Origin of the sequence: Nitrospira sp. (assembly GCA_030692565.1) — a bacterium.
Taxonomy (GTDB): Bacteria; Nitrospirota; Nitrospiria; order Nitrospirales; family Nitrospiraceae; genus Nitrospira_D.
Map to the genome: position 1 here is coordinate 173,015 of JAUYAO010000057.1, position 40,714 is coordinate 213,728.

The following is a 40,714-nucleotide window of genomic DNA, read 5'->3' on the forward strand; positions in this document are numbered from 1 at the left end:
GGCGCCTATCCGAATCCTACCGTCACCGGATACATGGGCTACGGTGAAGTGCGGGACACCGGTCGGGCCAATATCCGCGAATCCCTCCGACGTGAAACGCTCACCGAATACAACGTGACCATCGGACAGCCGTTGGAATGGCCGTCGATGCGAAAGGCTCGCCAAGGGGTGGCAGACGCGGGACTGGCGACCGCCAACGCCGGCATGTCGGAAACACGCTTGCACCTGACCACGCAAGTCAAGGTCGCCTTCTACGACCTATTGCTGGCCCAACGGGATGCCGCGCTCGCCCGGCAAAATCTGGAAATCGTCGAAAGCGTCGCCCGGATCGTCAAAGCGCGGGTGAAGTCAGGAGAGGCGCCGCAGTTCGAATCGATCAAATCCGAAGTCGAGGTCCTGAAGGCCAAACAACAGCTCGCCCGCGCCGAAAACGCCGTCCGCATCAACCGGGCGGTGGTGGATACCCTGACCGGCGGCGCGCTCGGACCAACCTATGTGATTCAGGGCGACTTCATGGGCATGTCGAAGGAAGTCCACCTTGACGGACTGATTGTCCGCATGGGCACCCAGCATCCGACCATTGAACGGCTGCTGAAATCGGTCGAACAATCGGACTGGAAAATCGAATTTGAACGGCAATCAAGAATTCCCAGCGTGACGGTCAACGGCAGCTATTGGCGCGAGATCGGCCGGGAAGCGGTGCAAGGAGGGCTGTCCATCCCGATGCCGCTCTGGTACCGCCGGGAGGGAGAAATCGCCGCGTCGTTAGGGTCCAAGCGACATCATGAAGCCGAGCTGCTGCGGACGCGCAACGAACTGGCGAGGGCCATTTTCCAGCATTATCAAGATGCCAGAACGACGGCCGAATTGATCGACGTGTTCGACAAGGGCTTGCTGAAACAAGCGCAAGAAGCCTTACGACTCGCTCAGTTTAGTTTCCAGCAAGGGGCGTCGAGCCTGCTCGACGTCTTTGATGCTCAGCGCGTGCAACGCCAGATCCAGATGGACTACGCCCAAGCGCGGTACGAATTGTCGGTCTCCCTGGCTCGCCTGGAACGAGCCGTGGGAGGCGCCCTATGACCTTGCAGCCACCCTGTCGCAGCCGATGCGGCACACTGGAGAATGCTTCCGTTATGAGCTCACCATTGCACGTCCAACTTCATCTCCTTGCAGGCCTGCTGGTCGCTGCGCTCCTGGCTCATTCAGGATGCAACCAGGCGCCGGGCGATGCCGCCGTGGCCAATCGGCCCGGCGCCGACTCAGCCCCCGGCATCGTTGCCCTGACCGCGGAAGAATCCGTCCGCATCGGCCTGGTCATCCAGCCGGCGACTCGAAGCGATTTCCGCACCTCTCGGGACTTTCCCGCGATCCTACAACCGAATGAACGCGCGATGGCGGACATTACAACCCTGGTCCGCGGGCGGGTCGTGGACGTCTACGCAGACTTGGGACAACAGGTCGAAGCCAACGCCCTCCTAGCCATCCTCTACAGCAGCGACCTGGGCCTGGCACAATCCGCCTATCTGAAGTCGCGAGCCAAACTCCATGTCGCCGAGCAAGCCTACGCGCGGGCCAAGTTCCTGCTGCAGGAACAAGTGATCGGGGAAGCGGAAGCCCAGCGACGGCAGGCGGAACTGTTCAGCATGCAGGCGGAAGCCCATGAAGCGCGCGATCACCTGAAGCTCCTCGGCATGAACGAGGGAGAATTCCGCCGACTCGACAAAAGCCGGGACATCCGATCCCATGTGCCGATCGTGGCCCCCTTTGCCGGCCGCATCATCGGACGCAACCTGACCAGAGGAGAGGTCGTCGAGACCACCGAGAAGCTCTTCGTGGTCGCCGATCTTTCCGAAGTCTGGGTGCGGGCCAACATCCCGGAAAAAGACATTCCGTTCGTCCACACCGTCCATGCCTCCGGTGGCAGGCAGGCCGAAGTGCGCATCAATGCCTATCCGAAGGAAACCTTCAAGGGAACGATCACCTATGTCGGCGATGTCCTGGATCCCTCCACCCGCACGATGCAGCTGCGGCTCGAACTTCCCAATCCCGAGGGACGGCTGAAACCGGAGATGTTCGCCACAATCCGCCTCTTCTCCGAATCGCAGCCTGACCGGTTGGCCGTCCCGGAAGCCGCGCTCCAACGGGACCAGAACCGGACGTTCGTCTTCGTGCAACGCAACGTTACCGAGTATGAAGTCCGCGAGGTCCAAGTCGGAGAATCCAACGGCACCCATAGCACTATCCTCGGAGGCCTCACCGAAGGCGAACCGGTCGTCACGCACGGCGCCTTCATCTTGAAATCCGAGTTCTTGAAGAAACAAGTCTGATGGTTACCCGCCTGCTCGACATTTCACTGCGCCAGCGCATGCTCATCGTGATCTTCGCCATCATGCTCGGCATCGGAGGACTCTATTCCTTTCGCACCATCCCGATCGACGCCTTTCCCGATGTCACCAGCGTGCTGGTGCAAGTCGTCACCAAGGCGCCCGGGTTGTCTCCAGCCGAAGTCGAACGGCTGGTGACCTACCCGATCGAACTGCAACTGACCGGCGTCCCCGCGCTCATGGAAATGCGGTCCCTGACCAAGGTCGGGCTGTCCCTGGTGACCATCGTGTTCGACGATGCGATGGACATCAACCTCGCGCGCCAGCTCGTGCTCGAGCGTCTGATCGAAGTCAAGGAGCAGCTCCCCCCGGGCACGGAACCGATGCTCGTGCCGAACAGCACGGGGTTGGGCGAGGTCTTCCAGTACTACCTGGCCGACGCCCGCGCTCCCGCCCTGGACGAAGCGGTAACCCACCAGCAGTTGATCGATCAACGCACCCTCCAGGACTGGATTATCCGGCCGCTGCTGAAGAGCACGCCCGAGGTGATCGATGTGAACTCCATGGGCGGCTTCGTCAAACAGTATCAAGTGCTGGTCGAGCCGGCCATGCTGCGCAAATACAATCTGACCCTCCGCGAGGTCTTCGACGCCGTCGCCAGCAATAACGCCAACGCCGGCGGCAACATTCTGGAGAAACACGACGAGAAATATATTGTGCGCGGGATCGGCCTGATTCGGTCGCTCGAAGACGTCGGGCGCATCGTCATCAAGGAAGCCGGCGGCACGCCGGTCTTTGTCAGCGATGTGGCGCAGGTGTTGATCGACCATGCGGTCCGGCACGGGGCAACCGTGCTCAACGGAGATCGCGAGGTGGTCAGCGGGATCGTCCTCATGTTGCGCGGGGGGAACGCGCGTGACGTCGTCGAAAGCATCAAGGCGCGCATCGACGACATACACCGTCTGCATCTGCTGCCGGACGGATTGCGTATCGTGCCGTTCTATGACCGGATCGAATTGATCACGTCCGCTTTGAATACGGTGTATAAATCTCTCGCCGAAGGCGTCGTGCTGGTCGTCGTGGTGCTGGTGCTTTTTCTGGGCAATCTGCGCAGCGCACTGATCGTCGTCGCAACCCTGGTGCTGGCCCCGCTGGCCACGTTCATCGTCATGGGCCAAGTCGGACTCACGGCCAATCTCATGTCGCTGGGCGGGCTGGCGATCGCCATCGGCATGATCGTGGACGGCTCCGTGGTCGTCGTCGAGAATGTGTACCGGCACCTCTCAGAGCACTCGTCCGCTGCCGTCCCGCGCCTGGAGCTGATCACCAGATCCGTCAAGGAAGTCGGACAGCCGGTCGTGTTCGGAATCCTGATCATTACTCTGGTATTCCTGCCGCTCTTGTCCCTGCATGGGATGGAGGGCAAGATGTTCAAACCGCTCGCCTACACCATCATGATCGCCCTGCTGGCCTCCCTGGTGCTGTCGCTCACGCTCTCGCCGGTCCTCTGCTCTCTCATGTTGAAGCGAGGGACCGAGGAAGACCCCTGGATCGTCCGCTGGACCAAGCGCCTCTATGCCCCGTCGCTCCGGTGGGCATTGGGACATACCAGTATCGTGCTGGTGGGCGCAGTGGGCTCGCTGCTCGGCAGCCTGGCGCTGTTTCCGTTCCTGGGAAGCGAATTTATCCCGATTCTCAACGAAGGATCCGTCGCTCCGCAAACGATCCGGTTGCCGAGCGTCTCCCTCCCTGCGTCTATCGAAATCGAAAAGCGTATGCAGCAGGCTATGATGGAATTTCCGGAAGTGGAGATGGTCGTCTCGAAGATCGGACGCACGGAACTGGGGAACGATCCGCAGGAACCGAACGAAAGCGACCCCGTCGTCCGACTCCGCCCGCTGGACCAATGGACGACCGCCCGGACGATGCCTGAATTGATGCAGAAATTCCGAGAGCGGTTGACGAGGATCCCGGGCGCGACGTTCCTGATCAGCCAGCCCATCCAACAGCGGGTCGACGAGCTGATCTCCGGCGTCCGGACAGAAGCGACCGTCAAGCTGTTCGGGGAGGAGCTGGAGATCTTGCGCAGCAAGGCCGAGGAGATCGCCGGCCAGCTGAGCACCGTGCGCGGGGTGCGGGATATCAAGATCGAGCAACTCTTCGGACAGCCCTATCTTACCATCGACATCGATCGCGGCAAGATTGCGCGGCACGCCATCAATGTGTCCGACGTGCGGGACATCATCGGCACCGCGATCGGCGGCGAAGTCGCGACTCGCGTCTACGAGGGGCAGCAACGATTTGAGCTGCTCGTCCGCTTCCCGGAGCAATACCGGAACAGCGCCGAGACGATCAGCAACATTCTCGTCACCGGAAGGGACGGAGCCCTGATCCCTCTCGCCGACCTGGGAAGCGTCCGCCTTGAGGAAGGCCCCGGCCGGATCAGCCGGGAAAAGCTCCAACGGTATGTCTCCATCGGGTTCAATACGATGGGACGCGACATCGGCAGTTTGGTCGCTGAAGCACAGCAGAAGATCGCCACCCAGGTGGTGCTTCCCGCCGGCTATACCGCCGCCTGGGGAGGCTCGTTCGAAAATATGGAGCGGGCGATGGCCAAACTCCGGCTCATCGTTCCCATCACCATCGGATTGATCTTCCTGTTGCTGTACTCCACCTTCGACTCGCTGCGTCAGGCCGCTCTCATCATTTTGAACCTGCCCTTCGCTCTGATCGGCGGGGTGGTCGCGCTCTGGCTGACCGGGGAATATCTCAGCGTGCCGGCCTCGATCGGGTTCATCAACCTCTTCGGCGTGGCCGTGCTGAACGGCATCGTGCTGGTCTCGTGCATGAATGCCCTGCGCGAGGAAGGCGCGTCGCTGGATGAAGCCGTGATGTCCGGGGCGTTGCTGCGCCTGCGACCGGTCCTCATGACCGCCCTGGTCGCGTTGCTGGGGTTGGTCCCTCTCGCCTTCGCCCATGGAATCGGCTCGGAGGTTCAGCGCCCGTTGGCCATCGTCGTCATCGGCGGACTGGTTAGCTCCACGTTGCTGACGTTGATCGTGCTGCCGATCCTCTATCGATGGATTGAAGGAAGTACCCAACAGGACACTCCGCCGACCGACAGCCGCCCCGTTATCGAACCAGCCCATGAAGGGCAATAGCCCTGGTGCAATCTCATCAGATCGTCGGAACGTTTCAACAACCTGCGCATGACAAGCGCTTCGTGAAAGGCACCCTGACAATCTCGATACCATGAACGTGCGACCCACGATCAAGCAGGAATGGTCCCTATTGGTCAGCGGCGGCACCTCGGTGGCCTTTCTTGTCTTCGGACAGAGATGGCTGGGGGATCTTTCGCACCAGACGTGGTTTGCACTCATGTTCGTGTGGCTCTTCACCGTCATCCTGCTGTCGGCTTTTGCCGTCGTCCGCCATGCCGAAAGCCTAGCGACGAAACTGGGGGAACCGGGGGGAACGCTCATTCTGACGCTGGCTGTCACCGGGATTGAAGTTATGATGATCAGCGCCGTCATGCTGACCGGCAAAGGCAACCCATCGCTCGCGCGGGATGCGATGTTCGCCGTCGTGATGATCACCCTCAATGGAATGATCGGCTTTTCCCTCCTGCTGGGAGGACTGCGGTATCACGAACAGACGTACAATCTGCAAGGAGCGAACGCCTTCCTAGCGGTGATTATCCCCCTGGCCGTGCTTGGCCTGGTCCTGCCAAATTTTACGATGTCTTCTCCGGGTCCGACGTTATCGCCTCGCCAATCGACCTTTTTGATCATCATGTCGATCGGACTCTATGCGGTTTTTCTCGCCATGCAGATTTCCCGCCATCGGAATTACTTTATGGCGCCGGCTTCGCTCGAACCGACGGAAGCCCCCTACTTCAAATGCTCGTCCGACGACCAAGACCGCTCGGGGTTACACCTGATGCTGTTGCTGGTAGCGCATCTACTGCCTGTCGTCATTCTGGCCGGACAGATTGCGGTCCCTATTACCCACGCCATCCATGAATTACACGCTCCCGCGGCCTTGGCCGGGGTGCTCGTATCTGTGCTGGTGTTGTCTCCTGAGTCGATGAGCGCGGTGCGTGCCGCATCGCCAGCTTCTATTTTCTTTCTCAGGCACTGCGGACCATTCCTGTCGGCACGGGCTATGCCGTATGGACCGGGATCGGAGCGGTGGGAACCGCGCTTCTCGGCATGGTCATTTGGGGGGAATCAGTCGCACCGCTACGACTCCTGTCGCTTGCGCTGATTGTGCTGGGCATGATGGGACTCAAGTTGAGCGCGTAATCGGCCCTCCACATCGCCCATCACTCACCACAGGCTCATCAAACGCCGACAAGTCCCGGCTGCCGTACCCATCGCCGTCCAAGCCAGGGCACTCTTTTTCCTAGCCTCGGGATTCACCTAGTTCACCACCGCACCCCTGACTGTTATCCTGTAGCGAATACTTCCGCACTGAGGTGCCGGTTGCCTCGTAACAGAGGAGTCGCGACGCCTCAAAGCAAGACTGTGGCCTGCCTCACGGAAGACGGTGTACCGGGCTCCGTGAAGGCATCATTCTCATAGAGGTTGACTGAGGTGAAGGACTTCACCGTCAACTCTTCACTGGCCATACAGAAATCACCCCTTAGTTTCACCCGGCGAGGAGAACTTTTCTCAGTAATATCTCTAGGAGATCAAGGCATTAGTATCACCCGGTGGTTACTTCACTAGTTAGGGAACCAGAGCGGCACAGGCGTTGCTTCTTAGTTAAGAAGGCGATCAAGAGCTTTCCCCGTTCCACCCCACTTGCTCGCCCAAGACGTACAGGGAGGAACCGTATGTCAGACTTCCATCAAAACGGCGTTGTGACCGTGCTCCACCGCCTCGGACGGCCGAACCTCGAACAACTGGAGGCGGAACTTCAGCGGCACGCATCGACGAATCCGATTGCCCTGGTCCTCCCTTCCCTCTACTCAGAGCTCCAGCGACCGGCGCTCAGGAAGATTGTCGAGACGCTGACCGAGGTGCGTTATGTGAACGAGATCGTCATCTCTCTGGACCGGGCTTCGGCGCTGGAGTTCCGCTTGGCCAAAGAATACTTCTCGATTCTCCCGCAGCGCGTCCGGGTAATCTGGAACGACGGAAGCCGCATTCAGCAGATCTTGAAGCGCCTGACCGACAATGCCATCGATGTCGGCCTGGCCGGCAAAGGTCGCGGCTGCTGGACCGCCTTCGGATATGTACTCGCCCGCCACCAAAGCAAAGTGCTCGCCCTGCACGATTGCGATATTGTGAGCTATGACCGGCAGTACCTCGCCCGGCTCTGCTATCCCATCGCCAACCCCAATCTTGGATACGAATTCGCCAAAGGCTACTACAGCCGCATTACCGACCGGCTGCATGGCCGCGTGACCCGGCTCTTCATGACTCCGCTCCTCCGCAGCCTCCAGCAGCTGGTCGGCACACATCCCCTCCTGACTTTTCTTGATAGCTTCCGCTATCCGCTTGCCGGGGAATTCGCCATGGTCAGCGATCTCGCCTGGATCAACCGCATTCCGGGAGATTGGGGCCTCGAAGTGGGTGTTCTCGCCGAGGTGTACCGCAACTGCGCGCTCCGCCGCGTCTGCCAGGTCGACATCGCCGACGCCTACGAGCATAAGCACCAGGAACTCTCGGCGGATAATCCTGATGCCGGGCTGTTAAAAATGTCGGCCGACATTACCAAGGCCCTCTTCAGAAATTTGGCCAGCGACGGCGTCATTCTCTCCGACGGCCTGCTGAAAACCCTCAGAGCCACCTACCTTCAAGCCGCGCAGGATGCGATCAGCCGCTACGAAAACGACGCGATGATCAACTCCCTCCAGTTCGATCGCCACCAGGAACGCACCGCCGTCGAAGTATTTCTGAAAGGCATGAAGCTCGCTACTCAGAGTTTCATCGAAGATCCGCTCGGTGTCCCCATGATCTCCAACTGGAGCCGCGTGGTGGCCGCGGTCCCCGATGTCTTCGGGCTCCTGATCGAGGCGGTCGAGAGTGACCATGAGTGGGAACCGGCCGGCGAGCTGGCCCATGGCGACCATCACACCCCGCTCACAAGAGTCTCGTAGCACGCTCGCGTGATGCCCATGCTGCATTCGACCATCACTCCCTTGGCCGCCCAGACCGAAGTCACGGTCGAGCAGATCGGCACGGCAGACCTGCTCGTCGGGGTTCCGAGCTACAACAACGCCGACACGATCGGCCATGTTATTCGGGCCATACGGGCCGGCCTCGCTAAATACTTTCCGGACCGTCGGGCCGTCCTGGTGAACGCCGACGGAGGATCCACTGACGGAACCCCCTTAATTGTCGCCGACACCTTGGTCGATTTTGGTGTGCTGTTCATCGGCGACCGGCAGAGCCCCCTCCATCGCATCGTCACGCCCTACCATGGAATACCCGGCAAGGGGAGCGCGTTCCGCACGATTTTCGAGATCGCCAAACGCCTGAACGTCCAGGCCTGCGCAGTGGTGGATTCGGACCTTCGCAGCATCACACCCGAGTGGGTGGAACTGCTCCTTCGCCCCATCGTGCAGGAAGGCTTCGACTACGTCGCGCCTTTCTATCAACGCCATAAGTACGACGGAACGATTACCAACAGTATTGCCTATCCATTGACCCGCGCGCTGTACGGCTATCAGGTTCGCCAACCCATCGGAGGTGACTTCGGATTTTCCGGCGACCTGGCCAGGCATTACCTGAACAAACACGTCTGGGAGTCTGAGGTGGCCCGCTTCGGTATCGATATCTGGATGACCACGGAGGCGCTGACCAGTGGCGCGCGGGTCTGCCAAAGCTTTCTGGGCGCGAAAATTCACAATCCCAAAGACCCGGCAGCCGATCTTTCCGACATGCTGGCGCAAGTCACCGGCGCCCTGTTCAGCCTGATGGAGACCCATCCCGCCACATGGATCCCCGTGAGAGACTCCGAGCCCGTGCCGCTCTTCGGATTTCAATACGAAACGGGCGTGGAACCGATCCATGTGAACGTCGAGCGAATGCTGGAGGTGTTTCAGCAGGGGCTGCAGGACCTGCAGCCCATCTGGAGTCGCATGTTGTCGGAGGACAGCCTCGCCCGACTCAACTCTTTGCAGGGAGTTGCTCCAACGGCCTTCCGGATGCCGGATGCCCTCTGGGTCCAGGTGATCTATGACACGGCCCTGTCCTATCACGCCGGAGTACTTCCGAAAGACCACCTCCTGAAAGCGCTCACACCGTTGTATCTCGGCCGAACCGCCTCGTTCGTTCTGCAGACACAGGGGCTGACCACCCGCGAGGCGGAACATCATGTTGAATCCCTGTGCCGGGCCTTCGAGGCCCACAAAGAATATCTCGTGACACGGTGGCCGTGAGCAGCGGCTACCCCCGGCATGGGGAGTAAAGGAGGATATCATGACATCACAGTGGATCGAGACGTTACTGGAACCCGTGACCGTCCTCGGCCGGCAAACGCTGGCGATCGTCCCCAATGTGTTGGCCATGAGCCTGCTGCTGCTGGCAGGCGTCGGCACCGCCTGGTTCGTCGGCCACGCGGTCGAACGGTTTCTCCGGGTGATCGGACTCGACCGAGTAAGCGATCGGCTGGGCCTGACTTCCACGTTCCTGCGCGGCGGGATTAAATCGGCCCCCTCCCATCTCATCGGACGAACGATCCACTGGCTCGTTCTGCTCTTCGCGTCGATCGCCTCGCTTGAAGCCTTGCACATCGACTCCGTCAGCCGATTGACCCATGCCACCGTCGCCTATATCCCACATCTCGTCATCGCCACGCTGATCGGAATTGCGGGCTACCTGATCGCCAACTTCGTCGCCCAAGGAGTCCTGATCGCTGCGGTCAATGCCGGCCTCCCGCCGGCCCGCCTGATTGCCTCGGCGGCCCGCTGGGCGATCCAATTGCTCAGCGTCGCCATGGCTCTTGAGCAACTGGGCATCGCGGAACACATCGTGGCCGTCGGATTCGGCATTACCTGGGGCGGCATTGTCCTTGCCGCCGCACTGGCGTTCGGATTGGGAGGCAAGGACCTCGCACGGTCATTTCTTGAGCGTCGGCTGGCTGCTCCGTTGCACGGACCGACTCATAACGATGTTCACCACCATTGAGGCCCCCATGCGTCCTCGCTATCTTGTCTTCACCGATCTGGACGGATGTCTGCTCGACAGCCGGACCTATTCGTTCGACGCAGCTCGACCGGCCCTCGAACGACTCCAGGCGAACCACATTCCCGTGGTTCTGGTTTCCAGTAAGACGCGGGCGGAGATCGAGCCGCTTCGCCAGCAACTGAATCACCAGGGTCCGTTCATCGTCGAAAACGGCGGCGCCGTGTTCGTGCCTCTCGGCACCTTTGATTTCCCTCTGGACCGCGCCCGACGACGGTCTACCTATCACGTCATCGAGTTTGGAACGCCCTACGCCCTGTTACGCGATGTACTCAAGCAGATTGAGGAAGCCGTCGGTACGCCGTTGATAGGATTCGGGGATCTTTCGATCGATGAGATTATGGAGCTGACCGGACTACCCAGGGAAGCTGCACTACGGGCCAAGATACGCGAGTACGATGAGCCCTACCTGGTACAGGGCCCCGCCACGCTGGTCACCGAGGTCTGCCGTCAGATCATCACGCGAGGATTACAATGGACGAAGGGCGGGCGCTTCTTTCATCTGACCGGACTGAACAACAAGGGGCAAGCCGCCTTGAGGCTGCTTCATTGCTATAAACGGCAATGGAATCTCGATGGACCACCGGGCGAGGTTGAAACAGTAGGGATCGGGGATAGCCTGAACGATCTCCCCCTCCTGCTCGCGGTGGATCTCCCGGTGCTGGTGCAGAAGCCGGACGGATCGTACGACCACGACATCCATGTCCCCCAACTGATCCATGCCCCTGGCATCGGACCCGTCGGGTGGAATCACGCGATTCTGAATCTGCTACGGCTCGCAGCCTAGCAGCCGCGCGACCCTCTCTGAATAGGTGTGTCCGTCAGGCGGATTTTTTCGACGCAAACACCGCCGCATCACAGGAGAGATACTTGATCTGCTTGATGGGGACCAGGATCATTTCCCGCGGCGACTCCAGATAAATAAATTCCTGGTCTTCCGACAACCGATGACTGACCGCGTCCTTGATCAACAACTCCTGATTGTCCACAAACACGACTTTCACCCAATAGTGCACGACGCTGCTCCTTCCGACAAAAAGCCGACGATCCGACTATACCACGACCCCTTCAAAGCCAGAGGATTATACTGATCCCTTCAAGACTGTGGCAACTTGCCAGCCATAGCCGCTCGTGAGTAGAGTAGCAATGCAGGACCATGTCTTCGAGGAATGTCCGATGGCCAAGTCATTGCGAATCAGCGGGTTGACGGCGCTCTTGCTCACCGGCCTCACGATGTCCCCTCTCCTGAGCGACGCGCAGGTGGTTGGAGACGAGGCTGAACTGGGTCGGCTCCAGTCGAAAGCCGAAGACGCGATCGGGAATGATGATGCGGATGGAGCCGCGATGATGATGGGGCGGGCCGCGTTGCTCGCCGCTCAACTCGGCAAGAGAGAGACCGGATGGAAGACGGCATTCCGCAAGGGCCAGGAAGCGCTCTTCAGATCACAGGAACATACCTACCGGGCCATGGCCCTCTTTCGCCGAGCCGGCGGTCAATTGCCGGCCTCATCGGGAGTTTGCGGCAGCCTGGCCCTCGGTCACACCGCTCTTACTCACGTGGCTGAGGGGAAGGAACCTTCTCCCCAAGACACCCGCCTCCTGGAGGAGGCCAGGCGTCTTCAGGAATCTGCGGAAAACTGGAACCAGGTTATCGTATCCCTGGTTGCCGAATACCAATGTTCGTAACTCCCCGAGACCGTGGGTCTGGCCTTAGTCGTCTTCCGGGTTGATGATGTGCAGGCCCGCCGTCTTTGACGCCGCCAACAGCTGCGCGTCCGCACTCACGACGGTCAGTCGCAACGGCTTCAACTCCAGCGCCAACGCCAGATGCATCACTTGCGCAGCCCGGAGAAAGGGATACTCCAGGACCAACTCTTTGGTGGCCAGATACGTCCCCATGGTCGGCGCAATAAACTCGAACAGTCCGGCCTTCGATTCCAGCTCGAATTTATACAACACCGAGTAGCAATCGTCCCGGGTGATCTCTCCCTGTTGAGCTCGATTGGAGAGCGTGGCGTAAAAGTCCGTAACCGTCCAGGTCGGCAGAATGGCGACTTTGCCGCGCTTGACCATCAGCTTGTTGACGACGCGAGTACCCCGCTCCATGCTGTAGCGTTTGACGAGCGCGGTGGAATCAAAATAGTAGTATGGCATCCTGTCACACCCTCCCCTTCATGATCAGGGCGGCCAGGGGACCCTGGAGTTTTGAGAGTCGATCCTGCAGCTCGTCCAGCGGCACTTCCTCATACCCCTGCTTGCGCAACGTATCGGCCAGATTGCCTTGATTGAACGACGCGGTGTCGTCCTTCAACCGGTCGCCCAGCTTGCGCTTCGCCAACCGGCTCGACAGTTTCCGTCCGGGCTTCGTCAGCCCGCGTCCGCGGCTCCGTGGGGCGCGGCCCATCGCTTTCTCTGTAGACTGTGTCACAGTGCTGGATTCCTCCTCGTTAAAATGGGCGTGGGCTCGATAACGCCGGATTCGCCGGTGTGGATTCTCGCGGACACCCGGCCGGTGATGGCACCTGGGCCGGCAATGACGCCTCTCCAAATACATGAGATGCGATCGCTTTGGCAAGGTCTGAAGAAAATTCTTGTTGGATAACCCGTAGGGCTTTCGCCGTGGCTTCGCGGTCGGACAGATGCCCTTCCTTCCCGCCGCGCGAGACCGCGCCGACCACGCGTTGCGTCGCGGACTCCACCACATCGAAGTCGCTGCACCAGCGCACATACTTAAATTGCGGGTCTCGCACATCGATCGGCCAGACACGCACGGTGCCACGCACCAGCAATTCGCTGCCGGCTCGTTGGGTCGTCACATGCAATCCCTCACGAATGAGCCCTTCCATAAGCGATCGCTGGATCGGCTCCGCATGATCCCCCGTCACTTCGACCGCGAGCACCAGGTTCGTCGAGAGGAATTGATCCAGCTCATTCGACAATTCATTCACACGATACGCGGCGGGAGTTCCCTGGCCGGAGGAACGGATGACGCGCAGATCTGCATTGAACGCGTCGCGCATCACCAGATTCCTTGTGGCACGCCGGAGGTCTCGCACTTTCGTCAACTTGTCGGTGGTCTGCCTCGCTTCGAGCAGATCGGCTTCAATCGTCCGATCCAGCTCCCGCATCTTGTCCATCATCGCCGCTTCGCCCTGGCCGCGATGCATTCCCGCCAAGGCATAGTGCATCCCCTGATGCCGGTCATACCAGGCATCGAGAATCTTCACGTTTTCAAGGACTTTATCGGTAGAGACGTTCGTCACCTGATCCAGCGTCAACCGCCGCTCTGTATTGGTGCTCCCGCGGTTCTCGACCAGCAGGTAGGACTCCCAGTCCTTGGCCTGAGCCGCGACCTCGGCCTTAAAAATTCTCGCCACGGCCGCATAGGCCTGATCGGTTGCCGCACTCTTGTTCGTGGCCTGGCCCTGCCCCAGCAGATATTGGCTTGAAGAAAATTCAGCCGTCGCGCCATCCACCCAGGCCGGCTTCGATTTCCCCCCGAACCACGTACAACCCGAGAGGGCGATGCCTCCGATGAACAGCATGACCAGGGGCAATATGACATCACGCCTGAGTCTGACCGGACCTCTCATTGAATCACCCGTTGAATCATGACCGCAGTTTGTCCCCGAACCAGAGTGAGCGTCCGACTACTCTCCGTCGTCGGACCGTTTGCTCGCCCAACCAGCTGCACCGACGCCGCATACTGCCCGGGCTCGACCCAGACGCGAGCGATGTGAATTTCATCGGGGAGCGTCTGCCAACTGCGCTTATCGGCCTCTTCCGAGGCCACAGCGAGCCCTTTAGTAAGAAGCCCCACAACAAGGCCCACCCATGGCGCAGCGTCTTTACCCGCCGCTTGCTGAGCCCCGCGTGTGGCCCCTTCCGCCATCGCAAACTTGACGGCTGCACGAGCCAAGGCCTTGACCGTAATGCCGGGCAACCGATCGGAAAGACTCTTATCTGCCAGCGCGGAGATGTTCTGCCCCAACTCTGAGGAGACCCGCACCTGCCGACCGGTCTCGCCGACCAGCGTCAGCTGCTCCACGGGCACCTGCGTTTTCTGCGTCACCAATCGGGGCAACGCCACGCGCACGACACGACCATTGAGGCCATACAGGACGCTATCGACCCCGCGGTTCTGATGCCGCGACGACTGGGAGAATCCACGATTCAACAACACGAGCTGCAAGGCATCCAGACTGATCGGCAAGTCAAGAAAGCGGTCCTCCTTCCGAGGGGCGCGGCCATTATAGCTGATCAACACCACTTGAGCGAGGTCTCGCTGCGCCGCACTGGCCTGCCACGCCGTGTCAGGGAAGAGCCGCCGATACTCCTCAAACTCATTCGTCAAATGGAGCGCGTCAGCGGTCCGCAAGAGATCGGCACGGAGTTGAGCCGGGACTGGCGTGCGCGCCCAACCCCGGTTGGCTTCGTACGCATCATAGGCCTTCCGGTAGGCAATGAACGCGTTATTCACATCATCTGTCGCCTCATAGAGAATGCCCGTCAGATATCGGGCAAACCCATCCTCCCGATAACTCGCCTTCTCCTTGACCCTATCCGAAAGCACGTTGAGCCGGTGATCGATCCGGCGGGCTTCCACCAAGGCTTCCTGAAGCTGCCCCTGCGCGGCGTAGTTCAGCGCCTTGACGACATTGATCATCACATGTTCGTAGGGATCCCCTTCGTACGGCAGCGCGTTGTCATTGGTGAGAAAGGCGGCGGCTTCGGAGCGGATGGTCCTGGTATAGAGCCGCTCCACTTCCTCCTCTGCCTGCTCCAAAACGGCGCTGCTCTGCTGGTAGTCGCCGGCCAATTGCAGCGTCATCCCGCGATCCATGCCATACAACAGGCGGCTCTTGTCCCCGTAGGATTTTTCAGCTTGTTGAACAATCGCGTCCGCCTGTTTGGCATCGCCCGCAGTCAGGCTCTGCTCAATCAACAGGTAGCGATTGACGGAAGGACCGCACGCGGTCAACAGCAGCAGCCCGGCGAGGACAGCGAATGGAAGGGATGAACGGACAGCGCGCCACGGCGCCAACAGACTGTGGGAAACACGTGGGGAGAGAGGGCTCAACAGAGTCCGGGAGCCTAGAAAATGGTTCGCTTCTTTTCGATGACCTTCTTAATCTTCTTCTGCCCGTACCAAACCTTGGCGTTGCTCTCCAGATCGATCATCTGAAGATCCACTTGATAGAACACGGCTTTGGTCGCATCCGCTTCGTCGAGGATCGTCGAAATCGTCCCCTTCATCATGTAATCGGCACCGATTTCTTTTCCGGGAGCTTTTTGCGTATCTTCGCGGGAATACATCGCCTGCTCTTTGCGCTCGGTCCGCAGTTCATCGCGCTCGCCCTTGCCGGCGACGAACGTGACTTTCTGCGAATTCGTCAGCTCGCGCTCAAGGTCGGTCACAAACGTCTGGACACTGATGTGCTCGTGGCTGCTGTTCAGGATCGTGCCGACCACCACAACAGGCTGGCGATGCTTCGCTTGCGTGAAGTTGCCGAGCCATGGGTAACTCAGCGATTCCTTCACCATGGTCTCAGCGACCATCCGCGAGTCGGTATCGTTCCAGCGCCCGCTCAGGTCAGTGACCACCCCGGCATCGATACGCGTGACTTTCGTTTCGTGCCCGCAGCCTGCCAGAGTCAACACCGACACCGCTCCCAGCGCCAGCCATCCAGACTTCATCACCATCACCCCGTCCCTCCGCTGAAAATCTTCCGAGAAAAAGAGAATGAAACCGGCCGGCTATCGCGCCAACCGCTTATCTTCTTCCTTCTCCAGCCGGTCGAACATCTTGTCGGCATTCTTCCGGACAAAATCGCGCACCTGCGCATTGAGTTCTTTCGCCTGCTCCAAGTTGTTCTTCATTTCTTCGAGGTTCAGCTTGGTAAGGACGTAATAGGTATTGGTCTTCTCGTCTTTATATCGATCGATCGGACGCACGCCGCTGAGCGTCGCCGTCGTGACCGTCTTGATCGCCCGCTCGACATTCTGCTCTTCCGTGTTTCGGGTGAAATCGCCGGCTGTCGTCGATGCGGCGTAATCTCTCATCAGGTAACCGGTGTACGTTTCAAAGGTCTTGGCTATTTCAGCGCGCGCGCGATTTTCTGCCGTATCCCAGGCCAACGGCTCGTTCCGCACACCGACCACCGCTCCCACCCCATAGAACGCCTTGCTATCCTTCTCGTTGAAAGCTCCCGACCCCTTTTGCACCCACTTCGGAGGGCCACCACAAGCGGCAAGTCCGACCAAGAGAACAATGGCAAGCCCGGTGCCGGCCAGTCTCGTAAAACGCCCTTGCGATGTAGCCATGCGATCCTCCTTCATGACGAGAAATTGAGTACGTGGTGCGTGAAACGTTTCGAAAATTAGCGTGAAATCATGCTAGCATGCGACTTTACTTCAGTCAACGCAACGGCGTATGAACGGTTGACGAGACTGCGCCTATTCAATCCACCCGGTGACGATTTTTAGGGGAGGCACACACTGTGGCCGACGTTCAAATAGAAGACGGCATTATTAAGATCGCCAGTTTGGAGATTCAGGACCCCAAGGCCGCCGCGGTCCTGGCAGAATATCCGCAAGTGCGCTGGGCCGAAATCACGAGACGCGCGCTGAAGATCGGGTTGGGCTATCTCAAGGGTGGGGGGAAAGACTAGGGCTTCCTCTGAGCGTCAGCCTGACTGACTGCCGCTCGCGCACGGGAATCGGTTCCGCCCAACTCGACATAGCGGCGAAACGCCTCGACGGACTTTGTCTGATCCTTCAGATGATCGGCATAGAGCGTACCGAGCGAAAAATAGACATCCTGATAACCGGCATTCACCTTCAGCGCCTGCAAGAGCGCCTGTTCGGCCTCCGGGAAACTGCCGCGCTTTTCATAGATCAACCCCAACGTGTAGTACGAGTCAGGATTCGTGGGCGCGTGCTTCACGGCCAGTTGGCCGGCGGTCAATGCCTCGTCAAGATTAGGCAGAATCTCCAACCGTACGTAACTTTTCAGCACATAGGCTTCGCCGAATTCGGGATTGAATTCAATCGCGCGATTCAGTCGTTCGAGCGCTTCCTCGACGCGCTTCCCCTCCTGGAGCAACGCAAACGCCTGATCGTATTGCGCCTTCGCCGCCTGTTGCCGTTCAGCCGGCGTCTGGGGCCCCGCGCCGAGCACAAACGCCGCCTTGCGCCCTTCGATGAGAATGATATCGCCATCCCCGTCCAGCCTGGCGGATATCGGATGTTGCTGCCCCTGCGTGACGGCGGGAAGCTCCTTCTCAAGGTACGCGCCCAACTCGGACGCCATCAGCCAACCGTTCTTGTTCAGATCCGCCGCACCCTGCAACCCCGTCAGAAGCGATTTCACGAACAGACTCGCATCCCCCACGCGCTTGGACACTTCTCCCTTATCCCCGGCCGTAATCACCTGCATCGCACGGCGTTCCGTGTCGTCCTCCGGTGTCAAGCGGCCTTCGAGCGACAACTGCTGCGGTGCCGTGGCTTCCCATCCCCGAACCGCGGTATCAAGAATCAGCAGGGTGTGCTTCGCCGCCAGGCGTCGGGTAAATTCCTTGAGCTGGTCAAAGGTAATGGACTTGGCGACATTATTGATCTGCGCATCCGACGGAACCAGGTAGCCGAGATCCTTCCCATCGGCATCTTGCGTCACTCCGGAATGACCCACATAAAACAGCACCAGACGATCCATCCGCCCGACCTTGCGCGGCAACATGTCCGACAAGAGCTGCTGTAGATGCCGAAAGCTGGCATCCTTGTCATAGACCTCAACCACTTCGTCGAAGCCCATCTGACGAAAGGCCTGGGCCACCGTCTTGGCGTCCGCCAAAGCTCCGGGAATCGAAGGAGCCAGTAGATAGTGCTCGACCCCGACGACGACCGCCCAGGACTTATAGTAGAGCCCTTCCGGTTTCCCTAACTGGGCGGAGGCCGGCGAAACTCCGCTCAATCCGGCAAGCCAGAAGAGCCCAAGCCCAAGACTCATGGCACACAAGTTTCGAGTGAACATAGTTGTGATAGATCGAAGAAAAGTTCGCATAAGCAGCTGATGTTGAGCCTACCCTCGGGCCGTGACGGCTGTCAAGGAATCGGCCTGGCCAACCCGTTCATTTCAAAGAGGCACTCGCCATAGGGTAGATCCCCGTACAAATGTATGGGTTGCAGGGGGAGGCCCCTTTCTCCATAATCATCATATTCGTGCCGGGACGGCTATCGACCGAGGAGGTGTGTGCGTCATGAGTGAGAAGATCGAGACACTACTGAAGGAAACCCGAACGTACCAGCCTAGCGCCAAGACCAAAGCCGCCGCCCATATTAAGGACTATGACACCGAATATAAGAAGTCGATTGCCGATCCGGAGGCGTTTTGGAGCGGCGTCGCCAAGGAGCTCGACTGGTTTACGCCGTGGAGCAAAGTACTGGAATGGAACTACCCCTTCGCGAAATGGTTTGTGGGAGCCACCTGCAACATCTCCTATAACTGTCTTGACCGGCACGTCAAAAATGGCCGGAAGAACAAAGTCGCCGTCATCTGGGTCGGCGAGAACGATACCGAGCGTGTCTTCACTTACGGGCAGCTCTACCGCCAGGTCAACCGCTGCGCCAACGCCCTCAAGAAGCTGGGCCTGAAGAAGGGCGACCGCGTCACCATCTATCTCCCGAAAGTTCCCGAGCAGATTGTCGCCATGCTGGCTTGCGCCCGCATCGGTGTGATCCACAGCGTCGTCTATTCCGGGTTCAGCGCCCCGGCGCTGGCCAATCGCATCCACGACGCCGAGTCTCATCTGGTCATCACTGCCGATGTCGGCTACGACCGTGGGAAAGTCATTCCCCTCAAGTCAGTCGTGGACGAAGCGTTGAAGACCTGCCCGACGGTCGAGCGCGTCGTCGTCGTGCGCCGGCAAAAGCCGGAAGTCTCGCTTGCAGCCCCCAAAGAAATTGACTGGCACGAATGGCTGAAAGGCGAATCCGCTGAATGTGAAGCGGTCAAGCTGGACGCCGAAGATCCGCTCTATATCCTGTATACCTCCGGTACGACCGGTAAACCCAAAGGCGTCGTGCATGTGCATGGCGGCTACATGGTCGGCACCTACATCACGTCGAAATATGTGTTCGACCTGAAAGACGATGACGTGTATTTCTGCGTCGCCGATCCGGGCTGGGTCACCGGCCACAGTTATATCGTCTACGGCCCGCTGTTGAACGGCGCGACGATCCTTACCGCCGAAGGCAAACCGGACTACCCGAACCCTGGCCGCTGGTGGGATTTGATCGAACGCTACGGCGTCTCGATTTTCTACACGACACCGACGGCGATCCGCTTACTCATGCGCTATGGAGAAGACTGGCCCAAGAAGTACGATCTCTCAACCTTACGCATCCTCGGCAGCGTCGGCGAACCGATCAATCCGGAAGCCTGGGAGTGGTTCCATCGCGTCACCGGCGGCGACAAACCCATCATGGACACCTGGTGGCAGACGGAAACCGGCTCGATCCTGATTACGCCGCTGCCGACCGTCCCCTTGAAGCCAGGATCCGCCACGCGGCCGTTCCTTGGGATTGAAGCTGATGTCGTGGATCGTGAAGGCAACAGTCTCCCGGCCAATGCCGGCGGATTTGCCGTCATCAAGAAACCCTGGCCCTCCATGATGCGCACCATCTACAAAGATCCGGAGCGCTACAAGACCTATTGGAACACCATCCCGAACTGCTACACCGCCGGCGACGTCTGCCACAAAGACGCCGACGGCTACATGTGGTTCATGGGCCGCGCCGACGACGTGATCAAGGTTGCGGGCAACCGGCTGGGCACCGCCGAAGTCGAGAGCGCATTGGTAAGTCATCACGCCGTCGCCGAAGCCGCCGTCATCGGCAAACCCCACAAGACTGTGGGCGAGTCCATCAAGGCCTTCATCATTCTAAAACAAGGCGAGATCGAAAGCCCTGCGCTGATTCAATCGATCAAAGATCAAGTGATGAAAGAACTGGGGAAGATCGGGGTGCCGTCTGAAATTGATATTGTGCAGTCACTCCCCAAGACCCGGTCTGGAAAAATCATGCGGCGCGTCCTGAAGGCTAAGGAACTCGGACAGGATCCAGGAGATATCTCGACGATTGAGGAGTAGGAACGGAATTATTCATTGGCAGAGGCAGGTCATGCAGACCGGCCTCACCTAACTTTCCCTCCACTCAACATTCACAATCGTATTGGTATCGAATACCGCCAAGAAAAGACTCCCGAAACAGGTTCTTGCCCCCCTTCATAGGAGACAGGGCGGTCTAGATCCATACGAGTCCTGCGCACCGCCTCTCACGCCTTGCCTTCGTTCAAGGCAGATGTGTGCACAGAGATTCGCTTGCGTCGCAGGCGCAACAGGCTTATTCTCAAAAAGAAGAACGAAATCAGGAGGGCGTCATGAGTTACTTACAGCAAACCATCAAAGCCATCATTCGCCCCGGTGATGAGGCTGGCTACGTGGCCGAGTGTGTGGAAATTGCTGTGGTCACGCAAGGGCGCACATTGGATGAAACCGTCAAGAATCTGCAAGAAGCCACGGCCCTCCACCTGGAGGGGGAACAGTTAGCCGACTTTGGCTTGCGGGAGAAGCCGACGCTGATGCTCACCATGGAATTGGATCCCGCCCATGCCTAAATTGCGGCGACTCGCCGGCCGTGATGTCGTCACAATCCTTCAAGGATTCGGCTTCCAGCAAGTCTCTCAGCGAGGCAGCCACGTCAAGTTGGTTCGTGCCAGGACAGAGGGGCGGCAAGTCCTCACCGTCCCTCTCCATACCGAACTCGATTCCGGCACGCTGCGCGCCATTGTTCGCCAAGCCAGTCGATTCATTCCCGAACAAGACCTCGCCCCCCACTTCTATTCTTAGAAACTCATCCGGTCTGGCAGTAGGTAGAGAGCACTGTGCCGACAGCATGATCCCTCCGCGGCGAGATAGGTGACTCGGAAGTTGAAGAAAGAATGAGCCCGCCTCGGTCACCAAACGCATCCGGAGAAAGCCTGGCCCAAGAAAAAACTCCCGGTACATTTTCTTGCTTCCAGCATCCTGCTAAACGACAAGCCGTTCCGATCCGCCGCCATAAGCGCGGCTGCAGTCCACCCCGCACACCGATGGCTCACCCCCGGTGAGCTCTCATACACGAGGAGACCGTCATGCGAAATCGAAGCCTAATGGGAGGAGTGTTTCTATTTGCTGTACTGAGTCTGGGGATCGCCCTCAGCGGGCCAAGCTATTCAGCAGAACCTGAAAAAGCGACCGCCAAACCCAAGCCCTCAGCTGCCGCCAAGCCGGCAGCGAAAAAGGTGACCGCCACCAGCACGAAGTATCAGAGCGCCGAAACCGCCTGAAAAGCCACGGCCTGTTTCGGCATGGCGCCCAACATCAACAAAGTCAGTCCGGATGAGAGCAAGGCCGGCGACAAAGTGACGATTACGGGAATGAACTTCGGAAACAGCGACTGCCTGCGCAGTATTTCTTTCGGACCGGGTCACGCCGCGACGTTCAAAATCGAGAGCGACAGCAAGATCTCCGCAACCGTCCCCAGCGGCGGACGCAAAGGCTTGGCGATGCTCACCGTCACGACCGCATCGGGCGAAGTCTCAAAAACGTTTTTGGTGAAATAAGCGTTGAGGTTGGCTCCCCGTTCTTAACCGGGCACAAGGTTGAGAACAGGGCACGAGATTACGCTCAAGTCCTCGCCTTCCTCACAAACCTTATATTCGATCTCGATGGGTGGTTCGACTGGCACATCCGTCCAAGCTTACACCCAAATTATGCAGTATGTCCCCGTTGTCCTCCCGCAGACGCTATTTCGCACCCCCATTCAATAAGAAACCTCGTAGAGTGAACGAGCCTGGTGTTTCGCGATCCACGGTGGGACGCAGCGAAGAAGCGTATTCCGGAGTGTACAGGCCATCGTGTTGGAGAGGTTTGTGGCTTGTCCGATGTGCCATGAGACCTTCACAATCTTTTGGACTTTGGCAATACGCGAGGCCTGAAAGCGCGCGAAGGCCTTCTGTACTGTGTCGCACATGGCCAGTGTCTCTGCCAGTACCCAGGAATCTTCGATCGCCTGCGCCCCGCCCTGGCCAAGGTTCGGGGTGGTGGCGTGCGCGGCATCCCCCATCAACACCACGGAGTTGGCAAACCACGACGGTAAGGGCGCCAGGTCGCTGAGGTCATCACGAATGATTGAGGATGGATTCGTGTGAACAAGAATGTCCCCGATTGGGTCTACAAACTCCCCATAGAGATCACACATCTGTTGTTGAATCGTCGAGGGATCGTCCCGTCCGCCCGCTGCTGCTTGCTTGGTGGCATACCAATAGACCTGCGCCTCCGCAATGGGCACAAAGCCAAATCGCAGGCCCGCACCCCACACCTCAGTGAGCTGCCTCCGCCACGTGTGCTGCAGTGCGATGTGTGACACTCCTCTCCAGCACGTTTGTCCGGAGTACCGCAATGGCCTACCCGGAAAGATGGATTCACGCACTCTCGAATGAAGACCATCCGCGCCCACCAGAAATTCACCGCAGCCCTGTGTGCCGTCTCGAAATGTCGCCGTCGCGCCGTCTATGCCCGTGTCCACCGCGACGCAGTGTTTCTTGGTCACGACGGTGTCAGGGGCCAGCGCCTTCAAGAGAATCTGTTGCAACGCTCCTCTCTGGATTGCGGTGGTGTGATACATCTGTCCGTTGTTCGAATAGTGCGCCGGTGTGGTTGAAATACGCGTCCCTGCTGAGTCCAGAATAACCAGCGATTCAATAGAGCAGCCGCGATCCCGCACGTGTTGCGCGAGGTGGTATCTGTCGAGAATGGTCATGGCATTCGGTGGGAGCAGAATTCCAGCGCCAATTGAATGCAAGCTTGTCGCAGCTTCAAATACTCTTACCTGGATGTGTCGCATCTGCATGGCGATCGCTGCGGACAGGCCGCCGATCCCAGCTCCGATGATGATCCCTCTCACGGTCGTCATCTCCTCTTGTGTTCGCCTCACGACCTACGTTCACCAGGGAAACCTCCGCAACGAAGCGGAGGTGGGTTGTTCCGGTACAACGCGTTGTTGGGCGGCACTGCGCTCACAGCCGCTCCCAAACTTGACGAAGCCCGATGAAATGCACAACGCCGAAGACGAAGCAAATGGCTGAACTCCAAAACCAGAATGCCGTGCTGTTGCCGGGGGAATAGGGGATGAGTGCTGGAATAGCTAGCGCTCGCAATAAGTAGAGGCCCGTGATTGCGCAAAGAGCCAACCGCACGAGGGGGAGTTTGCGGATTACGCCGGCGCCTGAAAGCGCAAATAGCGACCAGACCGATAGGACAGCCGCAATGATGAGTGCGACAACGGTGGGATACCAATGACCGGTTGATGCCATTTGCGCCATTTGCTCTCCAGCACCAAGAAACCGATACCAGGGTGTCCCGAATGCGATGCAGCCTAGATGCAATAAGGCAGCCAAGGCACTAAGCGCGGCACCAGCAATTAGAAATGGGTTAGCGGTATGGACCATTTTTTGTGCGGCCGAACGCCTGAGTTAAGCCGCCCCGCAGCGGGGTGGCGGACGCGTGCTAACGTAACGCAGGCACATGGCCGACGCCACGATGCGGGGTCGGCTTGAACGAATTGTTAGGCCCACTCACGGCGTATTTTCGCAACGCTCAGCGAGGTCATTTCTGGGTGCTCAAAATCACCGGATTGTGCGACGAGAGCACGCATATCCTCCAGTATGGTCTTTGCGCTCCGGCCAGTGGGGTCTAGGCGTACCAATTCTTCTTTGTAGAGTTTTTCAAGCTGGTGGTATGCAGAAACTTGGTCACATAGCTGAGCAATTTGGCGTTCCGCACGGCCCCACCGCCTATCAATGCGCGTGGTTGCATAGCTGATTAAGCCGCCAAGTAACGCGCCAGCAAGAGCGAATAATCCAGAAATAATTTGAGAGTCCACAACTTCTCCATGTGGGCCTAACAATGTTTAGGCGGATCCACATAAGAACCGGGTCTACCTATTTCTGTCCGTAAAACACGCCATCGGCTTTTCTGAAAATAACGACATTACCATTGTCACCTCAATGAGCTACGCCCTATCGGCCACTTAGAACGGGTTCTTATGCGGATGAGCAAACACCATCCGCTGAATACGCTCACATCTCACCTAGCGGGCTTCGTACTGCCGCAGCAACCAGAGGTGATAGAAATCGTCGAACGGGGGATGATCATCGATCCGGTCATCATGCTCTGCATAGGTCTGAAACACCCGCTCCTTCTCCAAGAAAGCTGAGTCTGAGATATTAGGCGGCTCAAGTGCGCTGTTATATCCCCGATAGCTTTGGAACTGATGCGGCCGTTGATAGGCCGAATGAGCCTCTCGCGCAAACAAGGCCGAGTAGTAATGATCGGAATGATCCGACAGATACGCCCGGCCGGTTGCGGGATAATAAACGCGACAGACCGCCGGATTTCCAGGCTTGCAGGGCACTGGGTTCCGGCCCGTTCCATCCAGGGCATTCACTCGGTCCGGCCGAAATATTCTCAGCACCTTCGTCAGTTCATCGACCAGTCCATGTTTCGTGTAGGTCACACGGGGATCGTCCAAAGGTGACAGTTCGGCGATGCTCCTGGTCCACAGCTTCTCCAGTGTCGCACCGTGCGGACAGCTCGTCCCATCCTCCCTCGCCGGCGACGGCAGGCGAAAAAATACGAGGCTGACTTGCGGCCGCTGCAGTAGCCGCACTTCCTTTGGCCTGACGGCAACGTCGACCCACCGATCCTCGACGCCGGCCATCTGCGCATACGCAGCTCTGACCCCTGCTTCACGCTGCGCGCGCCAATACTGCTCTGATCGACACCCATCGCCCGCAGTCAGATACACCGTCTGCACCCGATGCCCCCGTGCGATCGAACGCTGAATATCGGGATTCATAAAAAGGAGGTCATCGTCCTCATGCGCGACGACAAAGAGGTCTCCGAACCCTTCCGTACGGGTAAGGGCTTGACATCCGGCCGTTCCGGCCAGCATCGAAAGGATCAGCAGACTGCCGCCGATTCGAAGACCTGCCTCCATAGCACCTCCGCGAATGGATCGCCCCCTCGTAGTGTAGGGCGATGATCGCAACCAGCCCGGAACCTATGTGTGGCCGAAGTGGAACGTCCCTCTAGATGCCACACTAGATCTTCCCGTCGCCCGCGTTCGCCGTCAGTCTCTAGATGAGCCCCCGCTTCTGAAGATAGTCTTTATCGATCACGGGGGTCGGTTTCGGCGCGACTTGCCCCCGCTCCTGGAGGAGGCGTTCGACGTATTTGCCGATGAGGTCGGATTCGAGGTTGACGGGATCGTTGACCTGTTTGAGGCCCAACGTTGTGACTTTGGCGGTATGCGGAATGATGGCGATGGAGAATCCATGATTCGTCACATCGTTGATCGTGAGGCTGATGCCATCGACGGTGATCGAGCCCTTGACGACGCAGTAACGCAGAATGTCTTGCGGCGCTTCAATGGTGAAGATGACGGCATTCCCGTCCTGCTGCCGGCTGCGAATCGTCCCGACGCCATCGACATGCCCCGCGACCAGATGCCCGCCGATGCGCTCGCTCAGCTTCATGGCCCGTTCAAGATTCACCGGTGTTCCTGCCGTGAGCAGGCCCAGCGTCGTCACTGAAAGTGTCTCGGGAGACACTTCCACCGTAAAATTGCTCTCGCTTTTGGAAATCGCCGTCAGGCAGATCCCGTTCACACTCACACTGTCGCCGATCTTGAGATCGCTCATGACGGTCGAGGCCAGCAGCGTCATCCTCGTCCCGGCCAGCGTCTTCTCCAGCGAAATCACTGCGCCCATTTCTTCGACAATGCCGGTGAACATATACAAGCCCTCAGTAATCAGCCGTCGGCATTATAGCACCGGCTTATTTATGGATCTTCTTGAATTCGACTGGAGGGAGTCTCTGGTTCTTCATCATGTCGTGGCACATATTCTTTTGTTGCTCCCTCCCCTTTGTAAGGGGAGGCCAGGTGGGGTAGAGCTTCACCCAACCGTCACGCATTGATGCCGGCCACACTTGCTCGTTGGAACACCCGATCTTCGACCTCCCCTCACCCCTCCTTACGAAGGAGGGGAATCACAAGAGCCTACGGTCGATCTTTACTCACACAAAACCAGGAAACGTTTTATTTACTCCTCATCGTCAGCCAGAAGACCAGGGCCGCGGCGATCTGGAGGCTCGCGATAATCGTGAAGGCCCCGGCGTAGCTCATATTGGCAATCAGGATGCCCGCCAGCAACGGCCCGCTCGCATGACCGATATCCATAATCGTGCCTTGCATCCCCATCCCCGCTCCTAGCGTCTTGAACTCTGAGCTATCCGCTACCAGCGCCGATGAGGACGAGGACACCACCGCTTCTCCAAAACCAAATCCGGCTGAGAGCAGCAGCAACCCAGCAAAGATCGACACGTGCGGCATACAGACGAAGGTCACGGCGCAGATCAGCAGGCCGATGATGATCAGCGGCTGCCGCCCCACCCGGTCGGACACCCGCCCCATGATCGGCTTGGAGAAGAAGGATGTGCCGGCCTGCACACTGAACAAGAGCCCGACCTCGCCCGGATTCAACCCCACCGTGAGCCCATAGAGCGGAAGAAACGCCATGAGCGCGCCGTTGGCGATCATCTTGGCGCCGTCGGTCGCGCTGGTGATGAGCACCTTGCGGTTCCGCGCCACAATCACGAATCCCTTCCACATCTCCGCCAGCAGCGGCCGCATCCCCTTCTGATGCACGCGCGGCGTCGCCACATCCAAATGCATACTATAAAACAGCACGATCGCGATGCAGCCGCAGACCCCGGCTGTGATGAACGCAAAATCGAACCCGGCTACATGGGCAAGATACCCGCCGATAAACGGCCCGAGCAGCGCCCCCGACTGTGTGCAAGCCGTGTAGGTCCCCAGCGCCGCCCCCCGGCGTTCACGATACAACTCCGCGACGGTCGCCAGTGCGCTCGGCGCAAAGATGGCCGTCGCCAACCCATGCACGAACCGCAAGATCGTCAGGCTATTTAGGTCCGTGATGAAGAGATAGAGAAACGGCGGCAGGCCGAAAGCCACAACCCCGATGCGCAACAAAAATTTCCGGCCGTAGATATCCGACAAAGCGCCGGATGGCAGCTTGAGCAGCACGCCGGTCAAGGTCGACACTGACACGATCAGCCCGATCCGTTCGGGGCCTGCCCCGAGATGCTCGGCGAACAAGGCCAGCACCGGCATACGCACCATGTTGTAGCTGATGAAGCAAAAGATCCCGACGGTGCAGATCAGGAGAAAGCTGCGCGATGATGTCATCGAGAGGCCGGTCCTTTTTCATGGATGTTGCCGATCCTGGGCATACCAGCCAGCGCCTGTTTCAAGAACACTACGTCCTCAGGCGGCAACGGTGGCGGATCGGTCGCCTCAAAGAGGACTCGTTCAGGATGCCGCCGCATTTCCATCCCCAACCGATTCACTGCGTCCACCCCCTTCATCAGTTTGCGAGAGACCGTGCGCCCGACCAGCGGACGCAGCAGCGACACGAGTCCGGCCAATACTCGATTATCCAACCTGGTATAGGACACCAGCGTCGTTTCGACGGCCTCTTGACCGGCAGCATCTTTCACTGTCGCCATGCTGAGCATCACGATAGCCTTGCCGGTCAAGTGCGGCAGCAGTGTGCTGTGGTGCGACCCTTCCAGATAATACAGGCGATGATGCGGATCCTGATAGACCAGTTCGACCAATCCTACCGTCCCTTCACCGTCGTCCCCCCAATAGCGGCCGGGCCCCCGCGCCTCGGCTTTATACAGCCCTAACTCCAGGCGATTCACGAGCGCCGCAGCGACGGGCGGCCGATCCAACAAATACACATAGACCGACTCCGGCAGCGGCGTCAGTACCGGCCCGACTTTGTTGGCGGTTGTAAAGTCATCGATGATCGGCTGGAGACGGCAGACCCAGGCGGGATCGAGTCGCTCGACAGGGAACGCGACGCCCGCATGCTGAGAAGCAAGCCGGCAGGGATCTGCGAGCACAGGCTGAGGCAGGATGCCGGCAAGGACGCACAGCAAGCCGATCACACGGACGTCGATCCGGATAGCAACGCCCCTGCTCATGGCGCGGGCTTCGACACCTGAATGGGCAGCTGCACCGTAAAGAGTTGCCGCGGATCTTTGCGCGCCCGCGCCTGGCGCAGGAGCGTCTCGACCGACGGCGTGACCATTCCTTCGAATGAGACCTGCTTGTTCGTCACGACGGTGACCGGCTTGGAGACATCCACCAATTGATCGTTCAGAAACAGCGTGTAGCGTTGCACGAGCCCGGCTTCGACTTCGATACGATTGGACGCGGTCACTGAGACATCCAGCCTGGCGTAGCGTTTCTTCCTGGTCAACTCATCGCGCTTTGAGACCAGATCGTCCGCAAAGGCGGCGATCGGATCGGTCGCGTCGATTCGCACCCAGCCGAACGGTTGAAAATGACTGGCCTCACGGACCACCGTCAGCGCGGTCGGCAACGGGTTCCGGTGTTGTGCGTTCATCCAGGTCACCAGGTCCGGCAACTCTTCGCGAGGAAAGAAATGTCCGCCGGCCATCGGATGCTCGCGTTCATGCTCACGATAGATGTGCGGATAGCCGATCGCCGCGAGCTCGCGCGAGATCGTCCGGCTCAACTCCACCGGCATCACCTGATCTTTCGCGCCATGAATGATGTAGACCGGCGTGGTCCGCAAGTTGGCAAGAAACGGCATGAGGACGCCGTCGAGGCCGCTGGCCATCGGAGCCAGACCGGCAAACCGTTGCGCATGATGCATCCCGATCAACCAGGTGCCGATCCCGCCGTTCGACATGCCCGTGAGAAACACCCGGTCCGGATCGACGTGATACTGCGCCTGCACCCGTTCGATGACGGCCAGCACGAGGTCCTCCGCCTGCCTGGTAAACCAGGCGCCGGACGGATAGGTCGGACAAACGAGAATATAGTCATCGCCTAAGCGATTCTGCCATCGTTCAAGATAGGCCTCACCGGAAAACCCCGCCCCGTGCAGACAGACGACCAGTCCATATCCCTTGCCGGGCTGATAGGTGAGCGGAACCGAGAGCGCATAGTGATACGTACGCTCGCGGACCGCAATCCGTTCCTCCGCCATCGTCCCGACCGGCATGGCCTGATAGGTTCGCCCGGTCTGGATGGCGCGGCTGATCAGGTCAATCGTCGCATCAGGATTGGCGAGCAGTCGTTGCAGCACGACTTCCGCTTTCGTGCTATCCGCTTCGTCGAGGTAAGAAAAGACGTCGGCCGCGAGCGGCTGATTCGCAGGCTGGGGCTCAGCGGACCAGACCGGCTCGCCCGCTGCGGCAAGGCAACACCAGACCAGCAGGGAACACACGTACTGAGTTGCTTGCCTGATCGTGAAAAGATTCCTCATCGCTCTACAATTACGGTAACGGTCTTCAGGATAAGGTCGAGCCAAGAACCACCGCAGGATGCTCAAAAAGGCCGCCCAGCAAGGCCGCAGCAAGCGAAGAGGCGAGGCGTACTCTGTGTGGTACGTGGAGCCTCTGAGCGCGGCGAGAACGCCGCTGGCGGACTTTTTCAGCATCCTGCTATACGTCGCCTTCGACCACGACATCCGTCCCGAGCACCCTGGTGCGCATCTGTCTCAATTTCCAGGCATCGGCCAGCCGGCGAGGCCCCGCTCCCCCGATCACGCCTTTCGATGCGGCCCCGCCCAACAGGGTCGGCGCGACGTACAGTTGAACATGATGCACCAGCTTGGCCTTGAAGAACGCTTCGTTCAACTCTCCGCCTCCCTCGACCATGACCGAGGCCATCCCGCGTTTTCCCAGCGCCGCAATCAGATGTTTCAGCGACACATGGCCACCGCGACTCGGCAACTGCAGCACTTCGATCCCCTGTCGTTCGAGGGCCCGACATCGGGCTTGTGAGGCAGCCTTCGTCGTGGCGATGATCGTCTTCGAACGAGACTGTTGCGTGAGGATTTTAGCTGAGCGCGCGATACGCAAAGAACTATCGACCACGATCCTCGTCGGCTGAGTCGCAGCCAGAGCCGTCAGACCGGGCGCGTTGCGCGCCGTCAAGGACGGGTTATCTTTCTGTACCGTCCCGATGCCCACAATCACGGCGTCCATCGCACTTCGCAGACGATGAACCTCCTGCCGCGATGACAGCCCCGTAATCCACTGGGACTCGCCACGCGCTGTTGCGATCTGTCCATCCAGAGTCATCCCCGCCTTGAGCGTCACGTAAGGCCGCTCGTTGACGATCCAATGACAATAGGCCCGATTGAGCGCCTCCGCATCCTTCCGCGCAACCCCGACCGTGACGGCCAATCCGGCTCGACGCAGTTGCGCGAGGCCGTTCCCACTGACCGCCGGATTGGGGTCGCGCATGGCGACCACAACGCGATGCACGCCGGATTGAATCACCCCCGGCACGCAAGGTGGAGTGCGCTTCTTCAGATGGCTGCAGGGTTCGAGGGTCACGTAGAGCGTCGCTCCGCGCGCCAGAGATCCGGCTTGGCGAAGCGCGAGTACTTCCGCATGAGGTTGGCCGGCTGCGTGATGATAGGCTTGCCCGACGATGCGGCCCTTGGAGACGACGATCGCCCCAACCATCGGGTTGGGGCTGGTTTTGCCTTGGCCCTTCGCCGCAAGGCGAAGAGCCAACGTCATATAGTGGAGATCTCGTGTCCGGTCCGTCACCGTTTCTTGCGGCTGGCTGAAGGCTTCTTGGGCGCCGGCTTGGCCCGCTTCACAGACTTCGGGGACTTCGAGGCCTTCGAGACCTTCACGGATTTCACCGTCTTGACGCGCGCCGCCACGGCTTTCTTGGATGCAACCGGCTTCGCGTCTGCATGGGCGAGTGCCGCCTGAGCCGCGGCCAACCGAGCAATCGCCACGCGGAACGGCGAACAGCTCACATAGTCCAACCCCAGCTGATTGCAAAATTCGACGGAGCTCGGATCGCCGCCGTGTTCGCCGCAGATCCCCAGCTTGATCCCGGGTCGCGACTTGCGCCCGCCGGCAATCGCGGTCTTCATCAACGATCCGACGCCTTCACGATCGAGCGTGGCAAACGGATCCGCATCCATGATCTTCACGGTGCGATAGTGGTCGATGAACTTCGCGGCGTCGTCGCGGGAAAATCCGAAGGTCGTCTGGGTGAGATCGTTCGTGCCGAAGGAGAAGAACTCGGCTTCTTCCGCGATCCGTTCGGCGGTCACGGCGGCGCGGGGCAATTCGATCATCGTCCCGACGAGGTACGAGAGCTTCACGCCGTACCGTTTCATAGTCTCCTGCGCGACTTCGCGAATGAGATCCTTCTGCGACTTCATTTCCGCCACCATGCCCACCAGCGGAATCATGATTTCCGGCACGATCTTCTTGCCTTCCTTCGCCAGCTCACAGGCCGCCTCGATAATGGCGCGCGCCTGCATGCGCGTGATCTCCGGCATCGTAATGCCCAGCCGGCAGCCGCGCAGTCCCAGCATCGGATTGAATTCATGCAGCTCCTCGACGCGGGCCAGCAACCGGCGCTGTTCCTCCAGCTTCACTCCGTCCTTGCCGGTCAACTCCAGCTGGGCGATTTCCACCATCAGCTCTTCGCGCTTCGGCAAAAACTCGTGCAGCGGCGGATCGAGCAGGCGAATGGTGACGGGGAATCCCTCCATCTCACGATAGAGTCCGATGAAGTCTTGCTTCTGCAGCGGCAACAACTGCTCCAGATACTTTTCCCGATCTTCTTTCGTCCGGGCCAGAATCATTTTCTGCATGATCGGAATACGGTCTTCCGCGAAGAACATGTGTTCCGTACGGCAGAGCCCGATCCCTTCGGCGCCGAACCCCCTGGCGATCTTGGCCTGATCCGGCACATCGGCATTCGCCCGCACCTTCATCGTCCGCACGCTGTCCGCCCAGGAGAGGATGGTCGCGAAGAGCTGATACTTCTGCGACTGCTTCGCATCCAGCTTCCCCTGCACCACTTGAATGATCTCGGATTCCATGACGGGAATATCGCCGTCATACACATTGCCGGTGGACCCGTTCACAGACAGATAGTCGCCCTCACGGAACACTTTCGAGCCGATCCGCACCGATTGATTGTCGATGACTTCGACCGCTTCGCAGCCGGCCACGCACACTTTGCCCATCTGCCTCGCGACGACCGCCGCATGGGAGGTCATCCCGCCGCGCGCGGTCACGAAGCCGGTGGCGGCATTCATGCCATGAATATCGTCGGGGCTGGTTTCATCGCGGACCAGCACGACCCGTTGCCCGGATGCCTTCATCTCGACGGCGCGATCCGGCGTCAAGGCGATCTTTCCCGCCGCCGCTCCCGGCCCGGCCGGCAGGCCTTTGCCCAAGGGAGTTGAACCAGCTTCGGACTGGGTATCGAAGATCGGATAAAGATATTGCGCGAGCTGATCCGGGCCGACCCGCTGCACGGCCTCGCGCTTGGTGATCAACCCTTCTTTGACCATTTCGACGGCGATCCGCACGGCAGAGATGCCGGTCCGTTTCCCGACACGCGTTTGCAACATGTAGAGCTTGCCCTCCTGGATCGTAAACTCCAGGTCGAGCATGTCGCGGTAATGTTTCTCGAGGCGCTTGTAGGTATGTTCCAGCTCTTTGTAGGCGGGAGGCACGGTCCGGCCCAACTCCGTGACCGGCAGCGGCGTCCGGATGCCGGCCACCACATCTTCGCCCTGCGCGTTCATCAGACACTCACCGAAGAACTTCCGCTCACCCGTATTGGGGTCGCGGGTAAAGGCCACGCCGGTGCCGCTGGTGTCGCCCATGTTCCCGAACACCATGGCCACGACATTGATCGCCGTGCCCCAGTGATCCGGAATCCCGTTCAGCCGGCGGTAGGTGATGGCACGCGCGCCGTTCCAGGATGAGAACACGGCATCGATCGCCAGCTTCAGCTGCTCATTCGGATCGTCCGGGAACCCTTTGCCGGTCTCTTCCTTGACCAGCGACTTGAAGCGTTCCACGAGATCGCGCAGCGCGCGCGCATCGAGCTGCGTCTCGTGCTTCACGCCCATTTCTTCTTTCTTGTGATTCAGAATGGCTTCGAAATGCTCGCGCGGCACTCCCATGACGATACTGCCGAACATCGTGATGAACCGGCGATAGCTGTCCTGCGCGAATCGTTCGTTCTTCGTCTTGGCGGCGAGACCTTCGACCGTCTTCAGCGTCAGGCCGACGTTGAGGACGGTGTCCATCATCCCCGGCATCGACGCGCGCGCACCGGACCGCACGGAGACCAGCAACGGCCGTTCCGGATCGCCGAATCCCATCCCCATCGACCGTTCCACCCGCTTGAGTGACGCCAACGCCGTCTCCCACATCCCGGGCGGATACTTCTTCCCCAGCTTGTAATACTCCGCGCAGGCTTCTGTGGTAATGGTGAATCCGGGCGGCACGGAGATGCCCAGGTTGGTCATCTCGGCCAGACCCGCGCCTTTGCCGCCCAGCAACTCCTTCATGTTGGACGTGCCTTCTGCCTTGCCGTCACCGAAGTAGTACACGTATTTCTTTGCCACGCCTGCTCTCCTTTGCGATCGACCACTGAACCTAGACGACTGGTCTGCCTGCAGCCAATTCAAGTTGATGCCGATACCGATTGACCAGATACCGCCGCGTCAACATCCCGAAGACGATGACCGCCGCGACAAATCCGACAAATCCCACGAGGCGAAAATCGGCCTTGATGCCATGATCCACGTAATAGCGCCCATCAGAACCCTGCCGTACTTTGGTGTTTTTGTCCAGCACATGAGGCTTGCCTGTCGGATCCGAGAGATTGATCCATTCGGAGCAGAGACGGATCGGCTCAGCCGATCCGGCGAGACGCTGCCAACTGAGACGAAGGCACACGTCGTCTTGCGGATTGAACTGATCCTGCGTCTTGACTAGCTCATCCAGGTTGACGCCGCTCGCCCATATGCCGAGCAGGAAAATCCCGTTGCACAATACGATCAGGACAATCGTGATGACCCGCGTATACCGCTGAACGCGGGTGGAACGCAGTGCATCATTCCCCGGTTCTGCCAGGCCAACCTGCGATGGGAAATCCTGCACCATAGCTCCATGCCTCGACTAACTCCCTTGTACCACAATCTGGGAAAAGTCCGCGAATGACATGAAGAAGTCATCCACATCCTTCAAGAGCGAGAGCCGATTGCTGCGCACCGCTTTGTCGTCGGCATTCACCATGACCGCGGCAAAGAAGGCGTCGATGGCCGGCTTCAGGCACACCAGCGATTCCAGCGCCTTGCCGTAGTCGCTCGCCTGCATCGAGGTCCCCATCCGTTCCCGCTCCTCGGACACCGCCTTATGCAGAGCGGACTCGGTGGCATCTTGAAAGACGGCTGAGGCGACCGGCTGACGATCCCACTGCTCTTTTTCAACCAGCCGATGGGCGCGCTTGAATCCCACGATCAACGGGTCGAACTCCGGCCGGCTGGTCACCGCTTGTAATGCCTGCATCTTGGCCAGGAGATCCCGCAGGTCGAACGACTGACGATCGGTCACACTCACGACGGCATTCACGACGTCATCCCGCAACCCGTGGACGGTGCGGGCATAGTGCCGTACCCGTTCAAATGCAAAGTCGACCAGCCGCTGCTGGCCGTCCCCCTGATTCGAACCAGCCTTGATTCCTGCCGCCTCCACAATGGTACGCGCTTCACTGATGGCACGGCCCAGGTTCAATCGGACGCTACCTTCCAAGAGAATACGCACCACTGCCGTGGCATGACGACGCAGCGCAAAGGGATCTTCCGAACCCGTCGGCACCATGCCGACATGGAAGAAGGATGCAAGGCTGTCCAACCGGTCGGCCAGCGACAAAACCTGCGCTTCGGTCGACTCGGGGATCGCGCCCTCCATCGACTGGGGCCGATAATGTTGGAGGATCGCCAGGCACACCGCCGGCGCTTCACCGTCGTGCCGCGCGTAGTAGCCGCCCATCACACCCTGCAATTCAGGAAACTCTCCGACAATGCCGGTCAGCAGATCCGCCTTGCACAATGCACCCGCCCGTTCACAATTCTTTATGACGGATTCGTTCAGACCTGCCAGCCGAGCGAGCGAAACCGCCAGGGCAGCAATGCGCGCCTGCTTCTGCCCCATCGTCCCGATTTTTTGATGAAAGGTGACCCCGGCAAGTTTGGCGACTCTTTCCTGTAGTGGCGTTGTCCGGTCATCGTCGTAGAAAAATTTGGCATCGGCCAAACGCGCCGCCAGCACCCGCTCATTGCCTTCACGGATGAGGCCCATGTCTTTGACCCGATTGTTGGCCACCGCAATGAAATGCGCCACCAACTTCCCGGTCGTCTTATGACGGAGCGAGAAAAAGCCCTGGTGTTCCTTCATTGAGGTGATCAGAATTTCTTCGGGGACATCAAGATACGTATCCTTGAACGACCCGATGATCGCGTACGGCCATTCCGTCGTATACACCGCCTGGTCGAGCAACGCGTCGTCTTGGTTCAGCACAAATCCCGTCTTTTTGCACAACGTCGAAATCTGCTCGGCTATGATGGCCCGACGGCGTTCCGGGTCAGGAATGACGCCGTCTTTCTCCAGCGCCTTCACATAGGTCGCACAATCCTTGACGACGACCCCCTGCTTCGAGCCGAGCACCCGGTGACCCCGCGTCCGGTTCCCCGCCTTGATTCCAGCCGCCTCGATCGGTAGCACCGCGCCGCCGAAGAGCACGACCAGCCATCGCACCGGCCGGGCAAACCGCACACCCGCTTCGTTCCACTTCATCGCTTTGGGGAATGACAACTTGGCCACGAGCCGCGGCAAGAGTTCTGTGAGCACGGTTTTAGAAGGACGTCCTTCTTCACGCTTCACCGCGAAGAGATACTCGCCTTTCGGTGTCTGTCGAACCTCCAGATCCTCTACCGCCACCCCCTGCCCCGCGGCAAAGCCGACAGCAGCCCTGGTCGGCTGTCCCGCCTGATCGAATGCCACCGCTTTGGACGGCCCCATGGCCTCCTTCATGACGGAGGCCTGTTGCGTGACCAGTCCCTCAACGACGAGCGTCAGCCTTCGGGGAGTTCCGAGTGTCCGGACGGCCTGAAAGGTAAGTCGTTGCTCCGCAAACAACTGCTCAGCGGACTCTTTCAATCGGGTCAACGCGGGACTGATGAACTGATAGGGCAGCTCTTCGACCCCGATCTCCAGCAGCAACTCTGCGGTCGCCGGAGCAGATCGCCCGCTCCCCTTCTTCGTGGATCCACTGTCGCGAGATGGTTTCTGAGTTTTCGGCATAGACAATTTCTCAGCCAATTAAGACCGCTTGCTTGCAGCGGCCGATCGCGGGCGACCGGTGGAGTGAGTCCCCTGCTTTGTCGCACGAGCCATGAGGGGATGCCCCATGGCAGCCCGTTCTTCGATGTACCGTTCCGCGCATTGCCGGGCCAGCGCGCGGACCCGGGCGATGTAGCCGGTGCGCTCCGCCACACTGATGGCACCGCGCGCGTCGAGCATATTGAATACGTGCGAGGACTTGATGCAGTAGTCGTAGGCCGGCAACGTTAAGCGCTTCTCGGTCTGCGCGAGCAACCGCTTACATTCGGCCTCGTGCGATTGAAACGCCTGCATCAACATCGCCACATCGCCTTCTTCGAAGTTGTAGCGGGAACCCTGGACTTCGGTTTCATGATGGATGTCGCCGTACTTGATCTGATCGGTCCAGGCCAGGTCATAGACATTGTTGACCTGCTGCAGATACATCGCGATGCGTTCCGTCCCGTAGGTGATCTCACCGGTGATGGGCGCCAGCTCGATCCCGCCGATTTCCTGGAAATAGGTGAACTGGGTTATCTCCATCCCATCCAGACGGACTTCCCATCCCAACCCCCAGGCCCCGAGCGTCGGGGACTCCCAGTCATCTTGGATAAATCGAATGTCGTGCTGCTTGGGATTGATCCCCAATTGAGCCAGGCTTTCGAGATAGAGCTCCTGGATATTGTCGGGGGCCGGCTTCAGCACCACCTGGTACTGATAGTAATGCTGCATGCGGTTCGGGTTTTCCCCGTAGCGGCCGTCCGTGGGTCGACGGCAGGGTTGCGGATAGGCCGCCCGCCAGGGTTCGGGACCGAGGGAGCGCAGGAAGGTAGCCGGGTGAAAGGTTCCGGCCCCCATTTCCATATCGTACGGCTGCTGAATGACGCAGCCTCGATCCGCCCAAAATCTGCTTAACGTCAGAATGAGGTCCTGATAATTCATGAATGGTCCAACGATTGATTCTCGCAGAATGCTGAAAAAGTCCGCCAGCGGCGTTCTCGCCGCGCTCAGAGACTCAACGTACCTAGAGTCGACTTGAGGCGAAGGGCCTATCCGCTCGCATGGATCGAAGCGAGCGGGTCAAGCGAAGCTTGGTATGTACCTCCTCGTCTCTTCACTCACTGCGGCCTTGCCGAACAGCCTTTTTGAGCATCCTGAGGTTGTTCTTCCCTCAACACCACCGTAACGACCTCGGCCATCTGTGCGGGATCGACCGGGCTTTCCCGCAGCCTGCTAGAGAAGACTCACCGGTTGCCGCTGGAGAAAAATAGCGTGCCAAGCTAACAAGAATGCTTTCATACTGTCAAGCAACATTCCCTCATGGATCAAAGAGTTGCATCGTGTTATCGCAATGGAAAGAGAATGGGGCTTCGCCACATCCCTTTGAGGAGATCCAGATCGTAAACGCAACCAGGAGCTTGACGAATCTCATCGACCTCCATTAATGTGGCGAAACTTGACTAAGTCAATTCATTTCAGAAAGACAAGGCGTGAAGCTTTCCAAGAAAAGCGAATATGGTCTCCGAGCGCTCATTGAGCTCACGCTTGCCTATGAACAAACGACATTGCAGCGACACCAAATTGCCAAGCGCCAACACATTCCGATCGAATTCTTAGAACAAATCCTTCTGGCGCTGAAACGGGCGGGATTGCTGGCCAGCCGGCGCGGTCTCAAAGGCGGCTATACCTTGATCAAGCCCCCTGGAGACATCACCGTCGGGCAAGTGATCCGCATCCTGGATGGTCCGCTTGCCCCCATCGGCTGCGTGAGCAAGACCGCCTATCAAAAATGTCGGGATTGCCCCTATACGGACAAAGCCGAGTGCCCGGTCCAACATGTGATGGGCCCGGTCCGCGATGCCATTGCCGGCATCCTCGATAATTGTACGCTCAATGATTTTGCAGCAAGCCATCGCAGAGGATAACCATGGATCAGATCGTCCTCGTTCTCATTACTTTCGTCGCCGCGACCGTCAATGGCGCGCTGGGCTACGGCTTCTCCTCGATTACCATGCCGGTTGCCCTGCTGTTCTATACGAATCGTATTTTGAATCCGGCCATGGTGCTCGTGGAGCTGGTTCTGAATAGTTATGTCCTCTTTCTCAATCGCCAAAACATACCCAATATTTTCCGGCGTGTCGTGCCGATCCTGATCGGCCTCGCCATGGGGGTCGCCATCGGTAGCTACATCCTCTCGATGGTGCAACCGGCCTGGGTAAAGTTCGTCACCTACTTCATGCTGCTCCCGTTGATTCTGCTTCAAGCGGCCGGCATCCGCAAACCGATCAAAGCAGAAAAAACCATCGGGGTCCCGTTCGGGGTCGGCATCGGCACGCTCTATTCTGTCACGACCATCTCCGGACCGCCGCTGGCGTTACTGTTCAATAATCAGGGGTATGAAAAGCAGGATTTTCGCGCGGCGCTGGGCGTGATTCGGGTGGCGGAAGCGACCCTGACGGCTATTGCTTACACCATCATAGGTTTTTACAGCGCCAGCAGTATGGAGGTGATCCCCTTCATCGTGCCAAGCGTCTTACTGGGTATTCCGCTCGGCGTATTCTTGATCCGTTGGATGGATCCGGAGACATTCCGGCGGCTCTGCATGAGCTTTGATGCCCTAGTCGTCGGCTTTGGGCTTTCAAGAGTCCTTGTTGAGCTGAAACTCGCAAGCACCTTCACCACTTACAGTATTCTTTCGATCGTCGTCCTGCTCAACGCCGTGCTTCTCTATCGGTATTTTCAAGAGAGGGCCGCCTCACAATCCAAAATCTAGCGCCTACGAATCCCCCCTCCTCCCATTGCCGTCCACACTCAATCACACACTCCCTAATTCGATAATACATGTGTAGAAGTGAAGGCTTATCCCTACACAGCCAGAATGAGAGATTGCCGTAAAATCTCTCAAGATACTCGTCCACCTGAAGGTCAAATCATTCAAACTTTGCAAGGCAGAGAAAGAACTCCATTCAGAAACCTCCATATTCACGCTGAATAAAGACAAGTTTATTCTTGGCCTATGTATTGCTAATGGTAGATCCATCAATGCGGGAGTAAGAAGTAATGATCCTGTTTATTTTACTCATCATGGCAGCTGTTGCACTGAGCGCTAGCTCAACGCCTGCAGAGAACAGTCCGCACCGTTCGACATTTTGATGTTGTAGCTCCAGCCGTCAATCAAGTAGAAAGAACCCCCTTACATGAGCAATGAGTTGAGAAGCCAATCTATGCGTACGTTGTCCACAGGCACGTTGCTGACGGCCTACATGCTGCTAACCGGTTGCGGTGGCGGCGGGGACGGAGCGCCTGCCGTCTCAACCTCCTCAAGCTCGGCACTCCCGACAGCCTCACTCGCATGGAATCCGATACAGGGTTCGTCGATAGTCGGATACTACGTCCATTACGGACGGCAATCTCCCGGGCAGTCGGGCTCTTGTTCGTATGAAGCGGCCCAATTTGTCGAGGCACCGAACGCCACGATTTCCGATCTCCAACCCAACACCCGTTATTTCTTTGCGGTCAGTGCCTACAACGGCCTGGAAAGCGCCTGCTCGAGTGAAGTCTCAACCGTGACGCCCTCCTCCCAAGCCTAGCCAGAATCATCCATTTGTATTTGCGATCTTCTTCCTTGAGGCGTTCGAGGCTCAAGGAAGAAGATCGCAAGTCCTTTCATGTAATACCACAATGATAATGTCCGCTTTCACCACAGTAGAAATGTCCTCTTCGTTGCTAGACTGCCGGCTTTCAGACGGAGGGCTGGATGGTCGGAGAGGACAGGGTCATCATGAGTGTGAAGGAACTGAGACGAGTG

At 58.9% G+C, this 40,714-nt stretch carries 39 protein-coding genes and 1 pseudogene (1 of these 40 only partly in view); 19 read left to right on the top strand and 21 right to left on the bottom strand.

The genetic code is table 11. The annotated features are described in order from the left end of the window. The 9 genes and pseudogenes from Q8N04_16470 to Q8N04_16510 all read left to right on the top strand — a co-directional run. Positions 1 to 1,080: the 3' portion of a TolC family protein gene (locus tag Q8N04_16470; protein MDP3092269.1), read on the top strand. It extends 207 nt beyond the left edge of the window; 1,080 of the gene's 1,287 nt are visible here — the last part of the coding sequence; the start codon falls outside the window, past its left edge; the stop codon is at positions 1,078 to 1,080. A 53-nt stretch (positions 1,081 to 1,133) separates the two neighbouring features. Beyond that, positions 1,134 to 2,327, top strand: coding sequence for an efflux RND transporter periplasmic adaptor subunit (locus Q8N04_16475; protein ID MDP3092270.1), 1,194 nt, complete (start codon positions 1,134 to 1,136; stop codon positions 2,325 to 2,327). Then, a complete protein-coding gene (locus Q8N04_16480; protein ID MDP3092271.1) occupies positions 2,327 to 5,485 on the top strand; it encodes a CusA/CzcA family heavy metal efflux RND transporter in 3,159 nt (1,052 codons plus the stop codon). The genes Q8N04_16475 and Q8N04_16480 overlap by 1 nt, the downstream gene beginning before the upstream one ends. Before the next feature lie 217 nt (positions 5,486 to 5,702). Then, a pseudogene (locus Q8N04_16485) lies at positions 5,703 to 6,146 on the top strand (calcium:proton antiporter). A 323-nt stretch (positions 6,147 to 6,469) separates the two neighbouring features. Then, positions 6,470 to 6,628: an SMR family transporter gene (locus Q8N04_16490; GenBank protein MDP3092272.1), complete on the top strand. Its 159-nt coding sequence runs from the start codon at positions 6,470 to 6,472 to the stop codon at positions 6,626 to 6,628. Between the two features lie 533 nt (positions 6,629 to 7,161). Beyond that, complete coding sequence (locus tag Q8N04_16495; protein ID MDP3092273.1) at positions 7,162 to 8,430, top strand: glycosyl transferase; 1,269 nt, start codon at positions 7,162 to 7,164, stop codon at positions 8,428 to 8,430. Positions 8,431 to 8,442: 12 nt separating this feature from the next. Next, entirely contained in the window at positions 8,443 to 9,714 is a 1,272-nt protein-coding gene (locus Q8N04_16500) for a glycosyltransferase (GenBank protein MDP3092274.1), read from the top strand. A 40-nt stretch (positions 9,715 to 9,754) separates the two neighbouring features. After that, the gene (locus Q8N04_16505; protein ID MDP3092275.1) at positions 9,755 to 10,462 is read left to right on the top strand and encodes a mechanosensitive ion channel; all 708 of its coding nucleotides are present in this window, start codon (positions 9,755 to 9,757) and stop codon (positions 10,460 to 10,462) included. A gap of 7 nt (positions 10,463 to 10,469) precedes the next feature. Next, positions 10,470 to 11,306, top strand: coding sequence for an HAD-IIB family hydrolase (locus Q8N04_16510; GenBank protein ID MDP3092276.1), 837 nt, complete (start codon positions 10,470 to 10,472; stop codon positions 11,304 to 11,306). Positions 11,307 to 11,340: 34 nt separating this feature from the next. Here the strand turns inward: Q8N04_16510 and Q8N04_16515 are convergent, their stop codons facing one another. Beyond that, positions 11,341 to 11,535, bottom strand: coding sequence for a hypothetical protein (locus tag Q8N04_16515; protein MDP3092277.1), 195 nt, complete (start codon positions 11,533 to 11,535; stop codon positions 11,341 to 11,343). A gap of 160 nt (positions 11,536 to 11,695) precedes the next feature. Between Q8N04_16515 and Q8N04_16520 the strand changes: the two genes are divergently transcribed. After that, positions 11,696 to 12,205 carry a hypothetical protein gene (locus tag Q8N04_16520; GenBank protein MDP3092278.1) on the top strand — a complete coding sequence of 170 codons (510 nt, stop codon included), beginning with the start codon at positions 11,696 to 11,698 and terminating at the stop codon, positions 12,203 to 12,205. A 24-nt stretch (positions 12,206 to 12,229) separates the two neighbouring features. Here the strand turns inward: Q8N04_16520 and Q8N04_16525 are convergent, their stop codons facing one another. Genes Q8N04_16525 through Q8N04_16550 form a run of 6 tightly spaced genes read right to left on the bottom strand, consistent with a single transcriptional unit; the run spans position 12,230 to position 16,843 of the window. Then, positions 12,230 to 12,673 carry a type II toxin-antitoxin system VapC family toxin gene (locus Q8N04_16525; GenBank protein ID MDP3092279.1) on the bottom strand — a complete coding sequence of 148 codons (444 nt, stop codon included), beginning with the start codon at positions 12,671 to 12,673 and terminating at the stop codon, positions 12,230 to 12,232. Positions 12,674 to 12,677: 4 nt separating this feature from the next. Beyond that, on the bottom strand, positions 12,678 to 12,947 hold the full coding sequence (locus Q8N04_16530) for a hypothetical protein (GenBank protein MDP3092280.1): 270 nt from the start codon (positions 12,945 to 12,947) through the stop codon (positions 12,678 to 12,680). A gap of 19 nt (positions 12,948 to 12,966) precedes the next feature. After that, positions 12,967 to 14,112 (bottom strand): LPP20 family lipoprotein, encoded by a 1,146-nt coding sequence (locus tag Q8N04_16535; GenBank protein ID MDP3092281.1) that lies wholly within the window; start codon positions 14,110 to 14,112, stop codon positions 12,967 to 12,969. Continuing rightward, entirely contained in the window at positions 14,109 to 15,563 is a 1,455-nt protein-coding gene (locus Q8N04_16540; protein ID MDP3092282.1) for a hypothetical protein, read from the bottom strand. The genes Q8N04_16535 and Q8N04_16540 overlap by 4 nt, the downstream gene beginning before the upstream one ends. Positions 15,564 to 15,613: 50 nt before the next feature. Beyond that, positions 15,614 to 16,222 (bottom strand): penicillin-binding protein activator LpoB, encoded by a 609-nt coding sequence (locus Q8N04_16545; GenBank protein ID MDP3092283.1) that lies wholly within the window; start codon positions 16,220 to 16,222, stop codon positions 15,614 to 15,616. Positions 16,223 to 16,276: 54 nt separating this feature from the next. Beyond that, positions 16,277 to 16,843: a hypothetical protein gene (locus Q8N04_16550; protein MDP3092284.1), complete on the bottom strand. Its 567-nt coding sequence runs from the start codon at positions 16,841 to 16,843 to the stop codon at positions 16,277 to 16,279. A gap of 176 nt (positions 16,844 to 17,019) precedes the next feature. Between Q8N04_16550 and Q8N04_16555 the strand changes: the two genes are divergently transcribed. Next, positions 17,020 to 17,190 carry a hypothetical protein gene (locus Q8N04_16555; GenBank protein ID MDP3092285.1) on the top strand — a complete coding sequence of 57 codons (171 nt, stop codon included), beginning with the start codon at positions 17,020 to 17,022 and terminating at the stop codon, positions 17,188 to 17,190. Here Q8N04_16555 and Q8N04_16560 read toward each other — a convergent pair. Further along, a complete protein-coding gene (locus Q8N04_16560; GenBank protein MDP3092286.1) occupies positions 17,187 to 18,527 on the bottom strand; it encodes a caspase family protein in 1,341 nt (446 codons plus the stop codon). The two genes, Q8N04_16555 and Q8N04_16560, sit on opposite strands and share 4 nt — an antisense overlap. A 250-nt stretch (positions 18,528 to 18,777) precedes the next feature. On the opposite strand from Q8N04_16560, the gene acs reads away from it, so the two are divergent. From acs to Q8N04_16585, 5 genes are all read left to right on the top strand, one after another. Then, complete coding sequence (gene acs, locus Q8N04_16565; protein ID MDP3092287.1) at positions 18,778 to 20,667, top strand: acetate--CoA ligase; 1,890 nt, start codon at positions 18,778 to 18,780, stop codon at positions 20,665 to 20,667. A 290-nt stretch (positions 20,668 to 20,957) separates the two neighbouring features. After that, positions 20,958 to 21,194 (top strand): type II toxin-antitoxin system HicB family antitoxin, encoded by a 237-nt coding sequence (locus Q8N04_16570; protein MDP3092288.1) that lies wholly within the window; start codon positions 20,958 to 20,960, stop codon positions 21,192 to 21,194. Next, positions 21,187 to 21,426 carry a type II toxin-antitoxin system HicA family toxin gene (locus tag Q8N04_16575; protein MDP3092289.1) on the top strand — a complete coding sequence of 80 codons (240 nt, stop codon included), beginning with the start codon at positions 21,187 to 21,189 and terminating at the stop codon, positions 21,424 to 21,426. The genes Q8N04_16570 and Q8N04_16575 overlap by 8 nt, the downstream gene beginning before the upstream one ends. A 284-nt stretch (positions 21,427 to 21,710) precedes the next feature. After that, entirely contained in the window at positions 21,711 to 21,905 is a 195-nt protein-coding gene (locus Q8N04_16580) for a hypothetical protein (protein MDP3092290.1), read from the top strand. Positions 21,906 to 21,926: 21 nt separating this feature from the next. Next, positions 21,927 to 22,181 carry an IPT/TIG domain-containing protein gene (locus tag Q8N04_16585; GenBank protein ID MDP3092291.1) on the top strand — a complete coding sequence of 85 codons (255 nt, stop codon included), beginning with the start codon at positions 21,927 to 21,929 and terminating at the stop codon, positions 22,179 to 22,181. Positions 22,182 to 22,381: 200 nt separating this feature from the next. Here Q8N04_16585 and Q8N04_16590 read toward each other — a convergent pair whose 3' ends face one another. The 13 genes from Q8N04_16590 to Q8N04_16650 form a co-directional block, all read right to left on the bottom strand. After that, complete coding sequence (locus Q8N04_16590) at positions 22,382 to 23,533, bottom strand: FAD-dependent monooxygenase (protein ID MDP3092292.1); 1,152 nt, start codon at positions 23,531 to 23,533, stop codon at positions 22,382 to 22,384. 103 nt (positions 23,534 to 23,636) lie between these two features. Further along, the gene (locus Q8N04_16595) at positions 23,637 to 23,942 is read right to left on the bottom strand and encodes a hypothetical protein (protein MDP3092293.1); all 306 of its coding nucleotides are present in this window, start codon (positions 23,940 to 23,942) and stop codon (positions 23,637 to 23,639) included. A gap of 242 nt (positions 23,943 to 24,184) precedes the next feature. Continuing rightward, on the bottom strand, positions 24,185 to 24,502 hold the full coding sequence (locus Q8N04_16600) for a hypothetical protein (protein MDP3092294.1): 318 nt from the start codon (positions 24,500 to 24,502) through the stop codon (positions 24,185 to 24,187). Positions 24,503 to 24,709: 207 nt separating this feature from the next. Further along, positions 24,710 to 25,618: a PIG-L family deacetylase gene (locus Q8N04_16605; protein ID MDP3092295.1), complete on the bottom strand. Its 909-nt coding sequence runs from the start codon at positions 25,616 to 25,618 to the stop codon at positions 24,710 to 24,712. Positions 25,619 to 25,757: 139 nt separating this feature from the next. Next, complete coding sequence (locus Q8N04_16610; protein ID MDP3092296.1) at positions 25,758 to 26,414, bottom strand: riboflavin synthase; 657 nt, start codon at positions 26,412 to 26,414, stop codon at positions 25,758 to 25,760. A 305-nt stretch (positions 26,415 to 26,719) separates the two neighbouring features. Continuing rightward, positions 26,720 to 27,889, bottom strand: coding sequence for an MFS transporter (locus tag Q8N04_16615; GenBank protein MDP3092297.1), 1,170 nt, complete (start codon positions 27,887 to 27,889; stop codon positions 26,720 to 26,722). Continuing rightward, complete coding sequence (locus Q8N04_16620; GenBank protein ID MDP3092298.1) at positions 27,886 to 28,692, bottom strand: hypothetical protein; 807 nt, start codon at positions 28,690 to 28,692, stop codon at positions 27,886 to 27,888. Before Q8N04_16620 ends, Q8N04_16615 begins: the two co-directional genes overlap by 4 nt. Next, positions 28,689 to 29,966: a prolyl oligopeptidase family serine peptidase gene (locus tag Q8N04_16625; protein MDP3092299.1), complete on the bottom strand. Its 1,278-nt coding sequence runs from the start codon at positions 29,964 to 29,966 to the stop codon at positions 28,689 to 28,691. Before Q8N04_16625 ends, Q8N04_16620 begins: the two co-directional genes overlap by 4 nt. A gap of 217 nt (positions 29,967 to 30,183) precedes the next feature. Beyond that, positions 30,184 to 31,272: a bifunctional diaminohydroxyphosphoribosylaminopyrimidine deaminase/5-amino-6-(5-phosphoribosylamino)uracil reductase RibD gene (gene ribD / locus Q8N04_16630; protein MDP3092300.1), complete on the bottom strand. Its 1,089-nt coding sequence runs from the start codon at positions 31,270 to 31,272 to the stop codon at positions 30,184 to 30,186. A 26-nt stretch (positions 31,273 to 31,298) separates the two neighbouring features. Beyond that, on the bottom strand, positions 31,299 to 34,148 hold the full coding sequence (gene ppdK, locus Q8N04_16635) for a pyruvate, phosphate dikinase (protein ID MDP3092301.1): 2,850 nt from the start codon (positions 34,146 to 34,148) through the stop codon (positions 31,299 to 31,301). A 31-nt stretch (positions 34,149 to 34,179) separates the two neighbouring features. Then, on the bottom strand, positions 34,180 to 34,689 hold the full coding sequence (locus tag Q8N04_16640) for a hypothetical protein (GenBank protein MDP3092302.1): 510 nt from the start codon (positions 34,687 to 34,689) through the stop codon (positions 34,180 to 34,182). Positions 34,690 to 34,704: 15 nt separating this feature from the next. Continuing rightward, complete coding sequence (gene glyS, locus Q8N04_16645; GenBank protein MDP3092303.1) at positions 34,705 to 36,888, bottom strand: glycine--tRNA ligase subunit beta; 2,184 nt, start codon at positions 36,886 to 36,888, stop codon at positions 34,705 to 34,707. A gap of 18 nt (positions 36,889 to 36,906) precedes the next feature. Next, complete coding sequence (locus tag Q8N04_16650) at positions 36,907 to 37,848, bottom strand: glycine--tRNA ligase subunit alpha (GenBank protein MDP3092304.1); 942 nt, start codon at positions 37,846 to 37,848, stop codon at positions 36,907 to 36,909. A gap of 548 nt (positions 37,849 to 38,396) precedes the next feature. Here Q8N04_16650 and Q8N04_16655 point away from each other — a divergent pair. The 3 genes from Q8N04_16655 (at position 38,397) to Q8N04_16665 (ending at position 40,496) form a co-directional block, all read left to right on the top strand. Continuing rightward, positions 38,397 to 38,831 (top strand): Rrf2 family transcriptional regulator, encoded by a 435-nt coding sequence (locus Q8N04_16655; GenBank protein MDP3092305.1) that lies wholly within the window; start codon positions 38,397 to 38,399, stop codon positions 38,829 to 38,831. 2 nt (positions 38,832 to 38,833) lie between these two features. After that, complete coding sequence (locus tag Q8N04_16660) at positions 38,834 to 39,679, top strand: sulfite exporter TauE/SafE family protein (protein ID MDP3092306.1); 846 nt, start codon at positions 38,834 to 38,836, stop codon at positions 39,677 to 39,679. A gap of 451 nt (positions 39,680 to 40,130) precedes the next feature. Beyond that, entirely contained in the window at positions 40,131 to 40,496 is a 366-nt protein-coding gene (locus tag Q8N04_16665; GenBank protein MDP3092307.1) for a fibronectin type III domain-containing protein, read from the top strand. The last annotated feature ends 218 nt before the right edge of the window (positions 40,497 to 40,714 follow it).

Bases quoted from the DNA above. Each gene is read 5' to 3' on its own strand.
- glyS (MDP3092303.1), bottom strand. From the start codon at position 36,888: ATGCCGAAAACTCAGAAACCATCTCGCGACAGTGGATCCACGAAGAAG.
- Q8N04_16560 (MDP3092286.1), bottom strand. From the start codon at position 18,527: ATGAGTCTTGGGCTTGGGCTCTTCTGGCTTGCCGGATTGAGCGGAGTT.
- Q8N04_16640 (MDP3092302.1), bottom strand. From the start codon at position 34,689: ATGGTGCAGGATTTCCCATCGCAGGTTGGCCTGGCAGAACCGGGGAAT.
- Q8N04_16665 (MDP3092307.1), top strand. From the start codon at position 40,131: ATGCGTACGTTGTCCACAGGCACGTTGCTGACGGCCTACATGCTGCTA.
- Q8N04_16510 (MDP3092276.1), top strand. From the start codon at position 10,470: ATGCGTCCTCGCTATCTTGTCTTCACCGATCTGGACGGATGTCTGCTC.
- Q8N04_16590 (MDP3092292.1), bottom strand. From the start codon at position 23,533: ATGACGACCGTGAGAGGGATCATCATCGGAGCTGGGATCGGCGGCCTG.
- Q8N04_16595 (MDP3092293.1), bottom strand. From the start codon at position 23,942: ATGGCGCAAATGGCATCAACCGGTCATTGGTATCCCACCGTTGTCGCA.
- ribD (MDP3092300.1), bottom strand. From the start codon at position 31,272: ATGACGTTGGCTCTTCGCCTTGCGGCGAAGGGCCAAGGCAAAACCAGC.
- Q8N04_16660 (MDP3092306.1), top strand. From the start codon at position 38,834: ATGGATCAGATCGTCCTCGTTCTCATTACTTTCGTCGCCGCGACCGTC.
- Q8N04_16500 (MDP3092274.1), top strand. From the start codon at position 8,443: ATGCCCATGCTGCATTCGACCATCACTCCCTTGGCCGCCCAGACCGAA.
- Q8N04_16570 (MDP3092288.1), top strand. From the start codon at position 20,958: ATGAGTTACTTACAGCAAACCATCAAAGCCATCATTCGCCCCGGTGAT.
- Q8N04_16495 (MDP3092273.1), top strand. From the start codon at position 7,162: ATGTCAGACTTCCATCAAAACGGCGTTGTGACCGTGCTCCACCGCCTC.
- Q8N04_16580 (MDP3092290.1), top strand. From the start codon at position 21,711: ATGCGAAATCGAAGCCTAATGGGAGGAGTGTTTCTATTTGCTGTACTG.
- Q8N04_16505 (MDP3092275.1), top strand. From the start codon at position 9,755: ATGACATCACAGTGGATCGAGACGTTACTGGAACCCGTGACCGTCCTC.
- Q8N04_16610 (MDP3092296.1), bottom strand. From the start codon at position 26,414: ATGTTCACCGGCATTGTCGAAGAAATGGGCGCAGTGATTTCGCTGGAG.
- acs (MDP3092287.1), top strand. From the start codon at position 18,778: ATGAGTGAGAAGATCGAGACACTACTGAAGGAAACCCGAACGTACCAG.
- Q8N04_16575 (MDP3092289.1), top strand. From the start codon at position 21,187: ATGCCTAAATTGCGGCGACTCGCCGGCCGTGATGTCGTCACAATCCTT.
- Q8N04_16535 (MDP3092281.1), bottom strand. From the start codon at position 14,112: ATGAGAGGTCCGGTCAGACTCAGGCGTGATGTCATATTGCCCCTGGTC.
- Q8N04_16605 (MDP3092295.1), bottom strand. From the start codon at position 25,618: ATGGAGGCAGGTCTTCGAATCGGCGGCAGTCTGCTGATCCTTTCGATG.
- Q8N04_16620 (MDP3092298.1), bottom strand. From the start codon at position 28,692: ATGAGCAGGGGCGTTGCTATCCGGATCGACGTCCGTGTGATCGGCTTG.
- Q8N04_16475 (MDP3092270.1), top strand. From the start codon at position 1,134: ATGAGCTCACCATTGCACGTCCAACTTCATCTCCTTGCAGGCCTGCTG.
- Q8N04_16615 (MDP3092297.1), bottom strand. From the start codon at position 27,889: ATGACATCATCGCGCAGCTTTCTCCTGATCTGCACCGTCGGGATCTTT.
- Q8N04_16650 (MDP3092304.1), bottom strand. From the start codon at position 37,848: ATGAATTATCAGGACCTCATTCTGACGTTAAGCAGATTTTGGGCGGAT.
- Q8N04_16545 (MDP3092283.1), bottom strand. From the start codon at position 16,222: ATGGTGATGAAGTCTGGATGGCTGGCGCTGGGAGCGGTGTCGGTGTTG.
- Q8N04_16480 (MDP3092271.1), top strand. From the start codon at position 2,327: ATGGTTACCCGCCTGCTCGACATTTCACTGCGCCAGCGCATGCTCATC.
- Q8N04_16550 (MDP3092284.1), bottom strand. From the start codon at position 16,843: ATGGCTACATCGCAAGGGCGTTTTACGAGACTGGCCGGCACCGGGCTT.
- Q8N04_16520 (MDP3092278.1), top strand. From the start codon at position 11,696: ATGGCCAAGTCATTGCGAATCAGCGGGTTGACGGCGCTCTTGCTCACC.
- Q8N04_16585 (MDP3092291.1), top strand. From the start codon at position 21,927: ATGGCGCCCAACATCAACAAAGTCAGTCCGGATGAGAGCAAGGCCGGC.
- Q8N04_16525 (MDP3092279.1), bottom strand. From the start codon at position 12,673: ATGCCATACTACTATTTTGATTCCACCGCGCTCGTCAAACGCTACAGC.